Below are 44,585 nucleotides of genomic sequence, written 5' to 3'. Positions count from 1 at the left end.
GAAGGGAATCGAACCCTCGTCGTAAGCTTGGGAAGCTTCTGCTCTGCCATTGAGCTACACCCGCGCGGTTTCGCTGAGGTAAGCCATAGCGGAACCGAGGTCAAGCACCGGCCGCGGGCAGGAGGCGGCCTCCGGGCGAACCGGAGGCCATTCCCCGGGACCGGGGGAGAACAAGGCCCCGGGGGGCCGGCCGGGCGGGAGGGGCGGCCGCAGCGTCACGGGATGCCTTCCCCGCCCGGTCGCGGGTTACATGGCGGGCAGAAGCACCGTGTCGATCACATGGATCACGCCGTTCGATTGCTTGACGTCGGCGATGGTGACATTGGCGACGTTGCCCATGCCGTCCTTGATCATGATCCTGTCGCCTTCATACATGGCGGTGAACTCGCAGCCGCCGACGGTCTTGACCGGATGGGCGCCCTTGTCGTCGTCGACCATCTTCATGATCGCATCCGACATCGCATCCGCCGCCACGACGTGGCAGGTCAGGATCCTGGCCAGCTGATCCTTGTTCTCGGGCTTGAGCAGCGTCTCGACCGTGCCGGCGGGCAGCTTGGCGAAAGCGTCATCGGTGGGCGCGAAGACGGTGAAGGGCCCTTCCCCCGACAGGGTTTCGACCAGCCCCGCCGCCTGCACCGCGGCCACCAGCGTGGTATGGTCGGCCGAGTTGGCGGCGTTCTCGACGATGGTCTTGTCCTCGAACATCGGCGCGCCGCCGACCATCGGGTTTTCCGCCTGGGCCAGCGCGGCGGACAGGGCCAGGATCGTGGAGGCGATTGCGACAGTCTTCATGTGATGGCTCCTCGGGTTCCGGGGCGGGCCATTCCCGCCTCACGCCCGAAGCTACGGAGGCGCATCCGGCGAAGTTTCACCCCGGCGCCCGGTTCACGCGGCTGTGATCGGTCAGGTCCCGGCCTCGACCTGCGCGGTCAGGATCACCGGCCCGGTCGGCTGCCCGCTGGGCGAGCCTCCGGCCGGCTCGACCGACACCGCCAGCACCCAGCCCGGTGCGGGCAGGGCATGATCGACCACCAGCGCGTCCTGTTGCAGCAGCCCCAGCGAGACCGGAGCCGCGCCGGGGGCGATGACCCAAAGCTCGTGCACCTGTCCTTCGGCCGCGGGTTCCCCTGCCACGCGGGTGATGCGCAGGGTCTGGCCGGACCGGCGCACCTCGTAGGCCAGGCGGTTGTCCGCGGCGGCCAGCACCGCCACCAGGTCGGACCGGGGCGGCGGCAGCATGGCCAGCCCGGCCAGCACCAGCGCCGCGGCCACCCCCGCGCCCGCAAGCCAGCGCAGCGGGGACCAGCGGCGCGGCGACCTCGCGGCGGGGAACAGGCGGGCCTCGATCCGGGGCAGGAGGTCGGCAGCGGGGGCTTCGGCGAACCCGCCGTTCAGCCCCGAAAGCCGCTCTTCCCAGGCGGCGACCAGCCCGGCAAACTCCTGATCCTGCCGCAGCCGGGCCGCCACCGCCGCGCGCTCCTCCCGGTCCAGCACGCCAAGCACATATTCGGCGGCAAGCACCTCGTCCGTCTCGCGCAGGGTGAGAGAAGCGTCGGTCATCGGTCCAGACACTCCTTCAGCTTCAGCAGGCTGCGCCGCAGCCAGGTGCGCATGGTGTTCAGCGGCACCGCGTGGCGTGCGGCGAGGTCGGCATAGGACAGTCCGTCCAGATAGGCGCCGCGCACCGCCTCGGCCCGGTCGGGCTCCAGCGTGGTGAAACAGTCGGCGATGCGCCTTGCCTCGCCCGCCGCGACCAGCCGGGTTTCCGCCCGCGGCGTCCGATCCGGGACCGTCTCCATCGCGTCGTCGGCCGTTTCGGAGGGGCGGGCGCGCAGCCGGTCGATCGCAAGGTTGCGGGACACCGCGACAAGCCAGGTCATCCCGCGCCCCCGGGCCGGGTCGAAACGCCCGGCGCGCAGCCAGACCCGGGTATAGACCTCCTGCAAGGCATCCTCCGCCTCCGCCCGTTCCCCGAGGATACGCAGGAGAACACCCATGAGTTTCGCGGCCGTGGCCCGATAGAGCAGGCGAAAGGCCGCCCGGTCGCCGCCGGCGCATTTCGTGATCAGATCGGCGACGGGGTCATCGGACATGGCGGGACGTTATCGCTTTTCCCACCCCGCGCAAGCGAGGGCGACAGGTCAGCCGCGCCGCCGCCGGCGCCCGCCCTCGCCGCCGCCGCCCGAGCCGCCGGTGTTGAAGCTGACATCGGGCAGGGTCACCACCTTGGCCAGTTCCGGGAAGGGCTCCACCGCATTGGGGATGGCGGAGGCATTGACGAAATGCTCCTGGAAGCGCGGCTCGATGGCGGTCTCGACCTTGTGGATGTGATGCACCACCGATTCGATCTGGTCGCGTGCCGCACGGTTCAAAAGCGCGATCCGCGCCCCGGTGCCGGCGGCGTTGCCGGCGCTGCGGACGTGGTCCAGCGGCACGTCCGGGATCATCCCCAGCACCATGGCGTGCCTGGGGCTGATATGGGCGCCGAAGGCCCCGGCCAGGGTGACGCGATCCACCTTGTCCACCCCCATCGTGTCCATCAGCAGCCGCGCCCCGGCGTAAAGCGCCGATTTCGCCAGCTGGATCGCCCGGATGTCGCCCTGCGTCACCATGATCTTCGGCCCGCCCGCCGCGCTGGCGTCGTGCATGACGTAGGAATAGGTGCGGCCATGCGGCTCGCAGCGCCAGGTTCCGGTCTGATCGGGGCTGCCGATCAGGCCGCCCTGGTCCACCAGCCCGGCCATCCGCATCTCGGCCACCGCCTCGATGATGCCGGAGCCGCAGATGCCGGTGACGCCGGTGCCGGCCACCGCAGCCTCGAAGCCCGGGTCGTCCGACCACAGGTCGACGCCGATCACCCGGAAGCGCGGCTCCTTGGTCACGGGGTCGATCTCCACCCGCTCGATGGCGCCGGGGGCGGCGCGCTGGCCGGAGGAAATCTGCGCCCCCTCGAAGGCCGGGCCGGTGGGCGAGGAGCAGGCCAGAACCCGGGTCTCGTTGCCCAAGAGGATTTCCGCATTGGTGCCGACGTCGACGATCAGCACCATGTCCTTGGACTTGTTCGGCTCCTCCGACAGCGCCACCGCCGCGGCATCGGCGCCGACATGGCCGGCGATGCAGGGCAGCACATAGACCCTTGCGTTGCGGTTCAGGTCGGTCAGGTCCAGGTCGCGCGCATCCAGCGACAGGCTGCTGGAGGTCGTCAGCGCGAAGGGCGCCTGTCCCAGTTCCACCGGGTCCACCCCGAGGAACAGGTGGTGCATCACCGGGTTGAAGACGATCGCCATCTCGTAGATCGCCGAAGGCTCCACCCCGGCCTCCTTCGCCACCGAGACCGCCAGCGTGTTGATGGCCTCGCGCACGGCCTTGGTCATCTCGACGTCGCCGCCCTTGTTCATCATGGCGTAGGAGACGCGGGACATCAGGTCCTCGCCGAAGCGGATCTGCGGGTTCATCAGGCCGCTGGACGCCAGCACCTTGCCGTCGGCCAGGTCGCAGAGATGCGCGGCGATGGTGGTGGAGCCGAGGTCGACGGCAAGGCCGTAAAGCGCGCCCTCGTGGAAGCCGGGGAAAATGTCCAAGAGGCGATGGCGGCTGTCATGGTTGCCGCGGTTCAAGACCACGGTCGCCTTCCATTCGCCCTTGCGCAGCACCGGCTGCAACCGGCGCAGGATGGAGAGGTCGGCATCGATGCCGTCGATGTTCCATTGCGCCTTCAGGGCGCGGGCCAGACGCTCCAAATCCCCGGTGGGTTCGTGCATGTCGGGCTCTTCGACCTCGACGTAGTAGCTGCGGGTCGCCGGGTCCATCTCGATATGCCGGTCGGCGGCCGACTTGCGGATCACCTGCTTGTGGACCTGGCTTTCCGGCGGCACGTCGATGACCACATCGCCCATCACCTTGGCCTGGCATCCCAGGCGGCGGCCGTCGATCAGGCCGCGGATGCGCTTGTAGCGGTCCTCGACCGCGTTCCAGTCGCTCAGCGCGTCGGGGGCGACGGTGACGCCGTGCTTCGGGAACTCGCCGTAGCCCGGGGTGATCTGGCATTTCGAGCAGATGCCGCGGCCGCCGCAGACCGAATCGAGGTCCACCCCCAGCTGCCGCGCCGCCGTCAGCACCGGGGTTCCCAGCGGGAATCTTCCCCGCTTGCCCGAGGGCGTGAAGATCACGAGTGCTTCTTCGGTCATGGCTTGCCTCCTGCGCGCGCCTCTGTTCTAGGCCGGCTGGCCGGAGGCGCAAGGCGGGAAGCGGCAATTCCGGTGCCGGTTGCGCCGCTTGCGGCGGGCAGGGGGCGTTGACGCCGGGCCGTTCCGCGCATAACCCGCCGCCATGGCCCGCGCACCGCTCCTGCAACTCTCCGGCATCTCGCTGACCTTCGGCGGCAATCCCGTCTTCGACGACCTGTCGCTGGTGGTCCAGCCCGGCGACCGGGTGGCGCTGGTCGGCCGCAACGGCAGCGGCAAGTCCACGCTGATGAAGGTGATGGCCGGTCTGGTGGAGCCCGACCGCGGCGCCCGGGTGGTGCCGCAGGGCGTGACCGTGGGCTACATGGAGCAGGACCCGGACCTGTCCGCCTACGCCACCCTGGGCGACTATGCCGCCTCGGCGCTGCCGGAGGGCGAGTCCTACCGGCTGGGCGTGGTGGCCGAGGGGTTGAAGTTCGACCCCGCGACCCCCGTCGCCACCGCCTCCGGCGGGGAACGCCGCCGCGCCGCGCTGGCGAAGCTGCTGGCCGAGGCACCGGAGCTGATGCTGCTGGACGAGCCGACCAACCATCTGGACATTCAGGCCATCGAATGGCTGGAGGCGGAGCTGCGCGACACCCGCGCCGCCTTCGTGCTGATCTCCCACGACCGCGCCTTCCTGCGGGCGCTGACCCGCGCCACGCTGTGGATCGACCGCGGCGAGGTCCGCCGCCGCGAGGCCGGCTTCGAGGGGTTCGAGGACTGGCGCGAGGAGATCTGGGCACAGGAGGACGAGGCCCGCCACAAGCTGGACCGCAAGATCAAGGCCGAGGCCCGTTGGGCGGTGGAGGGCATCTCCGCCCGCAGGAAGCGCAACATGGGCCGGGTGCGGGCGCTTCAGGCGCTGCGCGCCGACCGGGCGGCGCAGATCCGGCGGCAGGGAGCGGCGGCGCTGGAACTGGACAGCGGACAGCAGTCGGGCCGCCGGGTGATCGAGGCGACCGGGCTGACCAAGACCTATGGCGGCAAGCCCATCGTCCGCGACTTCTCGCTGCGGGTGATGCGCGGCGACCGGGTGGCCTTCGTCGGGCCGAACGGGGTGGGAAAGACCACGCTTCTCAAGATGTTGACCGGCGAAGTTCAACCGGATGCCGGCACGGTGATCCATGGCACCAATCTGGAGATCGCCGTCTTCGACCAGACCCGCGCCGCGCTGGATGCCGAGGCGAGCCTGTGGGAGAACCTGACCGGCGATCCGCTGATGAAGGTCTCCGGCGCCGCCGACCAGGTGCTGGTGCGCGGCCAGCCGCGGCATGTGGTGGCCTATCTGAAGGACTTCCTTTTCGACGAGGCGCAGGCCCGCGCCCCGGTCCGCAGCCTGTCGGGCGGCGAGAAGGCGCGGCTGCTGCTGGCCAAGCTGATGGCGAAACCCTCCAACCTGCTGGTGCTGGACGAGCCGACCAACGACTTGGACGTCGAGACGCTGGACCTGTTGCAGGACATCCTGGGCGAATTCGACGGCACCGTGCTGCTGGTCAGCCACGACCGCGACTTCATCGACCGCATCGCCACCCAGACCGTGGCGATGGAGGGGAACGGGCGGGCGACGGTCTATCCCGGCGGCTGGTCGGACTATGCGGTGCAACGTCCGGTTGTTCAAGAAAATACAGTAAAAACAAGTGTTTCCGCACCAAAGTTGAAGCCGGATGCGAAGCCGGAGCCGAAGAAGGCCGAGGGGCTGACCTTCACCGAGCGCAAGCGCTTCGACGACCTGCCCGCGCTGATGGACCGGCTTCAGGCCGAGATCGGCAAGCTGACCGAGTTCCTGTCGCAGCCCGACCTCTACGACAAGGAGCCGGTGAAGTTCCGCAAGGCCTCCGAAGGGCTGGCCGAGCGGCAGGCGGCGCTGGCGGCGGCCGAAGAGGAATGGCTGGCGCTGGCCGAGCGGGCCTGATCGGCCGGGACCTGCCGATTTCCCCGGGTCCCCCGCGGCGGGGAACGGCCGAAACCGGCCCGCGCGGCGGCGGCGCCGTCACAGCCCCGTGAAGACCCATTGCCCCCGCCGCAGCGCAGCACCAGCCTTTACCTCCATCCGCCGCCCGGACTTCACCGGGCGGAGCAGGAGACCATGGAGCAATGGAGATAGTGATGAAAACCGCAGCAATCTTCCTGGCCACCGCCGCCCTTGCCGCGCCCGCCTTCGCCGGCGGCCCGGTCGAGGTGGTGCCCGAGCCCGTCATCGTCGCCGAACCCGCCCCGGTGGTGGATTACGGCGGGGACTGGGCCGGCTTCTACGTCGGTGCGCAGGTCGGCTATGGCGATCTCGACTCGAACGGCGCCGGGTTCGACGGCAATGGCGCCATCGGCGGTGTCCATGCCGGCTATCGCTGGGACCTCGGCCGCACCGTCCTCGGCATCGAGGCCGACTGGGACAAGGCCGACCTGGACCTGGGTGCGGCGGGCAGCGGCGACAGCCTGGACAGCATCGCCCGGCTGAAGCTGCAGGCGGGCTATGACACCGGCCGGACGCTGATCTACGCCACCGCCGGCGCGGCGCGGGCCGATGCCACCATCGGCGGCGCCGACCTGTCCGACAACGGCTGGGTTCTGGGGGCCGGCGCGACCTATGCGCTGAACGACCAGTGGACGCTCGGCGGCGAGGTCATGACCAACCGCTTCGACGATTTCGACGGCTCGGGCGTGGACCTGGACGCCACCACCGCCACCCTGCGCGTCGGCTTCCGCTTCTGACGCCGGACTTCCCCGGGCGGGCCTACCCGCCCGGGGGCTTCACATCAGCCGCGTCACCGCGGCCGGGATTTCCATCACATCTTCGCGGGTGCAGTCGAACTGGCCGACCTGCACCCGGATCACGTAGCGGCCCTGATGCCGGGTCTGGGTCAGGTAGACCCGCCCCTCGTCGTTGATCCGCGCCAGCAGCGCCATGGTCGCGGCCTCGTCCTCCAGCGCGAAAGTGAAGAGCGACAGCCGCGGCTCCGTCACGATCTCCACCCCAGGCAGGGCGCGCAGCGCCTCGCAGGCCTCCGCCGCCCAGGCGATGTGGTTGCGGATGCGGGCGCGCAGCCCCTCCAGCCCGTAGGCGCGCAGCACGAACCACAGTTTCAGCGCCCGGAACCGGCGGCCCAAGGGCACCGTCCATTCGTTGAAATTGACGATCTCCTCGCGCCCCGCCGTCTCCAGATAGCTGGGCCGCAGCCCCAGGGTGCGCACTTGCGGGCCGGGGTCGCGCAGGAACTGCACCGCGCAGTCGAACTGCACCCCCAGCCACTTGTGCGGGTTGAAGACGATGGAATCCGCCCCCTCGATCCCCTGCCACAGCGCCCGGAACTCCGGGCAGATCATCGCCGAGCCCGCCCAGGCGGCATCGACATGCACCGGCAGCCCCTCGGCCTTCGCCGCGGCGATGCAGTCGGCGATGTGGTCGAAGGCGCCGACGCTGGTGCCGCCGGCGCAGAGGATCACCCCGGCGGGCAGGAAGCCCGCCGCCCGGTCGGCCTCGATCGCGCCGGCCAGCGCGCCGGGGCGCATCGACAGCGCGGCGTCGGTCGGCACCTTGACCAGGTTCTCCTGCCCGATCCCGGACAGCCGTGCCGCCTTGTCGACGGAGGAATGCGTCTCCTCGCTGGCATAGAGCCGCAGCCGCGGCGCGCCGGGCAGGCCCTGCGCCAGCCCCTGCCAGCCGAGCGCCTGTTCCCGCATGGTCAGCACCGCCGACAGCGTCGCGGTGGTGGCCGAATCGTGGATGGTGCCGGAAAACCCCTCCGGCAGGCCGAGCGCGGCGCGCAGCCATTGCACCATCACCTGCTCGACCTCGGTCGCCGCGGGCGAGGTCTGCCAGATCATCCCTTGGCAGGCCATGGCATTGACCAGTTGCTCGGCCAGCATCGAGGCCGGGGCGGCATTGGCCGGGAAGTAGGCGAAGAAGCGCGGGTGCTGCCAATGGGTCATCGCGCCGGGGACCAGCCGCTCGAAATCCGCCCAGATCGCCTCCATCGGCTCGGCCGCCTCGGGCGGGGCCGGGGGCAGGGCGGAGGCGACCGCCCCGGGGGTCAGCGGCGCCCTGACCGGGCGGTCGCGCAAGCCGGCGTGATACTCCGCCGTCCAGTCCGCCGCCCGCTTCGACCAGTGCCGCAGGTCTTCGTGGTCCATGATCGTCCTCCTGTGCGGGGACCTTCCCGCCATGGGGCGGGGAAATCAAGCCGGGGCAGGGGCCTGCGCTACAGCGGCAGCCGTTCCTTCAGGAATTGCAGCGCCACCCCCAGCCCGTCCGGCGCGATGCCGTGGCCGGTGCCCTGCATGACATGGCCGTAGGTGTCGAACCCCGCCGCCACCAGCGCGTTGCCGGCGCGGGACATGTCCTCGAAGGGCACCACATCGTCGCGGTCGCCGTGCAGCAGCAGCACCGGCGGCTTCACCGCCGCCTCCGTTGCCAGCAACTCCGGCGCGATCAGCCGGCCGGAGATGGCGACGACGCCCGCCACGGCCTCCGCCCGCCGCGGCGCGACCTGCATCGCCATCATCGCGCCCTGGCTGAAGCCGACCAGCACCAGCGCACCGGCCGCCAGCCCCTCGTCGGTCAGCAGCCGGTCTAGAAAGCCGTTCAAGTCTTCCGCGGCTGCTGCCAGCCCGGCGGCCTGCTCCGCCTCGGACGAGCCGTCGATCCAGGGGATCGGGAACCATTGCCGGCCGAAGGGCGCGCCCGGGCAGCGCTCCGGCGCGTCGGGGGCGAAGAAGGCCGTGCCGGGCAGATGCGGCGCCAGCACGTCGGCGAGGCCCAGCAGGTCCGCCCCGTCGGCGCCGTAGCCGTGCAGGAAGACCACCGCCGCCTTCGCCTGTCCCTTGCCCGCGCCCTTGCGGCCGGAGTCCAGCTGCCTCATCCCCTGATCCCTTCCCTGCCTTTCGCCGCCCGGTAATAGGCCCAGAGCGCCCGCGCCGCAATCGACCGCCAGGGGCTCCAGGCCTCGGCCATCGCCCGCAGCGCCTTTTCCGAGGGCCGCGCCTCCAGCCCGAACAGCATCCGCGTGGCTTCCTGCAGGGCAAGGTCGCCCGGCGCGAAGACATCGGCCCGGCCGAGCGAGAACATGGCATAAATCTCCGCCGTCCAGCGGCCGATCCCGGGCAGGGCCACCAGCCGCGCCACCAGTTCGGCATCCGGCGTCGCGGCCAGCGCGGCATAGTCCAGCTGCGCCCGGGCCAGCGCCGCGGCATAGCGGGCCTTCTGCCGGCTGAGGCCCGCCGCCCGCAGTTCCTCTTCCGAGGCCGCGGCGACGCGGGCCTCGTCCAGGAACCCCGCCGCTTCCATCCGCACCCGTATGGCGGCGGCGGAAGCGGTGGAAACCTGCTGGCCGATGATCGCGTCCAGAAGCGCCGCGAAGCCCTCGGGCCAGCGCCGCAACGGCAGCGGGCCGAGCGCCAGCGCCGGCGCGAAGCGCGGCTCGGCCTCGGCCAACCAGGCCGCGCCTTCCAGCAAATCCTGCTCTCCCCGGATGATCCGTCCCACCATGCGACCCGAAACCCCCTTGCAGGGGGCAGCGGAACCCCCTAGGCCTGCCAGCCATGTCAGACGCCACCGCCAAACGCAACGTCGCCGTCCTCGTCGCCGCCCAGGCCGTCCTCGGCGCGCAGATGCCGATGATCTTCACCGTCGCCGGCCTTGCCGGGTCCGCGCTGGCCCCCAACGCCTGCTGGGCGACGCTGCCGATCTCCTGCGCCGTCATCGGCTCGATGCTGACCGCGACGCCGATCTCGGCCTTCATGCAGCGCCACGGCCGCGCCGCGGGCTTCGCCGTGGGGGCCTTGGGAGGCGCCGTCGGCGGCGGGCTGGGGGCCTGGGCGCTCTGGACCAACAGCTTCCTGATGTTCTGCATCGCCTCGCTGTTCACCGGCATCTACATGAGCGCGCAGGGCTTCTATCGCTTCGCCGCCGCCGATACCGCCTCGGACGCGTTCCGGCCGAAGGCGATCTCGCTGGTCATGGCGGGGGGCCTTCTCTCCGCCGTCTTCGGCCCGCAACTGGTGAAGGCCACCTCGCAGGCCTTCGTGATCCCCTTCCTCGGCACCTATCTCGCGGTGATCGGGCTGAACGTGGTGGGGGTGGCGCTGTTCCTGCTCTTGCGCATCCCGCGCCCCGCCGCCCGCGCCGCCGGCGCGCCGCAGGGCCGCCCGGTGGGAGAGCTGGTCCGCACCCCCGCCATCGCCGTCGCCATGATCTGCGCCACCGTCTCCTATGCGCTGATGAACCTGGTGATGACCTCCTCGCCGCTGGCCGTGGTCGGCTGCGGCTTCGAGACCGGCCATGCCGCCGACATCGTTTCCGCCCATGTGCTGGCGATGTATGCGCCCAGTTTCATCACCGGCCACATCATCGCCCGCTACGGGGTGGAGAAGGTGATCGCCCTCGGCCTCGTCATCCTCGCCGCCGCCGGGGCGGTGGCGATGGCCGGGGTGGCGCTGGAGAATTTCTTCATCGCGCTGATCCTCCTGGGCGTGGGCTGGAACTTCGGCTTCATCGGCGCGACGACGATGCTGACCAATGCGCAGCGGCCCGAGGAGAAGGGCCGGCTGCAGGGGATCAACGACCTGGTGGTCTTCGGCGGCGTGACGCTGGCCAGCTTCTCCTCCGGCGGGCTGATGAACTGCTCGGGCGGCTCGGTCGAGGCCGGATGGCAGATGGTCAACCTGGCGATGCTGCCCTTCCTGGTGCTGGCCGGCGGCGCGCTGATCTGGCTCTGGCTGAAACCGCGCGAGTTCCGGGCCTGAAGCCCCTGATTTTCGTCGAAAATTAGCCTACCAGCGCCCGGTGAGGGCCTGCCACAAGAGCCCGCCGCGGCGCGCGAATTCCGACAGTTGCGCCGGTTCCCCTGCCGCCAGCCGCCGCAGCATCCCCGGCGCCTGCCAGCCCGCCAGCAGCGCCGGCGCCACCGCCTTCGGCACCGTCGCCCGTGCGGCCCGCGCCTCGGCCAGCCAGTCCAGCCCCAGCCGCGCCAGCCCGGGGACATCGGTCTCCTCCGGCAGCGGATGCCGCCCGCGCGCCTGCAGTTCCGGCGCGGCGGCAAGGAAGCCCGCCATGCCCGCGGCCCGGCCATAGGCCCTGACTGCCGCCTCCGCCTCTGCGGGGGCGCCGAGGGCCAGCGCCGCCAGCCACATCAGCCCGCCGGCGGTATCCTCCAGATAATCCTCCAGCGCCGCGCGGTCCGCGAAGGGCTCGCGCCAGCAGTCCCACCGCCGGGCGGCGACCATGCGGTCCAGCACGTCCCGCGGCAGCGCCGCCGCGCGGATCAGCGCGTGCAGCGGTTCCGCCACCTCATGCGCCCGGGCGGCCCCGGCGGCGGTGTTCTCCACCACGTCGCGCCACCATTGCAGCCGCATCTCGGCCACCAGCGGCTCCTGCGCCACCCAGGGGGCGCGAGCTACCTCCAGGTTGAAGGCATAGAGCGGGAACAGCCGCGCCCGCGCCGCCGGGGGCGCCGCCATTACCGCCAGGAAACGGTCGGGGTCGCCGCGTTCGACCAGCGCCGCGCAATCGGCGATGGTCACGCCGGTGCCCCGATATCGCGGATCAGCTTCCACTGGATCGCCTCCAGCAGCGCCTCGAAGCTGGCGTCCACGATGTTCGCCGACACGCCCACGGTGGACCAGCGCCGGCCTTGGCCGTCCTCGCTGTCGATGATGACGCGGGTGACGGCCTCCACCCCGCCCTGGGTGATCCGCACCTTGAAGTCCACCAGCTTCATATCGTCGATGCAGCCCTGCCAGGGGCCGAGGTCCTTGACCAGCGCCTTGTAAAGCGCGTTGACCGGGCCGCGGTCGGAGGCGCCCTCGTCCATGCTGTCGGAGACCGACATCACCTTCTGGCCGCCGATGCGGACCACCACCACGGCCTCGGACAGGCTGATCATCCGGTCGTATTTGTTCTTCCGCCGCTCGACGGTGACGCGGTAGCGCTTGACCTCGAAGAACTCCGGGCAGAGCCCCAGTTCGCGCCGCGCCACCAGCTCGAAGCTCGCTTGCGCGCCGTCATAGGCATAGCCCTGGTCCTCGCGCGCCTTGATCACCTCCAGGATGCGGGCCAGCCGCGGGTTCTTCGGATCGACCTCCAGCCCCGCCGCCGCCAGACGCGCGCGCAGGTTGGACTGGCCGGCCTGGTTGCTCATCGGGATCAGGCGTTCGTTGCCGACAAGGCCTGGGTCGATGTGTTCGTAGGTGGTCGGGTCCTTGAGGATGGCGCTGGCGTGCAGCCCGGCCTTGTGGGCGAAGGCGCTGGCGCCGACATAGGGCGCGCTGCGCAAGGGCACCCGGTTCAGGATGTCGTCCAGCATCCGGCTGGTCTTCACCAGCCCCTTTAGCGCCTCCGCGGTCACGCCGGTCTCGAAGCGGCCGGCGTAGGGCTCCTTCAACAGCAGCGTCGGGATCAAGGTGACGAGGTTGGCGTTGCCGCAACGCTCCCCCAGCCCGTTCAGCGTGCCCTGCACCTGCCGGCAGCCGGCCTCCACCGCCGCCAGCGAATTGGCCACCGCATTGCCGGTGTCGTCGTGGCAATGGATGCCGAGGCACTCGCCCGGGATGCCGGCGGCGATCACCTCGGCCACCACGCGCCCCACCTCCGACGGCAGGGTGCCGCCGTTGGTGTCGCAAAGGACGACCCATCGCGCGCCCTCCTCCAGCGCCGCCCGCAGGCAAGAGAGCGCATAGGCCGGGTCCGCCCGGTAGCCGTCGAAGAAATGCTCGGCGTCGAACAGCGCCTCGCGGCCTTTCCGCGCCAGATGGCGGAAGGTGGCGGCGATGGAGTCGCGGTTCTCCTCCAGGGTCACGCCGAGGGCGGTGGCGACATGGAAGGGATGGGTCTTGCCGACCAGACAGACCGTGCCGGTTCCGGCATCCAGCACCGCCGCCAGCACATCGTCGTTCTCGGCCGAGCGGCCGACGCGCTTGGTCATGCCGAAGGCGGTCATCTTCGCCCGGGTCTGCGGGGCGACGGCGAAGAACTCGCTGTCGGTCGGGTTCGCCCCGGGCCAGCCGCCCTCGATATAATCGACGCCGAGGTCATCCAGCGCCTTGGCGATCTGCGCCTTCTCGGCGGCGGAGAACTGCACGCCTTGGGTCTGCTGGCCGTCGCGCAGGGTGGTGTCGAAAAGGTAAAGCCGCTCGCTCATCGCTTGCTCATCGCTCCCCGCAAATTCCTTCGAAGGAATTTGCATTTTTCTTCCAAGAAAAATGTGCAGAATTTTCGAAAATTCTGCACCTTACAGGTCTGCCAGCTTGGCCGCGTCGAAGCCCGCGCCCGGCACCAGTTCCACCCCCGCCTTCGACATCCGCACCTCGACCCCGGCCGCCAGCAGCGCCGCCTTCATCGCATCCACCGCGGCGAAATCCTTCGACGCCATCGCCGCCGCGCGCAGCTCCGCCAGCCGCGCGGCATGGGCCTTGAGGTCCGCCTCCGGCGCCGCCGCCCAATCCCCCATCCCGTCCTGCAACAGCCCCAGCAGCCCGGCCGAGGCCTTGACCCCCGCCCAGTCCCCGGCCCCCGCCGCGGCATGGAGCGCCGCCAGCGCCCCGGCGGTGTTCAGGTCGTCGGCCAGCGCCTCCACCACCCCGGGCAGGACCTCCCCGGCGGCGACATCCGCCGTGGCCGCCCGCCACTTCCGCAGCACCGCCTCGGCTTGGCGCGCCTTCTCGGCGGTCCAGTCCATCGGGCTGCGGTAATGCGTCATCAGGTAGACGAAGCGGATCACCTCGCCGGGGAAGCCCTGGTCCAGCAGGTCCCTCACGGTGAAGAAATTGCCGAGCGACTTCGACATCTTCTTCCCTTCCACCTGCAGCATCTCGTTGTGCAGCCAGTAGCGGGCGAAGGACCCCTGCGGATGGGCGCAGCAGCTTTGGGCGATCTCGTTCTCGTGGTGGGGGAACTGCAGGTCCAGGCCGCCGCCGTGGATGTCGAAGCTTTCGCCCAGAAGCTCGTAGCTCATCGCCGAGCATTCGATGTGCCAGCCCGGCCTTCCGCGGCCCCAAGGGGACGGCCAGCCCGGCAGGCCGGCGTCCGAGGGCTTCCACAGCACGAAGTCCATCGGGTCTTCCTTGAAGGGCGCCACCTCGACCCGGGCGCCGGCGATCATGTCGTCGACCGACCGCCCCGACAGCGCGCCATAGGCCGCGTAGGACCGCACCCGGAACAGCACATGGCCCTCGCGTTCATAGGCATGGCCCTTGGCGATCAGCCCCTCGATCATGGCGATCATCGCGCCGATATATTCGGTCGCCCGCGGCTCCGCCCGGCGCAGCCCTTCGGGCGAGCGGTCTTCCTGAATCGCCGGCCGCAGCGCGCCCATAGCATCCATGTCGGCGTGATACCAGGCGATGGTCTCCTCGGTCCGCTCGCGGATCAGCTCTTCCAGGCTTTCCGGCCGGCCGAGGCCTTTCCGCCGCTGCGCCTCGGCGTTGATCTTGTCGTCCACGTCGGTGAAGTTGCGGACATAGGTGACATGCGCCGCGCCGTAGACATGCCGCAGCAGCCGGTAGAGCGTGTCGAAGACGATCACCGGGCGGGCGTTGCCGATATGGGCGCGGTCGTAGACGGTGGGGCCGCAGACGTAGAGGCGGACGTTGGACGGGTCCAGCGGCTCGAAAGCCTCTTTCCGGCGGGTCCGGGAGTTGGTCAGGCGGATCGTCATCTATGCGGGCCTTCTTCGCGGCGGTTTCCCGCGCGGGACCTTTGCATCCGATCAGGGAATGACGAAGCGCCCGCGCGACCTTGGGTCAGCGGGTAATGCAGATGCGGATGTTGCGCAATGTCGTCATGGCTGCGACGATTACACTGCCCGCAGCCCGCCGCCAAGGAGATTTTCCCATGCAGGACCGCGCCTTCGTCAACGGCTTCTGCGCCGGGCTGCCGGGGGCCGAGGTCAGCCAGCCCTTCGGGCCGGAGCACGACTGCTGGAAGGTGGGCGGCAAGATCTTCGCCATCGTCGGGCAGAGGGGCGACGGCGTCTCGGTGAAGACCGACCATGTCGAGACGGCGCGGCTGCTGATCGAGACGGGGCGGGCAGTTCGGGCGCCCTACCTGCACGCCAGCTGGGCGCGGTTTCCCTTCGGCGCGGTGCCGGACGCGGAGTTGCGCGAGCGGCTGGAAACCTCCTGGCGGCTGATCCGGGCCGGGCTGCCGAAGAAGGTGCAGGCGGGGCTGGGGTAAGGGGCGTCGTCGGCGCCTTCGGCCCTCCTCGGCGGAGGACGAGCCGGAGGCGAAGGACGACCCGCGCTCAGCCCTGCGCGGCCAGCCAGGCGGCGCAGCCGGTCAGGGCGGCATAGTCGTCCTCGACCACGGTCACCGAGAAATCCTTGACCAGCAGGTCGACCCGCCGGTCCTCGCGGAAGCTCTGCGCCAGGCCGAAGCGGGCGAAGGCGGCGGTCATCGCCCGGGCCATGCCGCCGATCAGGTGGATGCCGCCGTAGGGAAGGTGGATCAGCGCGAGGTCGGCCAGGGTCTGGCCCAGGATGCGGGTATAAAGCCGGGCGGCATGGACGGCGACCGGATCGCCCGCCTCCAGCGCCGCCAGCACCTCGGCCGAGGTCAGCGTGGCCGGCGCCCCGGCCTCGGCCGCGGCGAAGGCGTGCAGGTTGGCGAGACCGCGGCCGGACAGCACCTCCTCCACCCCGCAATGGGGAACCTCGCCCTGCGCGGCCAGCAGCGCCTCGACGAAGCGCAGCAGCCGCAGGTCCTCTTCCGAGCGGACCGGCATGTTGACATGGCCGCATTCCGAGGGCGGCACGATCCGCCCGGCGCCGGCGCCATGCACCGGCGCGGCATTGACGCCGGTGCCGAGGCCGACCACCAGCATCGCGGCGCCCGGCACTGCGGGGCCCTCGATCAGCACCCGCAGCCGGTCGGCCGGGATATGGCCGAGCGCATGGCCCTGCGCCTGCAGGTCGTTCAGGATGGCGACGTTCCGCGCCCCGGTGGCGGCGGAGAGGAGGGCCGCGTCCATGGTCCAGTCGAGGTTGGTCATCGTCGCCACCCCGTCCTGCACCGGGCCGGCGGCGGCGACGCAGACGCCGGAGACCGCCTCGCCGCAGGTGGAGAGATAGTCGCGCAGGATATGGCCGATGTCCTGCCCGCGCGCCTTGTAATCGGCATTGGGGAAGCGGCGGATGGTCTCGGCCAGCACGGTCTCGCCGCGGGCCAGGGCGACGCGGGTGTTGGTGCCGCCGATGTCGGCAAGGATGGCAAGGGTCATCTGTCTGCCTCGCGGTCGTTGCGGGCGATGGCCCGGGCCAGCGCGTGATAGGAGGATTTCGGGGTCCGCTTCAAGCTGGCGAAATCGACATGGACCAGGCCGAAGCGCTTGTCGTAGCCCTCGGCCCATTCGTAATTGTCCAGGAGCGACCAGTAGAAGAAGCCCCGGACATTGGCGCCTGCCGCGATGGCCTCGCGGGTTGCGGCGAGATGGGCGAACAGGAAATCCTCGCGGATAGCGTCGGTTACGGCGTTGTCTTCAACCGTGTCGGCGTTGGCCATGCCGTTCTCGGTGACGTAGAGCGGCAGGTCGCCGGTGTAGTCGCGCGACAGCCGCAGCAGGAAGCCCTTCAGCCCCTCGGGGTAGATTTCCCAGCCCATCTGGGTTTTGGGCAGCGGACCGGGAACCTCTCGCGTCGAGGGCCAGGGCGCCTCCGGCGCGGCGGCGTGCAGGTGGCGGGTGTAGTAATTCACCCCCAGCCAGTCGAGGGGCTGGCCGATGGTCGCCATGTCCTCTTGCCAGCCTTCGGGCAGATGCGGGGCAAGCCCCAGCATCGCCTCGGCCGGGTAGGCCTGCCGGGTGATGGCCTCGATGAACCAGCGGTTGAAGATAGCGTCCTGTCGGGCGGCGGCGGCCAGGTCCTCGGGCGCGTCGGAGGCCGGGGTGGCGTGGTCGAAGTTCAGCACGATGCCGAGCGGGGCCTTGGTGATCCCGCGCAGCCGCTCCAGCCCCAGTCCATGCGCCAAGAGGATATGGTGCATGGCCCGGGCGGCGGCGCGGATGTCGCGCAGGCCGGGGGCATGGGCGCCGAGGAAATGGGAGAGCCAGGCCACGCACCAGGGCTCGTTGATCGTGGCGATAGAGGCCACCCGGTCGCCGAGGCGGCGGGTGATCGCTTCGGCATAATCGGCGAAGCGGTGGCAGGTGTCGCGGTTGGCCCATCCGCCGCGATCGGCCAGCGCCGAGGGCAGGTCCCAGTGGTAGAGGGTCTGGAACGGGCGCAAGCCGCGTTCCAGCATCCCGTCCACCAGCCGGTCGTAGAAATCCATCCCCTCGGGGTTCACCGTCACGCCATCCGGCATCACCCGCGGCCAGGAGGTGGAGAAGCGGTAGGCGTCGAAGCCGGCCGCGGCCATCAGGTCCAGGTCCTCGGGCCAGCGGTGGTAATGGTCGCAGGCGGTGCTGCCGTCCTCGGCCCGCACCACGTTGCCGGGCGTGGCGGCGAAGCTGTCCCAATGCGAGGGGCCGCAGGTGCCGAAGCTTGTGCCCTCGATCTGGTAGGCGGCGGTCGCGGCGCCGAACAGGAAACCCTCGGGGAAATCGAAGCGCGAGAGCCGGGTCATCGCGGCGCGGGTCCGGTGGGCGCGGGTCCCGTAGATTGGCCGATGATCAGGTCGGCCTCCAGCAGGCGGTGCGGCGGCTCTTGCCCGGGGGCGGCGATCAGGCCGAGCAGCATCTCGGCGGCGATCCGTCCCGCCTCGCGCACCGAAGACCGAGTGGCGGTGTAGATCGGCACGTCCTCGCCGTTCTTCATGTAGGAAAGGTCGTCGTCGTGGATGATCACGCTGACATCGCGGCCCATGACCAGCCCGCGCTCCTCGATGGCGCGGCGGACGCCCATGCCGGAGATCATCGAGGAGGCTAGGAAGGCGGTCGGCGGGTCCGGCTGCGCCAGCATCCGCGCGCCGATGCGGTGGCCGGAGATCTCGGTCATCTCCTCGGAGGTCATCAGCGCCGGATCGGGGGCGATGCCGCGGGCCGCCAGCGCGTCGAGATAGCCGGTGCGGCGGCGGATGGCGAAATCCATGAACTCCAGCCCGTTGACCAGCGCGATGCGGCGGTGGCCGAGGTCCAGCAGGAACTCGGTCGCGCGCTGGAAGGCGCGGCGGTTGTTCACGTCGACCCAGGCGTAGGGCGTGGCGGAGCCGGTGGAGCGGCCATGGACCACGAAGGGCAGGCCGATCTCGCGCAGGAGCGGGATGCGCGGGTCGTCCAGACGCGGGGCGTGCAGGATCACCCCGTCGACGTTGCCCTTCGACCGCAGGGTCCGGTAGGTGGTTTCCTCGTCGGCGTCGGAGACCACCGACAGCACCATGTCGTAGTCGTTGCGGGAGTAGGTCTCGCCCGCGCCGGCGATGAAATCGGCGAACACCGGGTTGACGATCTCGTGCCGCGTCGCCAGCGGGATGACATGGCCGACCGCCATGGCGCGCCCCGTCGCCAGCCTTATGGCGCGGGTGTTCGGGCGGTAGTTGTGGCGCTTGGCGGCGGCCATGACGCGGGCGCGGGTGGTCTCGTTCACCTCCGGGTAGCCGTTCAGCGCCCGGCTCACGGTCGTGGGCGACAGGCCCAGCCTCAAGGCGAGTTCCTTCAGGTTCATTGGGGATGGGCTGCCAAAACGGTTTCAACTGCGACATCCTTACCCAGCGGTCCGGGGCAGGTCAAAGAGAAAGACCGCGGCCCTGCAAGCGCAGGTTGCAGAATCGGCCCGCAATCAGGCAGGATTTGCAGGGGGCGCGGCCGGGGACGGCGATCCGCCGCCCGCGCTTTTATTTGACAGAGGTCACGGGATCGGCAACTGTGCGCCATCCAAAGCGGTTTGAATCCGATTCTGCGCCGGATCGCAGGACGGCCGGGCCGCGGGAGCAAAAGAACGCCCGGCCGGAAGAACGGCGGGCATGTCGGGAGGAAGACCATGAGGATGAAACTCGCCGTCAGCGCGGCGGTGCTGGCGCTGGCCGCCGGCGGCGCCTTCGCGCAGGAGCTGAAATTCCCGGTGGGCGAAGGCGCCTTCAACTGGGACAGCTTCAAGGCCTTCGACGAGGCGCACAACCTGGACGGCCAGACGCTGACGATCTTCGGGCCCTGGCGGGGCGAGGACCAGGTGCTGGCGGAATCGGTGCTGGCCTATTTCGCCGCGGCGACCGGGGTGACGGTCAACTATTCCTCCTCCGAGAACTACGAGCAGCAGATCGTCATCGACACCGAGGCGGGCAGCCCGCCCGACGTGGCGATCCTGCCACAGCCCGGGCTGATCGCCGATCTGGTGCGCAAGGGCTTCGTCACGCCTCTGGGCGAAGAGACGCAAGCCTGGCTGGCCGAGAACTATGCCGCCGGCGACAGCTGGGTCGGCCTCGGCTCCTATGCCGGGGCGGACGGGACGAAGGCGCTTTACGCCTTTCCCTACAAGATCGACGTGAAATCGCTGGTCTGGTATGTGCCCGAGAACTTCGAGGATGCCGGCTACGAGGTCCCCGAGACGCTGGAGGACCTGAAGGCGCTGACCGAGCAGATCGTGGCCGACGGCGGCACGCCCTGGTGCATCGGCCTCGGCTCGGGCGGTGCGACCGGCTGGCCGGCGACCGACTGGGTGGAAGACATGATGCTGCGCACCCAGCCGCCCGAAGCCTACGACCAGTGGACCACCAACGAGCTGGCCTTCAACAGCCCCGAGGTGGTGGGCGCCATCGAGGAGTTCGGCTGGTTCGCCAAGAACGACGCCTTCGTCGCCGGCGGCTCGGCCGCCGTCGCCTCCACCGACTTCCGCGACAGCCCGAAGGGCCTGTTTGCCTCGCCGCCGCAGTGCTACATGCACCATCAGGCCAGCTTCATCCCGTCCTTCTTCCCCGAAGGCACGGTGGTGGGCCAGGACGCCGATTTCTTCTACATGCCCGCCTATGCCGGCAAGGACCTCGGCAAGCCGGTGCTCGGCGCCGGGACGCTGGCCTTCATCACCAAGGATACGGAAGCCAGCCGCGCCTTCATCGAATTCCTGAAGACCCCGATCGCGCATGAGGTCTGGATGGCGCAGACCGGCTTCCTGACGCCGATGAAGACGGTGAACGCCGATCTCTACGGCGACCCGACGCTGAAGAAGATGGGCGAAATCCTGCTGAACTCCACCACCTTCCGCTTCGATGGCTCCGACCTGATGCCGGGCGCGGTGGGGGCGGGCACCTTCTGGACCGGCATGGTCGATTACGTCGGCGGCAAGTCGGCGCAAGAGGTGGCCGACGCGATCCAGGCCAGCTGGCCGAAGTGACCCTGCGGCCCGGGGGCAGCCTGCGCCCGGGCCTTTCCGCAAGAGGGTTCACAAGAAAAGGGGGAGGGGAAGATGCATCCTGCAATGCAGGCCTTGTTCGTCATTGTCGTCGGCGTGGGCGGATGCGTGGGCTATTTCTATGCCTCGAACCTGATCCTCGACAGGGTGATCTTCCCGCCCCGCGGGCCGGATGCCGGGCGCAACATCAACCGCGCCAATGCCGTCAGGCCCTGGCTGTTCCTGCTGCCGGCGCTGGTGGCGCTGAGCCTTTACCTCGCCTATCCGGTCTTCGCCACGCTCTGGCTGTCCCTGAAGGACACCAACGGCAGCGGCGGCTTCGTCTGGTTCGAGAACTACCGGCTGATGTTCGCCGAGCCGAAATTCGGCGAGTCGCTGCGCAACAACATGCTGTGGCTGATCGTGGTGCCGGCGGCGGCGACCGGCTTCGGCCTTCTGGCGGCGCAGCTGACCGACCGCATCCGCTGGGGCAACATCGCCAAGTCGCTGATCTTCATGCCGATGGCGATCTCCTTCGTCGGCGCCTCGGTGATCTTCAAGCTGATCTACGACGCCCGCGACGCCGGGGTGCCGCAGATCGGCCTTCTCAACGCGGTCTGGATGCGGTTCGAGGGCGGGATCGGGTCGTTCCTGATCCTGCGGCTCTTGCCGGGGCTGCTGGTGGCGGCGCTGCTGCTGGCCTTCGTCTATGCCGCCTGGTCGGCGATCCGCCCGGTGCTGCAAGGCCGGGCGAAAGGCTGGGCGCTGGCCGGGCGCATCCTCGGCGCGGTGGTCGCGGCGGGGCTGGCGGTGGAGATGGCGATCTGGCTGAAGGGGATGGTCTTCAACGACCTGCCCTACGGCACGCCGCAAGTGTGGCTGCAGAAACCGTTCTGGAATTCGTTCTTCCTGATGGCGGTTCTGGTCTGGATCCAGACCGGCTTTGCCATGGTGATCCTGTCGGCCGCCCTGCGCGGCGTGCCGGAGGAGACGGTGGAGGCGGCGATCCTGGACGGCGCCAACCCGTTCCAGATCTTCTTCCGCATCAAGGTGCCGCAGATCATGGGCACCATCGTCGTGGTCTGGACCACCATCACCATCACCGTGCTGAAGGTCTTCGACATCGTGCTGGCGATGACCAACGGCCAGTGGGAGACCCAGGTCCTGGCCAATTACATGTATGACAAGCTGTTCCGCGCGCTCGACTGGGGCATGGGCTCGGCCGCGGCCATGGTGATCATGGCGCTGGTGACGCCGATCCTGGTCTGGAACGTCTGGAACGCCCGCAAGGAGATGCGGTGATGGACTCGATTGCGGGAAAGAAACCCGCCCTGATCTGGGCCGTGCATCTGTCGGTGATCGCGCTGGTGCTGCTGTGGGTGGTGCCGACCTTCGGTCTCTTGGTGTCGTCCTTCCGCACCGGCGACCAGATCAGCGGCTCCGGCTGGTGGCAGGCGCTGTCGACGCAGGAGCAACAGCTGTCGCCGATCCGCGTGGCGGGGGAGGAGGCCGAAAGGGACGGCGCCTTCGTCATCGAGGGCACGCTCTTCCCGAAGGGCGGCACCACGGTCAGCGCCTGGGGCACCAGTTCGCGCGAGCCGGAGGCCCATGCGCCCGGCGACACCGCCGATCTGGGCGAGGGCGTCAGCCTGACGGTGCAGGCGGACGGCGGTTTCGTGCTGACCTCTCCGGCCTCGACCAGGGACATGCGGCTGCCGCGGGTCTTCACCACCGCCTCCACCCCGCCGGAGTTCACGACGGAGAATTACAGCAACGTCATCTCCAGTCCGATGGCCGGGCAGTCCATCGGCCAGGCCTTCCTGAACACGCTGACGGTGGCGATCCCGGCGACGATCATCCCGATCCTGGTCGCCGCCTTCGCCGCCTATGCGCTGGCCTGGATGGATTTCCCCGGCCGGGCGCTGCTGGTGGCCTTCATCGTCGGCCTTCTGGTGGTGCCGCTGCAACTGGCGCTGATCCCGCTGCTGCAGTTCCACAACTGGATCGGCATCGGCAAGGGCTACCTAGGCATCTGGATGGCCCATACCGGCTTCGGCCTGCCGCTGGCGATCTATCTCCTGCGCAACTACATGGTCGGCCTGCCGCGCGACATCATCGAGAATGCCAAGGTCGACGGCGCCACCGACTTCCAGATCTTCGTCAAGATCATCCTGCCGCTGTCCTTCCCGGCGCTGGCCAGCTTCGCCATCTTCCAGTTCCTCTGGACCTGGAACGACCTTCTGGTGGCGCTGGTCTTCCTCGGCACCGGCAACGACCAGCAGGTGCTGACCGGCAACCTGGTGAACCTGATGGGGAGCCGCGGCGGCGACTGGGAGATCCTGTCGGCCTCGGCCTTCGTCTCCATCGCGGTGCCGCTGGTGGTGTTCTTCTCGATGCAGCGGTTCCTGGTGCGCGGGCTGCTGGCCGGTTCCGTCAAGTGAGAGAGCAATGACCCTGAAGAAAGACCCGGACTGGTGGCGCGGCGCGGTGATCTACCAGATCTATCCCCGCAGCTTCCAGGACAGCAACGGCGACGGCATCGGCGACCTGCCGGGGATCACCCAGCGGCTGGACCATGTCGCGGCCCTCGGCGCCGATGCGATCTGGATCAGCCCGTTCTTCCGCAGCCCGATGAAGGACTTCGGCTACGATGTCAGCGATTATTGCGACGTCGACCCGATGTTCGGGACGCTGGCCGATTTCGACGCGCTGGTGGCCCGGGCGCATGACCTCGGCCTCAGGGTGATGATCGACCTGGTGCTGTCGCACACCTCGGACCTGCATCCGTGGTTTGCCGAAAGCCGGCGGTCGCGGCAGGGGCCGAAGTCGGACTGGTATGTCTGGGCCGATCCCAAGCCCGACGGCACCCCGCCCACCAACTGGCTGTCGATCTTCGGCGGCTCGGCCTGGCAATGGGACGCCCGGCGCGAGCAGTATTACCTGCACAACTTCCTGACCAGCCAGCCCGACCTGAACTTCCACAACCCGGAGGTTCAGGAGGCGCTGCTGGATGCGACGCGGTTCTGGCTGGAGCGCGGGGTGGATGGGTTCCGGCTGGACACGATCAATTTCTACTTCCACGACAGATACTTGCGCGACAATCCTGCATTGCCGCCCGAAGACCGCAACGACCGCACAGCGCCGAAGGTGAACCCCTACAACCACCAGATGCACCTTTTCGACAAGAGCAGGCCGGAGAACCTTGAATTCCTGCAGAAATTCCGTGCGGTGCTTGCGCCCTACGGGGCAGCGGCGGTGGGAGAGGTCGGCGATTCCGAACGCGGCTTGCAGATCATGGCCGAATACACCTCGGGCGGCGACAAGGTGCAGATGTGCTACCCGTTCGAGCTGCTGCAACCCGCCCGGGTGACCGCCGCCGAACTGAAGACCACCTTCGACCAGCTGGCGGCCGAGGCCCCCGATGCCTGGCCCTGCTGGAGCTATTCCAACCACGACACCGTCCGCCACATCACCCGCTGGGGTCTGGATGACCGGGCGGTGCGCTGCTACCTGATGCTGCTCCTTGCCCTGCGCGGCTCGGTCTGCCTCTACCAGGGCGAGGAGCTGGGGCTGCCCGAGGCCGAGATCGCCTTCGAGGAGTTGCAGGACCCCTATGGCATCGAGTTCTGGCCCGAGTTCAAGGGCCGCGACGGCGCCCGCACCCCGATGGTCTGGCAGACCGACAATGCGCAGGGCGGCTTCAGCAGCGCGGCGAAATGCTGGCTGCCGGTGACGGCGCCGCATCTGGCGCTGTCGGTCGCGGCGCAGGCCGGCCGGGCGGAAAGCCTGCTGGAATACTACCGCGCCGCGCTGGCCTTCCGCCGGGCGCATCCGCTGCTGGCCGGCGGGGAAATGTCGCCGGTGACGGCGGAGGGCGATGTCGCCAGCTTCCTGCGCCAAGGCGAGGGGCGGCTCTTCTGCGCCTTCAACCTCGGCCCCGCGGAGGCGCGGGTCGCGGTGCCGCCGGGCAACTGGCGGGCATTGGCGCAGGATCTGGGCGGTGCCGCCCCGGAGGGCGGCAGCGCGATGCTGCCCGGCTGGGGCTTTGTCATTCTCGGAGAGGGGTAATCCATGGCCGATCTGAAACTCACCGGCGTCGAGAAGGCCTATGGCGAGGTCAAGGTCCTGAAGAACATCGACCTCGACATCAGGACCGGGGAACTGATCGTCTTCGTCGGCCCCTCCGGCTGCGGCAAGTCCACGCTTCTAAGGATGATCGCCGGGCTGGAGAAGATCACCGCGGGCGAATTCACCATCGACGGGGTGCGGATGAACGACGTGCCGCCGGCGCAGCGCGGCATCGCCATGGTGTTCCAGTCCTACGCGCTCTACCCCCACATGACGGTGCGCGAGAACATGAGTTTCGCGCTGCGGATCGCCAAGAAGCCGCAGAAGGAGATCGACGCGGCGGTGGAGCGGGCGGCGAAGATCCTGCAGCTGACGCCCTATCTCGACCGGCTGCCCAAGGCGCTGTCGGGCGGCCAGCGGCAGCGGGTGGCGATCGGGCGGTCGATCGTGCGCGACCCGAAGGTCTATCTCTTCGACGAGCCGCTCTCCAACCTCGACGCCGCGCTGCGGGTGGCGACGCGGATCGAGATCGCCCAGTTGAAGGAAGCGATGCCGAATTCCACCATGATCTATGTGACCCATGACCAGGTGGAGGCGATGACGCTGGCCAGCCGGATCGTGGTGCTGACGGTCGGGCAGGGCATCGGCCAGGTCGGCACGCCGCTGGAACTGTATGAGCGGCCGCAGAACGAATTCGTGGCGCAGTTCATCGGCAGCCCGGCGATGAACCTGCTGCCGGGCGAGGTGGTGGAGACGGGGGCCGAGACTCTGGTGCGGCTGGACGCGGGCGGCACGGCGCGCTCGGCGGTGCCGACGCAGGCGGCGGACAAGGGGCTGAAGGTGAATGTCGGCGTCCGGCCGGAGGATTTCGTGCCGACCGAAGGCGAGCCGATCTTTTCCGGCAAGGTGGAGATCACGGAGGCGCTCGGCGAGGTGACGCAACTTTACTTCGAGAAGGGTGGCCGCGAGATGCCGGTGATCGCCAAGCTGCCGGGCATCCACCCGCAACTGCGCCACAGCGAGGTGAAGCTGACCGCCGATCCGGGGAAGGTGCATCTCTTCTCGGGCGGGCGGTCGCTGCTTTACCGCTGAGCCCCGGAAATCGCGCGATTTCCGGGGGCGATTTCCGCGCGGAAATCGCCTGTCACTTGCCGCGCGCGTGGAAGATGAAGCCGAGGAAGTTCAGCAGCACCTGCGCCGCCAGGATCGCGGTCGAGCCGGAGTGATCGTAGTCCGGTGCCACTTCCACCAGGTCCACCCCGACGATCTCGTGGTCCTTCGCCACGCCCTGCAGGATCTCCAGCACTTCGTAATAGAGGAAGCCGCCGTGCGAGGGCGTGCCGGTGCCCGGGGCGATGGAGGGGCAGAAGCCGTCGATGTCGATGGTGACGTAGAGCCGCGCGCCCTTCGGAATCCGCGCCAGCACCCCGTCGCGGCCGAGCTTGCGCACCTGACGGACCGACAGGATGTCGTCGCCCATGGCGCGGGCGGCGTCGTAGCCGTCCTTCGCCGTGGACGACACGTTACGGATGCCGAGCGCGGTGATCCCGGTCACATAGTCCTTTTCCGCCGCCCGGCGCATCGGGTTGCCGTGGCCGTGGCGCACCCCATGACGGACATCGACGAAATCCAGGTGCGCGTCGATCTGCAGGATATGAATCGGCCCGCGGCCTTGATACGCCCGGATGCAGGGGATGTTGACCGAATGGTCGCCCCCCAGCACCACCGGCAGCGCGCCGGCGTCGAGGATGGCGCGGACGCCTGCCTCGATATTGGCGTGGCTGGTCTCGGTGTCGGTATGGACGATGTCGGCATCGCCGATGTCGACGATGGTCACGTCCGAGCCGAGATAGGTGCAGTCGTCCTCGTGGTCGTAGGCGCCGGCATGGCCGAAGGAGAACAGGGTGGAGGCCTCGCGGATCGCCCGCGGCCCGAAGCGGGCGCCGGCGCGGAACTGGGTGCCGAAGTCGAAGGGGGCGCCGAGGATGCAGGCATCGGCCTTGATCGCCGACCAGTCGCCCACATAGGGCTTCTTGCCGAAGGTGGAGATCCCGACGAAGGGCAGGTTCAGCCGCCCCGATTCATAGCCATGGCCCGACATGCATATCCTCCGCTGAATGCGGCGACACAGTGGCCGCGGGCGGCGGAAAGGGCAAGAGGCCGGGCAGCGCCCCGGCCAGCCGCAGGGCGGCGGCGGGCAGGGGGCCGGGCGCATGGGCCAGCACCAGCGCCTCGGTCCCGGCATCCAGGATCGGGCGGATCGCCAGCGGCCGGCCGTCTGGGGCGGCGTCGGGCAGCGGCCGGCTGTAGCCGAGGCCGATGCCGAAGCCGTTGGCGGCGAAGCTGCGCATCAGTTCGGCGCTGGCGGGGCGATGCGCGATGCGGGGCACCAGGCCGCGGGCGGCGAAGAGGCTGCGGAAATGCGCGAGGCTGAGCGCCTGGTCGGTCAGGATCAGCGGCGCGCCGGCCAGGTCCTGCAGGGTCAGCGCCGGCAGGGCGGCCAGCGGATGCTCCGGCGGCAGCACGGCATGGGGGGCGATGCGGGCCAGCACCCGGCGCGGGCAATCCGGCGGCAGGCCGAGGTCCCAGGTCAGCGCCAGGTCGATGCGGCCTTCGGCCAGCGCCGTGGAGAGGGTCTCGAAACTCATCACCTGCGGGTCGATGGCGAGGCCGGGAAGGTCGGCGCCGGCGCGGGCCAGCACCGGGGCCAGCAGCATCGGCGCAAGGTCGTGGAAGACGGCCAGCCGCACTGGCGCCTCGGCCCCCTCGCCCTGCATCAGCCGGGTCAGGGCGGCCAGCTGCGCCTCTGCCGCCTGCAGCCAGCCGCGGCCGAAGGCGGTGGGGGCGATGCCCCCCGCGCGGCGCAGGAACAGCGGTCGGCCGAGGTGCGCCTCCAGCTGGCGGATGCCGACCGACAGCGCCGGCTGGCTGACGTTCAGCGCCTGCGCCGCCGCGGTCATGCCGCCGTGGCGGGCGACGGCGGTGGCGTATTCCAGCTGGCGCAGGGTGACGGATAGCATAAGGCTATGGATAGCATTGCAAACGATTATTGGAAACTATCCGCGGCGCATGGGATGAAGGCCCGGCGAACAGGAGGAGGCTGCGATGGCGGTTCGGGTGACGGAAGAGATGAAGCGGGCCTACCGGGAGGACGGGGCCGTCTTCGTCAAGGGGCTTTTCGCCGATTGGGTCGATACCCTGCGCGAAGGCGTCGAGAAGAACATGGCGGCGCCGACCTTCCAGATGGTGACGATGAAGCCGGGCGAGAAGGGCCGGTTCTTCGACGATTACTGCAACTGGCAGAAGGTGCCCGAGTTCGAGCGGGCGATCTTCGGCTCCGACGCCGGGCGGGTGGCGGCGGAGCTGATGGGGTCCGGGAAGGTGCAGATCTTCCACGACCATGTGCTGGTGAAGGAGCCGGGGACCAACAAGCCGACGCCCTGGCACTCGGACGGGCCCTATTACTTCGTGGACGGCCGGCAGACGATCAGCTTCTGGGTGCCCTTGGACCCGGTGAAGGAGGCGTCCCTGCGCTGCGTGGCGGGCAGCCATCTCTGGGAGAAGGAGGTGATGCCGACCCGCTGGCTGTCGGAGGCGAATTTCTATCCCGGCGATCACGACTACATGGCCGTCCCGGATCCCGAGGCCGAGGGGATGCGGATCCTGGAATGGCAGATGGAGCCCGGGGATGCGGTGGCCTTCAACTACCGCACCCTGCACGGGGCGCGCGGCAACACCTCGGAGAACCGCCGGCGGGCGTTTTCCTTGCGGCTGGTGGGCGACGATGCCCGCTATGTCGAGCGGCCGGGCCCGACCTCGCCACCCTTCCCGGGGCATGGGATGAAGCCGGGGGAGCGGCTGCGGGAGGACTGGTTCCCGGTGATCCACGGCTAAGGGGAGCGGGCTTGCCCCCCATCGAGGGGGGCTGCGCCCGCGTTGCCACGGAAGGGCGGGGAGGGCGGTTCTGTCGTCCTCATGTCGTGCCCTTGGCTAGCCCCGGAGGGGTTTGCACCCCTCCACGCGACCACGGTCGCTCGAACCAATGGCGCAACCATGGTCGCACCCCGCAGGAGATTCGGGCCAAGGTGAAGGCGGCAGGAAAGAAGCAGGGCCGGGGCCTGCGGCGCTGCTGTCGCTTGCGGGCCGGGGCGGGGCGTGGTTCGCTGGCGGCAAGGAGAAGCGCCATGCCGCAAGAGCCCGCCCGGTTCCGCCCGAAATCCTATCCGCCGCCCGAATTCCCGCCGCGGCGGGTGCCGCGCTTCGCCAGGGTGCCGCCGGCGGTGTTCCCGCCGATCCTCGGCGCCATCGGGCTGGTGCTGGCGCTACGCCGCGGGCTGGCGGCGCTGCAACTGCCGCCGGCTCCGGCGGATTTCCTGGCCGGGCTGGTGCTGGCACTGTGGGCCTTCGCCGCCTTCGCCTATGCGGCGAAGCTGGCCCGGCGGCCCGGCGTGCTGTGGGAGGACCTGCGGGTGCTGCCCGGCCGGGCCGGTCTGGCCTCGGCCACCGCCGGGGCGCTGGCGCTGGCGGCGCTGCTGGTGCCGTTTTCGCCCGGCGCGGCGCGGGTCATGCTGATCGGCGGCCTTGTCCTGCACGGCGCGCTGGCGCTGGCGGTGCTGGTCGCGCTGGCCCGGATGCCGGCCGAGGCGCGGGGGGTCACGCCGGTCTGGCATCTGAGCTTCGTCGGCTTCATCATCGGCGGGCTGGCGGCGGTGCCTCTGGGGTATCCCGTGCTGGCGCAGGGCCTGTTCTGGGCCACGCTGCCGGTAGCGGCGGCGATCTGGGGGATCAGCCTCGCACAACTGGCGCGCCGGGTGCCACCGGCGCCGCTGCGGCCGCTGCTGGCGATCCATATCGCGCCGGCGGCGCTGTTCGCGCTGGTGGCGGGGATGCTGGGGCAGGGCAGGCTGTCGGCGGGCTTCGCGGTGCTGGGGCTGGTTCTGCTGGCCGCGCTGCTGGCGGCCGGGCGGTGGGTGGCGGAGAGCGGGTTTTCCCCGCTCTGGGGCGCCTTCACCTTTCCGCTGGCGGCGCTGGCCTCGGCGCTGCTGGCACAGGACGGGGTGCTGCTCTGGGCCGGGATCGCCGTGCTGGCGGCGGCGGTCGGCTTCGTGCCTTATGTGCTGTGGCAGGTGCTGAAGCTCTGGCCCGGCGGCAGGCTGGCGGCGAAGACAAACGCGGCGGAGGCGTGAAGCCTCCTCCTTCGCCTTCGGCTTCTCGTCGGGCGACGAGGGACGAAGTCCCCGAGGAGCCGGTCAGATCATCCCGACCCAGGCCCGGGCGATCGCCAGCCCATGGGCATCGGCGGCCAGGCCGAGGCTCGCCGCCTCTTCCTCGAAGCGCCAGCCGGGCTTTGCCGCCTCGATCAGCGGGCCGAAGGCGCTGCGCCAGTCGCGGACCACGGCGCGGTTGGCCTCGAAATGGAACTGGGTGGCATAGGTCGCCCGGCCGATGCGGAAGCCCTGCTGCGCGGCGGCGGGCGAGGTCGCCAGCTGCACCGCCCCCTCCGGCAGGGTGAAGGTGTCGGAATGCCACTGGTAGATCGGGAAGCTGCCGGGCAGGGCGGCGAACAGCGGGTCCGCCGCGCCCTCCGCGGTCAGCGTCACCTCGCACCAGCCGAATTCCGGCGCGGCGCCGAGGATGTTCTTCGCCCCGAAGGCCCGCGCCATCAGCTGCGCGCCGAGACAGATGCCGAGCACCGCACGATCCGCCGCCGTATAGTCGGCCATCAGCTGCGCCAGGCGGGGAAGATACGGATGCGTATGGTCGTCCAGCGCCGACTGCTCGCCGCCGAAGACCACCAGCGCATCGGCCTCCACCTTCTCCGGCAGCGGCTGGCCCGTCCAGGGCTTGTAAAGCTCCACCCGCGCCCCCGCCTCGTGCAGCGCCACGCCGACCTGGCCGTGGCTGGTGGCGGCGGTGTTCTCGACGATGGCGACGCGCATGTCCTGCCTCCTGCGTTCCGGCCGCCCAATCTGCACGGAAGGGCGGCGGGCGCAACCCCGGGTCCGCGGGATTCCGGCTTGCCATTCGGCAGCGCCCGTGAAACAGGGAACCGCCAAACGATCCTGCCATGGAGACCCCGATGGAGATTCGAGAGGCCCTCACTTTCGACGACGTGCTGCTGGTTCCCGCCGCCTCCTCGGTGCTGCCCTCGGATGCCGACACCTCGACCCGCGTCACCGCTTCGATCCGCATGAACATCCCGCTCCTGTCCTCGGCGATGGACACGGTGACCGAGGCGCGGATGGCCATCGCCATGGCGCAGGCGGGGGGGATCGGGGTGATCCACCGCAACCTCGACCCCGAGGCGCAGGCGACCGAGGTGCGGCGGGTCAAGCGCTTCGAGTCGGGCGTGGTCTACAAGCCGATCACCCTGACCCCGGACCAGACGCTGGCCGATGCCAAGCTGTTGATGGAGCGCTACAATATCACCGGCTTCCCGGTGGTGGACGGGCAGGGGCGCGTCCTCGGCATCGTCACCAACCGCGACATGCGCTTCGCCTCGGACGACCGCACGCCGGTCAGCGTGATGATGACCGCCGACAACCTGGCGGTGCTGCGCGAGCCGGTGGACCGGGCGCAGGCGATTTCCCTGATGAAGGCGCGGCGGATCGAGAAGCTGCTGGTGACCGACGGAGCGGGCAAGCTGACCGGCCTCCTGACGCTGAAGGACACCGAGAAATCGGTGCTGAACCCCAATGCCTGCAAGGACGAATTGGGCCGGCTGCGGGTCGCCGCCGCCTCGACCGTGGGCGATGCCGGGTTCGAGCGCAGCCAGGCGCTGATCGACGCCGGGGTGGACCTGGTGGTGATCGACACCGCGCATGGCCATTCCGAGGGCGTCGCCATCGCGGTGGAACGGATCAAGAAGCTGTCGAACACCGTGCAGGTGGTGGCCGGCAACGTCGCCACCGCCGAGGCGACCCGGGCGCTGATCGGCGCCGGGGCGGATGCGGTGAAGGTGGGGATCGGCCCGGGGTCGATCTGCACCACGCGGATCGTCGCCGGCGTCGGCGTGCCGCAACTGACGGCGATCATGGATGCGGCCGGCGCGGCGGGCGACACGCCCGTCATCGCCGACGGCGGCATCAAGTATTCCGGCGATTTCGCCAAGGCCATCGCCGCCGGCGCCTCCTGTGCCATGGTCGGCAGCGCCATCGCCGGGACCGACGAAAGCCCGGGCGAGGTCATCCTCTGGCAGGGGCGGTCTTTCAAGGCCTATCGCGGCATGGGGTCCCTGGGCGCCATGGCCCGCGGCTCGGCCGACCGCTATTTCCAGAAGGACGCGGCCTCGGACAAGCTGGTGCCGGAAGGGATCGAGGGCCAGGTGCCCTACAAGGGCTCCGCCGCCGCCGTCATCCACCAGATGGTCGGCGGGCTGCGCGCCGCCATGGGCTATACCGGCAACCGCACGGTCGAGGAGATGCGGACGAAGTGCAGCTTCGTGCGGATCACCGGGGCGGGGCTGAAGGAAAGCCACGTCCATGACGTGCAGATCACCCGCGAAAGCCCGAACTACCGGGGGCTGTGATGACCCCCGCGGCGCGGGCGGCCGCAGCCATCGCCGCGCTGGACCGGATTCTGGCCGGTGAGCCGGCCGAGAAGGTGCTGACCCTCTGGGGCCGGGCCGCGCGCTATGCCGGCTCGGGTGACCGGGCGGCGGTGCGCGACGTGGTCTACGACTGCCTGCGCTGCCTGCGGTCTTTCGCCGCGCTCGGCGGCGGGACGACCGGGCGCGGGCTGGTGCTCGGGGCTGCGCGGGCGGCCGGGGCGGAGGCGCTGTGGTTCGACGGCTCGCCCCACGGGCCTGCCGTTGCCGACGAGCAGGGGCGGCACCCCGAGGGGCTGGAGGCGCTGGATTGCCCCGACTGGCTGGCGCCGCGGTTGCAGGCTTCCCTGGGGGCGGATTTCGCCCCGGTGATGCAGGCGCTGCGCCGCCGCGCTCCGGTGTTCCTGCGGGTCAATGCGGCCAAGGCAACTGTTGCGGAAGCCATCGCGGCGCTGGCGGCGGAGGGGATATCCGCACAGCCGCATCCCTTGTCGAGCTTCGCACTGGAAGTGACGGCGAACGCAAGGAAAATCCAGCATACGCAGGCCTATGGCGAGGGGCTGGTGGAGTTGCAGGACGCCGCCTCGCAGGCGGTGGCCGAGGCGGTGCCGCTGACCCCGGAGGCGAAGGTGCTGGACCTCTGCGCCGGCGGCGGCGGCAAGACGCTGGCGCTGGCGGCCCGGGCACCGCTCCGGCTCTACGCCCACGACGCCAACCCGCGCCGGATGGCCGACCTGCCCGCCCGCGCCGCCCGGGCCGGCGCGAAAGTGACGATCACGGAAAACCCGGAGAAAACAGCGCCCTATGACGTGATCCTCGCGGATGTGCCCTGTTCCGGCTCCGGCAGCTGGCGCCGCGACCCCGAGGGGAAATGGGCGCTGACGGAGGACCGGCTGCAGGCGCTGCTGGCGCTTCAGGCCGAAATCCTCGACCGCGCCGCCCGGCTCTGCGCCCCTGGCGGCACGGTCGCCTATGCCACCTGCTCGCTTTTGCGCGAGGAGAACGAGGATCAGGCCGCCGCCTTCCTGGCCCGCAACCCCGGCTGGCGGCTGATCGACAGCCGCCGCTTCACCCCGCTGGAGGGCGGCGACGGCTTCGGCCTTGCGCTTCTGGCGCGGGATTGATCCGGGTTTCAAACAACTTGTGGATGTTTTCCGGCCGCAGTTAAGTCCTGATTAACCGCTTGCATCTCCTATGGACCGGCGGAGACCCGAATCCGCGGCGGAGGGACAGGTGCTACGACCGGAAACCGAACTCAGGGCGGTGATGTTCGCCACGCGCGGGCTGTCCGCGCGCATCGGCTGGCTCCTGGCGGCGGCTTCGGTCAGCCTCGGCCTGGCGCTGCTGGCCGAAGGGCGCGGGATGCAGGCCACGCTGGTGGTGGTCGGGCTGGCGCTGGTCGGGCTGGTGCTGCTGGTGCGCGGCCTCGCCTGGGCCGAGCGGCGGCGCGAGGCGCGGCTCGCCGCCCGGCTGGCGCTGCTGGTGGGCGAGGACGTGGCACCCTGCTTCTCCACCGACGAACTGGGGCAGGTGCTGTTCCGCAACGCCTCGGCGCTGGCGCGGTTCGGCGACAGCGCGGCCACGCTGGTCGCGGTCCTGCACGAGCAGTTCGCCTCGCCCGCCGCGGTGCTGTTCCGCCTGCAGTCGCGTGCCGCCGGCGCGGGCGCCGCGCGCGAGGATGTGGTGACCCGCCGCGGCCACATGCGGCTGTCGGTCCACCGCGTCGCCCCCGACCGTTTCCTCTGGCGGATCGAGGAATTCCAGGACCGCAGCCCCACCGGCCGCGGCGCCGAGGCGCTGAGCCTGCCGATGGTGGTGGTCAACCGCGCCGGCGTGGTGCTGTTCTCCAACGAGGCGATGCGGAAACTGCTGGGCGAGCGGCCGAAGCGGCTGGACCGCATCTTCCTGCAACCGCGCTTCTTCAGCGGCGAGGAGGTGCAGGTCTTCGGCCGGGACGGCCCCCTGCGCGCCATCGTCGCCGAGGTCGAGGGCCTTGGCGACCGGCGCGAGATCTTCCTGCTGCCCGCCGCCGACCGGCCCGAGGCCGACACCGTGCGGACGGATTTCGAGAACGTCCCCGTGGCGCTGATGAAATTCGCCGCCGACGGCAGCCTGCGCAGCCTGAACCGGCAGGCGCGGGATCTGCTGGGCGACATGCCGGTGGCGGAACTGTCATTCCACGACCTGTTCGAGGACCTCGGCCGCCCGGTGGCCGACTGGCTGTCCGACGTGGTCAGCGAACGCCTGCCCGCCGGGTCCGAGGTGCTGCGGGTGCGTCGCGCCCGCGAGGAAAGCTTCGTCCAGGTCCAGCTGCGCCGCATCGTCGAGCAGGGCCGGTCGGGCGCGCTGGCGGTGCTGTCGGACGCGACCGCGCTGAAGAAGCTGGAGGCGCAGTTCACCCAGAGCCAGAAGATGCAGGCGATCGGCCAGCTGGCGGGCGGGATCGCCCATGATTTCAACAACCTGCTGACCGCGATCTCCGGCCATTGCGACCTTCTGCTGCTGAACCATGCCCGCGAGGATTCGGACTATGCCGACCTCGAACAGATCCGCCAGAACGCCAACCGGGCGGCGGCGCTGGTCAACCAGCTGCTGGCCTTCTCGCGCAAGCAGACGATGAAGCCCGAGACGCTGGACCTGCAGGAGGTGCTGTCCGACCTGACCCATCTTCTCAACCGGCTGGTGGGCGAGAAGGTGCGGCTGAACCTGGCGCACGACCCGGGCCTGGCGCCGATCCGCGCCGACAAGCGGCAGCTGGAGCAGGTGCTGATGAACCTGGTGGTCAATGCCCGCGACGCCATGCCCGAGGGCGGCGCCATCCGCATCGAGACCGAGGCGGTGGTGCTGGCCGAGCCCTTGGTGCGCGACCGCGCGACGATCCCGGCCGGCGCCTGGTCGCTGGTGCGGGTGATCGACACCGGCACCGGCATTCCGCCGGACAAGCTGGGCAAGATCTTCGAGCCCTTCTTCACCACCAAGAAGACCGGCGAGGGCACCGGCCTCGGCCTCTCGACGGTCTACGGCATCGTCAAGCAGTCCGGCGGCTATATCTTCGTTGCCAGCGACCCCGGTCACGGCACCGCCTTCGAGCTGTTCTTCCCCGCCCATGAGGAGGCGGAGGAGGCCGTCCCCGAACCCGCCCCGGCGGAGGAGCCCGTCCGGCGGCCGGTGATCCGCCGCAGCGAGGGCGTGGTGATGCTGGTCGAGGACGAGGCCCCGGTCCGCGCCTTCGCCAGCCGCGCGCTGCGCCTGCGCGGCTTCACCGTGCTGGAGGCCGAGAATGCCGAGGAGGCGCTGAAGACGCTCTCCGATCCGGCGGTGGAGGTGGATGTCTTCGTCACCGACGTGGTGATGCCGGGGATGGACGGCCCGACCTGGGTCAAGCGCGCGCTGGAGGACCGGCCGGATGTGCGGGTGATCTTCGTCTCCGGCTATGCCGAGGACGTGCTCTCGGCCGACCAGGCGCGCATTCCGAACTCGGTCTTCCTGCCGAAACCCTTCTCGCTGAACGACCTGACCCAGACGGTTCAGGGGCAGTTGCAATGAGGGGGGGAAGGGGCGGTCACGCCCGCGGGGCAGGACAGGCCCGCGGGGTGAAGGAGGGGAGCCGAGCGGCGGTCTGGAGGCGGACGGCCGCCATGTTGGGAAAGTGGAGCGAGAGTCGGGCGCTTCCCGCGGCTGGCGAAAGATGGCCGGAACCTAGGCGGGCAGGGATGGAGAAGCCGGTCCCTCTCGCGGCCCGAACGGAGCGAAGCGGGCCGGCGGCGGGAAGGGCGAGGGCGAGCCTCCCGGATTGCCCGCTGCGGAGCGGCGGTTCCCGTCGGCCCACAGGAGCCATGGTCTCGGGCGGTTCGCAGCGGGCCGCGGGACTGCCGGATCAAGGGACCTGCCGAATGCGCTGACGGCGATCGCCCGCTCCTGCTTCGCCGCGGGCCGGGGCCATCGGATCAAAATGCGCTGACGGCCCATTCCCGCTTCGCAGCGGGCCGCGGGACTGTCGGATCGGACCCTGCCGAATGCGCTGACGGCGATCATCCGTTCCCGCTTCGCAGCCGGTCGCGGATGTTGGATCAAGGGAGCGGCCCACCGAACCCGCATCCGTCCGTTGCCCCGGGCGGCAGGTCTTGTCGGGGAAGCACCCGGCCTCAGCCCTCTGGATGCGTCAGCCGGTCGTAGAGCGCGAAATCCGCAGCGGCGGTCTGGTGCAGCAGGGCCTCGGTCTCCGGCGACAGCCCGGTCTGGCCGGGGGGCGAGACGTTCAGGCGCGGCAGGATGATCTCGCAGTCCAGCCGGTCCTCGAGGAAATGCACGAAGGTGTCGATTTCCTCGTAGCGGAAGAGGCGGTCCACCCCCTGGCCCTGGCGCGGGCGCAGGAAGCGTTCCTGGCTGCCGACATCGGCGAAATCGGGGCGGGGGTCGGAGCACCAGGCGCGCACGAAATCGTCGAAGCTCATCCCGCGGGTGGATTTCCCCGGCTCGGTGCCCTCGCGCTGGCGGAAGCGATACCAGGACCCCAGCCAGTCCCGCGGCTCGCGCATCAGGGCGACCACGGTCCAGTCGGCCTTGGACGCCGCCTCCAGATAGGGGCCGAAGAAGCGGCGGAAGCGGTGGACGGTGGTGTGCTTCAGCACCGGCGGCCGCTGCACCGACACCGCCGCCAGCGATTCGAGCGCGGCGGCGATCGCCGTCGACCCCGTCTTCGGCGTGGCCAGGAACACCAGCCGCGCCTCCCAGAACACCAGCATTCCTGCCCCTTTCACCGCACAAGGCCCTTTGCGGGCCGTTTTTCCTGTCGGCGTAAACTATCCCTTAAGGAAATCGCGCAAAAGCTGGATTCGTGACGATCCCGGTTGAAATGTTCCCGGTTTACCCCCATAACGGGCAGAACAGAGGCGGAACACGGGCAAGCATTGCCGCCCCCCGGTGGCTGTGGAATAAGGAGACGGAGATGACGGTCGCCAACCTTTTCGATCTTGGGAGCAAGCGGGACATGGACAAGCAGAAGGCGCTGGAAAGCGCGCTTGCGCAGATCGAGCGGCAGTTCGGCAAGGGCTCGATCATGAAGCTGGGCAAGGACAGCCCGGTGATGGAGATCGAGGCGACCTCGACCGGATCGCTGGGCCTCGACATCGCGCTCGGCATCGGCGGCTTGCCGAAGGGGCGGATCGTCGAGATTTACGGGCCGGAAAGCAGCGGCAAGACCACGCTGACGCTGCATGTGGTGGCCGAGGAGCAGAAGAAGGGCGGCGTCTGCGCCTTCGTCGATGCCGAACACGCGCTGGACCCGCAATATGCCAAGAAGCTGGGGGTGAACCTCGACGAGCTGCTGATTTCCCAGCCCGACACCGGCGAACAGGCGCTGGAGATCGTCGACACGCTGGTGCGCTCCGGCGCGGTTTCCCTGATCGTGGTCGACTCGGTCGCCGCGCTGACGCCGAAGGCCGAGCTTGAGGGCGACATGGGCGACGCCACCGTCGGCGCCCAGGCCCGGCTGATGAGCCAGGCGATGCGCAAGCTGACGGCCAGCATCGGACGGTCGAACTGCATGGTGATCTTCATCAACCAGATCCGGATGAAGATCGGGGTGATGTTCGGCAGCCCCGAGACCACCACCGGCGGCAATGCGCTGAAGTTCTACGCCTCGGTCCGCCTCGACATCCGCCGCATCGGCGCGATCAAGGACCGCGAGGAGGTGGTGGGCAACACCACCCGGGTCAAGGTGGTGAAGAACAAGGTGGCGCCGCCGTTCAAGCAGGTGGAATTCGACATCATGTATGGCGAGGGCATCTCGAAGACCGGCGAGTTGATCGACATCGGCGTCAAGGCCGGCGTGGTGGAGAAGTCCGGCGCCTGGTATTCCTATGGCGACGAGCGCATCGGCCAGGGCCGCGAGAATGCCAAGACCTTCCTGAAGGCCAATCCCGCCGTCGCCGCCGCCATCGAGGACAAGATCCGCGCGGCCAACGGGCTGGACTTCCACATGGAAGGCGGCGCCGGCGACGAGGATGTGATGGAGGGCTGAGGCCCGCCTGCACGGGGAGGCGCAACCGCGCGCTTCGGTGCCGCGGTGGTGGCCCCGCCGCGCAGGGACCAGGCCTACCGCCGGGGCAGGACGCGCCAGTGAAGCCCGGAGGAAGCCTGCCCGCGCAGGGACAGGAGGGCCGAGCGGGCGAGGCGGGCGCTGTCGGCTGGCCCTCGGAAGCAGACCCGCTAGGGACAGGAAAGGCCGGAGGCGCCCGCTCCGGCCTTTTTCGCGGCCCATGCGTTCCGCCCGTGGACAGGCCGGGAAACCGCGGCTAAACGGGGGCCGATTGCCCCCGTATCTGCCCGTATCGCCCCCGGAAAGGCCCCGCAACATGGCGTCCCTGAACGACATCCGCTCCACCTTCCTCGATTTCTTCCGGCGGAACGGCCACCGGGTCGTCGACAGCAGCCCGCTGGTGCCCCGGAACGACCCGACGCTGATGTTCACCAACTCGGGCATGGTGCAGTTCAAGAACCTGTTCACCGGGGTCGAGACCCGCGACTACAGCCGCGCCACCACGGCGCAGAAATGCGTCCGCGCGGGGGGCAAGCACAATGACCTCGACAATGTCGGCTATACCGCGCGGCACCATACCTTCTTCGAGATGCTGGGGAATTTCTCCTTCGGCGACTATTTCAAGGAAACCGCCATCCCGCTGGCCTGGGAACTGCTGACCAAGGATTTCGGCCTGAACAAGGACCGGCTGCTGGTCACCGTCTACCACACCGACGACGAGGCGGCGGCGATCTGGAAGAAGGTGGCGGGCCTGCCGGATGAGCGGATCATCCGCATCGCCACCAACGACAACTTCTGGATGATGGGCCCGACCGGCCCCTGCGGCCCCTGCACCGAGATCTTCTACGACCACGGCGACCATATCTGGGGCGGCCCGCCCGGGTCGGCGCAGGAGGACGGGGACCGTTTCATCGAGATCTGGAACAACGTCTTCATGCAGTTCGAGCAGTTCGAGGACGGCTCGCGCCGCGAGCTGGAGGCGAAGTCGATCGACACCGGCATGGGGCTGGAGCGGATCGGCGCGCTGTTGCAGGGCAAGCACGACAACTACGACACCGACCTGATGCGCAGCCTGATCGAGGCCTCGGCCCATGCCACCCATCAGGACCCGGACGGGCCGGGCAAGACCAGCCACAGGGTGATCGCCGACCACCTGCGGTCGACCTCCTTTCTGATCGCCGACGGGGTGATGCCCTCGAACGAGGGCCGCGGCTATGTGCTGCGGCGGATCATGCGGCGGGCGATGCGGCATGCGCATCTGCTGGGCGCGCAGGACCCGGTGATGTATCGGCTGGTGCCGGCGCTGGTGCGCCAGATGGGCGGGGCTTACCCCGAGTTGCAGCGGGCGCAGGCGCTGATCGAGGAGACGCTGAAGCTGGAGGAGACCCGGTTCAAGCAGACGCTGGACCGCGGCCTGCGGCTGCTGGACGACGAGCTGGCCCGGCTGCCGGAGGGCGCCGACCTGCCCGGGGCGGCGGCGTTCAAGCTTTACGACACCTACGGCTTCCCGCTGGACCTGACCCAGGACGCGCTGCGCGAGAAGGGCCGGGCAGTGGATGTGGCCGGCTTCGACGATGCCATGGCCGAGCAGAAGGCCAAGGCCCGGGCGGCCTGGGCGGGCTCGGGCGAGGCCAAGGATGCGAAGATCTGGTTCGAGCTGGCGGAAGACCGCGGCGTGACCGAATTCCTCGGCTACGACACCGAGACGGCGGAAGGCGTGGTGCTGGCGCTGGTGCGCGACGGCGCCGAGATCGGCGCGGCCCAGGCGGGCGAGGCGGTGCAGGTGGTGGTCAACCAGACCCCGTTCTACGCCGAAAGCGGCGGCCAGGTCGGCGACACCGGGCTGATCCGCACCGACACCGGCATGGTCGAGGTGACGGACACCAGGAAGGCCGCCGGGGTGTTCATCCACATCGGTCGGGTGGCGGAAGGCGGGATCAGCAAGGGCCAGCCGGCCAAGCTGGAGGTCGCGCACGGCCGCCGCAGCCAGATCCGCGCCAACCACTCGGCGACGCACCTGTTGCATGAGGCGCTGCGCCGTGCGCTCGGCGACCATGTGGCGCAGAAGGGGTCCTTGAACGCGCCCGACCGGCTGCGCTTCGATTTCAGCCATTCGCAGGCGCTGAGCCCGGCGGAACTGGCGCAGGTGGAGGCCGAGGTCAATGCCTTCATCCGCCAGAACGCCCCGGTGGAGACAAGGATCATGACCCCGGACGACGCCCGCGCCATCGGCGCGCAGGCGCTCTTCGGCGAGAAATACGGCGACGAGGTGCGGGTGGTGTCGATGGGCTGGCAGGACGGCTCCGGCAAGGGCGCGGACGGGCGGACCTATTCGCTGGAGCTTTGCGGCGGCACCCATGTGGCGCGGACCGGCGACATCGGCGCGCTGGTGATGCTGGGCGACAGCGCCTCCAGCGCCGGGGTGCGGCGGGTCGAGGCGCTGACCGGGCAGGCGGCGCTGGACCACCTGCGCGGGCAGGGCGCGCAGCTGGCCGAGATCGCCGCCGCGCTGAAGGCCCCGCTTGGCGAGGCGGTGGACCGGGTGAAGGCGCTGGCCGAGGACCGCCGCAAGCTGGAGAACGAGGTCGCCACGCTGCGGCGCGAGCTGGCCATGGGCGGCAAGGCCGCCGGGCCGGAAGCCCGCGAGATCAACGGGGTGAAGTTCGTCGCCCAGGTGCTGCAGGGCGTCTCCGGCAAGGACCTGCCGGCGCTGATCGACGAGATGAAGTCCCGCCTCGGCTCGGGCGCCGTGCTGCTGATCGCCGACACCGGGGCCAAGCCCGCGGTGGCCGCCGGCGTCACCGCCGACCTGACCGCGCGGCTGTCCGCCGTGACGCTGGTCAAGGCCGCGGCCGAGGCCATGGGCGGCAAGGGCGGCGGCGGCCGGCCCGACCTGGCGCAGGCCGGCGGCGCCGACATCGCCGCGGCCGAAGCCGCCATCAAGGCCGCGGAAACCCTGATCGGAGCCTGACCATGCCAACCGCCCTCTGGATCGCCCATGTCGATGTGACCGACGCCGAGGCCTATGGCCGCTACGCCAAGGAGGCCGGTCCCGCCATCGCCGCCCATGGCGGGATCTTCCTCGCCCGCGGCGGGCGCTATGTGCAGCTGGAGGGCAACGACCGCGCCCGCAACGTGGTGGCGCGGTTCCCCAGCCTGGAGAAGGCGGTGGAATGCTACCGCTCGCCCGCCTATCAGGCCGCGCTGGCCCATGCCAAGGGCGCCAGCATCCGCGACCTGGTGGTGGTCGAGGAAGTGGGCGAATAGCGCCAATCCGCGCGATTTTCCCCGCGCGCAACCGCCGGAACGTGGTAAAGTCGCGGAAAAACAACGCAGGCGTGACACCATGACCCAGAGCAGAGGGCCCCGCTGATGTGCCGGTGGGCCGCCTATTCCGGCGCTCCGATCTTCCTGGAGGAGATCATCAGCCGCCCGGGCCATTCGCTGATCCACCAGTCCCATTGCGCCACCCAATGCCATACCGCGATCAACGCCGACGGCTTCGGCGTGGCCTGGTATGGCGACCGGCCGGACCCGGGGCTTTACCGCGACGTGATGCCGGCCTGGTCGGACCCCAACCTGCGCAGCCTGACCGCGCAGGTGAAATCCGGCCTGTTCCTCGCCCATGTCCGCGCCTCCACCGGCACGGCGACCAGCCGCAACAACTGCCACCCCTTCGTCCATGGGGTGTGGAGCTTCATGCACAACGGCCAGGTCGGCGGCTACGAGAAGTTCCGCCGCGACGCCGACATGATGATCCCGGATCACCTTTATCCGCACCGCAAGGGCGCGACCGACAGCGAGGCGCTGTTCCTCGCCGCCATTGCCGAGGGGCTGGACGCCGACCCGCGCGGCGCGCTGGAGCGCGCCTCGGCCCGGTTCATCCGGCTGGCGCGCGAGAAGGGGGCGCTGCCCTGGCTGCGGATGACCGCGGCGCTGTCGGACGGCCGCCGGCTCTATGCCGTGCGCTACGCCACCGACGAGGCCGCGCCCAGCCTCTACTACCGCTGGTCGGCCAGCCGGCAGGGCATGGCGGTGGTCTCCGAGCCGCTGGAGGCGGACGAGGGCGGCTGGACCGAAGTGCCCGCCGCCGCCTTCTGCACCTTCGAGGGCGAGGCGGTGAAGGTGGAGCCGTTCCTGCCCTGCCGGCTGGCCTCCGCAGCCTGACGGGCGCGGTCAAGCCGGAATTTCGCTTCGTTTCCCGTAAGTTTTTCAAGAAATCACGAAAAATCCTTTCGGGATTCGCTTGATTGTTTACCCGACGGAAACGGCGTTAGCTGATCCCGCGGACAGATGCCGAAAAAATGGGCACGCCGCTCCCGATGAAAAGGAAGGGGACAGTGATGCAACTCGTCAATCCATCGCCCTCGTTGCACAACGAGGACCTGGCGCCCGCGACCGAAAGGAAGTGGGGTGCCTTCTCGATCTTCAACGTCTGGACCTCGGACGTGCACAGCCTCTGGGGCTATTACCTCGCCGCCAGCCTGTTCCTGCTCTGCGGCAGCTTCCTGAACTTCGTCATCGCTATCGGCATCGGCTCGCTGGTGATCTTCGTGCTGATGACGCTGGTCGGCAATGCCGGGGTCAGGACGGGCGTGCCGTTCCCGGTGCTGGCGCGGGCCTCCTTCGGCACCTTCGGCGCCAATGCCCCGGCGCTGATCCGCGCCGTGGTGGCCTGCTTCTGGTATGGCGCGCAGACCGCCGCCGCCGCGGGCGCGCTGGTGGCGCTCTTGGTGCGCAGCCCGGCGCTCCTGGAGTTCCACCAGACCAGCACCTTCCTCGGCCATTCCAGCCTGACCTTCATCTGCTTCCTGGTGGTCTGGGGCGCGCAGCTGATGATCATCCAGAACGGGATGGAGACGGTGCGCCGGTTCCAGGACTGGGCCGGCCCCGCGGTCTGGATCGTCATGCTGGTGCTGGCGGTCTATCTGGTGGTGAAGTCCGGCACCTTCTCCTTCGGGTCGGAAATCCCGCAGGACGTGCTGGTCGCCGCCACCGCCGGGGCAGGGGTGACCGCCGCCCCGGGCAGCTTTGCCGCGCTGGCTGCGGTGGCCGCCACCTGGATCACCTATTTCGCCGCGCTCTACCTGAACTTCTGCGATTTCTCGCGCTATGCGACCGACGAGAAGGCGCTGATGAAGGGCAACCTCTGGGGCCTGCCGGTCAACCTGCTGGCCTTCTGCCTGGTCGCCGGTGTCACCACCACCGCCGCCTATTCGGTCTATGGCGAGGTGCTGATCCACCCCGAGCAGATCTCGGCCAAGTTCGACAGCCTGTTCCTGGCCATCCTCGCCGCGCTGACCTTCGCGGTGGCGACGCTGGGGATCAACGTGGTGGCGAACTTCGTCTCCGCCGCCTTCGACTTTTCCAACGTCTTCCCCTCGAAGATCAGCTTCAAGGGCGGCGGCTATATCGCGGCGATCATCAGCCTGATCCTGTTCCCCTGGTCTCCCTGGGAGACGGGGGCAGCGAATTTCGTCAACTTCATCGGCTCGACCATGGGGCCGATCTTCGGGATCATGATGGTGGACTATTACCTGATCCGCAAGGCGCAGCTGAACGTGCCGGACCTCTACCAGGAGAACGGCGAGTTCCGGTTCCAGAACGGCTGGCACCTCAAGGCCTTCATCGCGCTCGGCATCGGCATCGTGTTCTCGTCGCTCTTGCCGACCTTCACCACGATCCTGCCGGCCTGGTGGGGCACCTACGGCTGGTTCTTCGGCGTGGCCATCGGCGGCGCGGTCTATTATGCGCTGCGCATGGGGCAGGCCAAGGTCTGAGAAAGGGAAGGGGGAGGGCGCAAACCCTCCCCCTTTCATCTGTCCACAAATATCCCACGGGGGTGCGGGGGTGTGAAACCCCCGCTCCTTCGTTTCGGATCAGTCCATCGCCTTGAAGTTCAGCGCCGCACCTTCCTTGATGCCGGAGAACCAGCGCGCCGTCACCGTCTTGGTCTTGGTGTAGAAGCGGAAGGCGTCCGGCCCATACTGGTTCAGGTCGCCGAAGGCCGAGCGTTTCCAGCCGCCGAAGGAATAATAGGACAACGGCACCGGGATCGGGAAGTTGATCCCGACCATGCCGACGTTGACCCGGCTGGCGAAGTCGCGGGCGGTGTCGCCGTCGGCGGTGTAGATCGCGGTGCCGTTGCCGTATTCGTTGTCCATCACCAGCTTCAGCGCGTCTTCGTAGCTGTCCTTGCGCACGGTCGACAGCACCGGCCCGAAGATCTCCTGCCGGTAGATCTCCATCTCCGGGGTCACGTCGTCGAACAGCGTCGGGCCGACGAAGAAGCCGCTCTCGTAGCCCTGGATCTTCAGCCCGCGGCCGTCGACCACCAGCTTGGCGCCCTGCTCTACGCCCGAGCCGATCAGGCCGAGCACCCGTTCCTGCGCCTGCCTGGTGATCAGCGGCCCGAAGTCCACGTCGTCGCCGGCGGTGTAGGGGCCGACCTTCAGCTTCT

At 69.6% G+C, this 44,585-nt stretch carries 37 protein-coding genes and 1 tRNA gene (1 of these 38 cut by a window edge); 19 read left to right on the top strand and 19 right to left on the bottom strand.

The window, feature by feature from the left end; translation table 11 throughout:
* From G5B31_RS17365 to G5B31_RS17345, 5 genes are all read right to left on the bottom strand, one after another.
* Positions 1-56 (bottom strand) — tRNA-Gly (locus tag G5B31_RS17365).
* Between the two features lie 190 nt (positions 57-246).
* Positions 247-792: a fasciclin domain-containing protein gene (locus tag G5B31_RS17360; RefSeq protein ID WP_165019477.1), complete on the bottom strand. Its 546-nt coding sequence runs from the start codon at positions 790-792 to the stop codon at positions 247-249.
* Positions 793-903: 111 nt separating this feature from the next.
* Positions 904-1,560: an anti-sigma factor domain-containing protein gene (locus tag G5B31_RS17355; protein WP_165019476.1), complete on the bottom strand. Its 657-nt coding sequence runs from the start codon at positions 1,558-1,560 to the stop codon at positions 904-906.
* Entirely contained in the window at positions 1,557-2,093 is a 537-nt protein-coding gene (locus G5B31_RS17350) for a sigma-70 family RNA polymerase sigma factor (RefSeq protein WP_165019475.1), read from the bottom strand. The genes G5B31_RS17355 and G5B31_RS17350 overlap by 4 nt, the downstream gene beginning before the upstream one ends.
* Positions 2,094-2,141: 48 nt before the next feature.
* Positions 2,142-4,187: an ASKHA domain-containing protein gene (locus G5B31_RS17345; protein ID WP_165019474.1), complete on the bottom strand. Its 2,046-nt coding sequence runs from the start codon at positions 4,185-4,187 to the stop codon at positions 2,142-2,144.
* Between the two features lie 142 nt (positions 4,188-4,329).
* On the opposite strand from G5B31_RS17345, the gene G5B31_RS17340 reads away from it, so the two are divergent.
* Positions 4,330-6,138 (top strand): ABC-F family ATP-binding cassette domain-containing protein, encoded by a 1,809-nt coding sequence (locus G5B31_RS17340; RefSeq protein ID WP_165019473.1) that lies wholly within the window; start codon positions 4,330-4,332, stop codon positions 6,136-6,138.
* A gap of 194 nt (positions 6,139-6,332) precedes the next feature.
* A complete protein-coding gene (locus tag G5B31_RS17335) occupies positions 6,333-6,935 on the top strand; it encodes an outer membrane protein (protein ID WP_240904473.1) in 603 nt (200 codons plus the stop codon).
* 39 nt (positions 6,936-6,974) lie between these two features.
* Here G5B31_RS17335 and G5B31_RS17330 read toward each other — a convergent pair whose 3' ends face one another.
* From G5B31_RS17330 to G5B31_RS17320, 3 genes are all read right to left on the bottom strand, one after another.
* Positions 6,975-8,354: a pyridoxal-dependent decarboxylase gene (locus G5B31_RS17330; RefSeq protein WP_165019471.1), complete on the bottom strand. Its 1,380-nt coding sequence runs from the start codon at positions 8,352-8,354 to the stop codon at positions 6,975-6,977.
* Positions 8,355-8,422: 68 nt separating this feature from the next.
* Positions 8,423-9,082: an alpha/beta hydrolase gene (locus tag G5B31_RS17325; protein WP_165019470.1), complete on the bottom strand. Its 660-nt coding sequence runs from the start codon at positions 9,080-9,082 to the stop codon at positions 8,423-8,425.
* On the bottom strand, positions 9,079-9,708 hold the full coding sequence (locus G5B31_RS17320) for a DNA-3-methyladenine glycosylase (RefSeq protein ID WP_165019469.1): 630 nt from the start codon (positions 9,706-9,708) through the stop codon (positions 9,079-9,081). Before G5B31_RS17320 ends, G5B31_RS17325 begins: the two co-directional genes overlap by 4 nt.
* 53 nt (positions 9,709-9,761) lie before the next feature.
* Between G5B31_RS17320 and G5B31_RS17315 the strand changes: the two genes are divergently transcribed.
* A complete protein-coding gene (locus G5B31_RS17315) occupies positions 9,762-10,964 on the top strand; it encodes an MFS transporter (RefSeq protein WP_165019468.1) in 1,203 nt (400 codons plus the stop codon).
* Positions 10,965-10,991: 27 nt separating this feature from the next.
* Here G5B31_RS17315 and G5B31_RS17310 read toward each other — a convergent pair whose 3' ends face one another.
* From G5B31_RS17310 to cysS, 3 genes are all read right to left on the bottom strand, one after another.
* Positions 10,992-11,741 carry a squalene/phytoene synthase family protein gene (locus G5B31_RS17310; RefSeq protein ID WP_165019467.1) on the bottom strand — a complete coding sequence of 250 codons (750 nt, stop codon included), beginning with the start codon at positions 11,739-11,741 and terminating at the stop codon, positions 10,992-10,994.
* A complete protein-coding gene (gene cimA, locus G5B31_RS17305; protein WP_205911999.1) occupies positions 11,738-13,357 on the bottom strand; it encodes a citramalate synthase in 1,620 nt (539 codons plus the stop codon). Before cimA ends, G5B31_RS17310 begins: the two co-directional genes overlap by 4 nt.
* A 90-nt stretch (positions 13,358-13,447) precedes the next feature.
* Complete coding sequence (gene cysS / locus G5B31_RS17300; RefSeq protein ID WP_165019465.1) at positions 13,448-14,872, bottom strand: cysteine--tRNA ligase; 1,425 nt, start codon at positions 14,870-14,872, stop codon at positions 13,448-13,450.
* 176 nt (positions 14,873-15,048) lie between these two features.
* Here cysS and G5B31_RS17295 point away from each other — a divergent pair, with 176 nt between their 5' ends.
* A complete protein-coding gene (locus G5B31_RS17295) occupies positions 15,049-15,390 on the top strand; it encodes an MmcQ/YjbR family DNA-binding protein (RefSeq protein WP_165019464.1) in 342 nt (113 codons plus the stop codon).
* 67 nt (positions 15,391-15,457) lie between these two features.
* Here G5B31_RS17295 and G5B31_RS17290 read toward each other — a convergent pair whose 3' ends face one another.
* From G5B31_RS17290 to G5B31_RS17280, 3 genes are read right to left on the bottom strand one after another with little or no spacing between them, the layout of a single operon-like run.
* Entirely contained in the window at positions 15,458-16,432 is a 975-nt protein-coding gene (locus G5B31_RS17290; RefSeq protein ID WP_165019463.1) for an ROK family protein, read from the bottom strand.
* Positions 16,429-17,775, bottom strand: coding sequence for a GH1 family beta-glucosidase (locus G5B31_RS17285; RefSeq protein WP_165019462.1), 1,347 nt, complete (start codon positions 17,773-17,775; stop codon positions 16,429-16,431). The genes G5B31_RS17290 and G5B31_RS17285 overlap by 4 nt, the downstream gene beginning before the upstream one ends.
* Positions 17,772-18,812 (bottom strand): LacI family DNA-binding transcriptional regulator, encoded by a 1,041-nt coding sequence (locus G5B31_RS17280; protein ID WP_165019461.1) that lies wholly within the window; start codon positions 18,810-18,812, stop codon positions 17,772-17,774. The genes G5B31_RS17285 and G5B31_RS17280 overlap by 4 nt, the downstream gene beginning before the upstream one ends.
* A 315-nt stretch (positions 18,813-19,127) precedes the next feature.
* Here G5B31_RS17280 and G5B31_RS17275 point away from each other — a divergent pair, with 315 nt between their 5' ends.
* From G5B31_RS17275 to G5B31_RS17255, 5 genes are all read left to right on the top strand, one after another.
* Positions 19,128-20,474 (top strand): ABC transporter substrate-binding protein, encoded by a 1,347-nt coding sequence (locus G5B31_RS17275; protein ID WP_165019460.1) that lies wholly within the window; start codon positions 19,128-19,130, stop codon positions 20,472-20,474.
* 72 nt (positions 20,475-20,546) lie between these two features.
* Positions 20,547-21,773, top strand: a complete 1,227-nt coding sequence (locus tag G5B31_RS17270) for a carbohydrate ABC transporter permease (protein ID WP_165019459.1) — start codon at positions 20,547-20,549, stop codon at positions 21,771-21,773.
* A complete protein-coding gene (locus tag G5B31_RS17265) occupies positions 21,773-22,912 on the top strand; it encodes a carbohydrate ABC transporter permease (protein WP_165019458.1) in 1,140 nt (379 codons plus the stop codon). Before G5B31_RS17270 ends, G5B31_RS17265 begins: the two co-directional genes overlap by 1 nt.
* Positions 22,913-22,919: 7 nt before the next feature.
* Entirely contained in the window at positions 22,920-24,539 is a 1,620-nt protein-coding gene (locus tag G5B31_RS17260; protein WP_165019457.1) for an alpha-amylase family glycosyl hydrolase, read from the top strand.
* 3 nt (positions 24,540-24,542) lie between these two features.
* Positions 24,543-25,631 carry an ABC transporter ATP-binding protein gene (locus G5B31_RS17255; RefSeq protein WP_165019456.1) on the top strand — a complete coding sequence of 363 codons (1,089 nt, stop codon included), beginning with the start codon at positions 24,543-24,545 and terminating at the stop codon, positions 25,629-25,631.
* Positions 25,632-25,683: 52 nt separating this feature from the next.
* Here the strand turns inward: G5B31_RS17255 and speB are convergent, their stop codons facing one another.
* Together speB and G5B31_RS17245 are read right to left on the bottom strand one after the other, a co-directional pair.
* Positions 25,684-26,640, bottom strand: a complete 957-nt coding sequence (gene speB / locus G5B31_RS17250) for an agmatinase (RefSeq protein ID WP_165019455.1) — start codon at positions 26,638-26,640, stop codon at positions 25,684-25,686.
* The gene (locus G5B31_RS17245) at positions 26,621-27,559 is read right to left on the bottom strand and encodes a LysR family transcriptional regulator (RefSeq protein WP_165019454.1); all 939 of its coding nucleotides are present in this window, start codon (positions 27,557-27,559) and stop codon (positions 26,621-26,623) included. Before G5B31_RS17245 ends, speB begins: the two co-directional genes overlap by 20 nt.
* Before the next feature lie 85 nt (positions 27,560-27,644).
* On the opposite strand from G5B31_RS17245, the gene G5B31_RS17240 reads away from it, so the two are divergent.
* A complete protein-coding gene (locus tag G5B31_RS17240) occupies positions 27,645-28,433 on the top strand; it encodes a phytanoyl-CoA dioxygenase family protein (RefSeq protein WP_165019453.1) in 789 nt (262 codons plus the stop codon).
* A gap of 290 nt (positions 28,434-28,723) precedes the next feature.
* On the top strand, positions 28,724-29,725 hold the full coding sequence (locus tag G5B31_RS17235; RefSeq protein WP_165019452.1) for a tellurium resistance protein: 1,002 nt from the start codon (positions 28,724-28,726) through the stop codon (positions 29,723-29,725).
* A gap of 63 nt (positions 29,726-29,788) precedes the next feature.
* On the opposite strand, the gene G5B31_RS17230 is transcribed toward G5B31_RS17235, so the two are convergent.
* Complete coding sequence (locus tag G5B31_RS17230) at positions 29,789-30,478, bottom strand: type 1 glutamine amidotransferase (protein ID WP_165019451.1); 690 nt, start codon at positions 30,476-30,478, stop codon at positions 29,789-29,791.
* 140 nt (positions 30,479-30,618) lie between these two features.
* Here G5B31_RS17230 and guaB point away from each other — a divergent pair, with 140 nt between their 5' ends.
* The 3 genes from guaB (at position 30,619) to G5B31_RS17215 (ending at position 35,631) form a co-directional block, all read left to right on the top strand.
* Positions 30,619-32,067, top strand: coding sequence for an IMP dehydrogenase (gene guaB / locus G5B31_RS17225; RefSeq protein WP_165019450.1), 1,449 nt, complete (start codon positions 30,619-30,621; stop codon positions 32,065-32,067).
* Complete coding sequence (locus tag G5B31_RS17220; RefSeq protein WP_165019449.1) at positions 32,067-33,209, top strand: RsmB/NOP family class I SAM-dependent RNA methyltransferase; 1,143 nt, start codon at positions 32,067-32,069, stop codon at positions 33,207-33,209. Before guaB ends, G5B31_RS17220 begins: the two co-directional genes overlap by 1 nt.
* Before the next feature lie 142 nt (positions 33,210-33,351).
* Complete coding sequence (locus G5B31_RS17215; protein ID WP_205912001.1) at positions 33,352-35,631, top strand: ATP-binding protein; 2,280 nt, start codon at positions 33,352-33,354, stop codon at positions 35,629-35,631.
* A 599-nt stretch (positions 35,632-36,230) separates the two neighbouring features.
* Here the strand turns inward: G5B31_RS17215 and G5B31_RS17210 are convergent.
* Positions 36,231-36,830, bottom strand: coding sequence for a hypothetical protein (locus G5B31_RS17210; protein ID WP_165019447.1), 600 nt, complete (start codon positions 36,828-36,830; stop codon positions 36,231-36,233).
* 203 nt (positions 36,831-37,033) lie between these two features.
* On the opposite strand from G5B31_RS17210, the gene recA reads away from it, so the two are divergent.
* The 5 genes from recA to G5B31_RS17185 all read left to right on the top strand — a co-directional run bounded on the left by recA (position 37,034) and on the right by G5B31_RS17185 (position 43,905).
* Positions 37,034-38,107, top strand: a complete 1,074-nt coding sequence (gene recA / locus G5B31_RS17205) for a recombinase RecA (protein ID WP_165019446.1) — start codon at positions 37,034-37,036, stop codon at positions 38,105-38,107.
* 334 nt (positions 38,108-38,441) lie between these two features.
* Positions 38,442-41,096, top strand: a complete 2,655-nt coding sequence (alaS, locus tag G5B31_RS17200; protein ID WP_165019445.1) for an alanine--tRNA ligase — start codon at positions 38,442-38,444, stop codon at positions 41,094-41,096.
* 2 nt (positions 41,097-41,098) lie between these two features.
* Positions 41,099-41,392, top strand: coding sequence for a DUF1330 domain-containing protein (locus G5B31_RS17195; RefSeq protein WP_165019444.1), 294 nt, complete (start codon positions 41,099-41,101; stop codon positions 41,390-41,392).
* 105 nt (positions 41,393-41,497) lie between these two features.
* The gene (locus G5B31_RS17190) at positions 41,498-42,292 is read left to right on the top strand and encodes a class II glutamine amidotransferase (protein WP_165019443.1); all 795 of its coding nucleotides are present in this window, start codon (positions 41,498-41,500) and stop codon (positions 42,290-42,292) included.
* Between the two features lie 176 nt (positions 42,293-42,468).
* Positions 42,469-43,905 (top strand): NCS1 family nucleobase:cation symporter-1, encoded by a 1,437-nt coding sequence (locus G5B31_RS17185; RefSeq protein ID WP_165019442.1) that lies wholly within the window; start codon positions 42,469-42,471, stop codon positions 43,903-43,905.
* Between the two features lie 99 nt (positions 43,906-44,004).
* Here G5B31_RS17185 and G5B31_RS17180 read toward each other — a convergent pair whose 3' ends face one another.
* A protein-coding gene (locus G5B31_RS17180; protein ID WP_165019441.1) for a CoA-acylating methylmalonate-semialdehyde dehydrogenase crosses the window boundary here: on the bottom strand, positions 44,005-44,585 show its 3' end. It continues 919 nt past the right edge of the window; only the last 581 of its 1,500 coding nucleotides appear in the window; its start codon lies beyond the right edge, outside the window; it ends in the stop codon at positions 44,005-44,007.

Source organism: Rhodobacter sp. SGA-6-6, from assembly GCF_011043545.1.
Taxonomy (GTDB): domain Bacteria; phylum Pseudomonadota; class Alphaproteobacteria; order Rhodobacterales; family Rhodobacteraceae; genus Pseudogemmobacter.
This window is presented reverse-complemented; position numbering and strand designations above follow the sequence as displayed.

Coding starts and splice junctions, on each gene's coding strand:
- G5B31_RS17360 (WP_165019477.1), bottom strand. CDS start 792: ATGAAGACTGTCGCAATCGCCTCCACGATCCTGGCCCTGTCCGCCGCG.
- G5B31_RS17355 (WP_165019476.1), bottom strand. CDS start 1,560: ATGACCGACGCTTCTCTCACCCTGCGCGAGACGGACGAGGTGCTTGCC.
- G5B31_RS17350 (WP_165019475.1), bottom strand. CDS start 2,093: ATGTCCGATGACCCCGTCGCCGATCTGATCACGAAATGCGCCGGCGGC.
- G5B31_RS17345 (WP_165019474.1), bottom strand. CDS start 4,187: ATGACCGAAGAAGCACTCGTGATCTTCACGCCCTCGGGCAAGCGGGGA.
- G5B31_RS17340 (WP_165019473.1), top strand. CDS start 4,330: ATGGCCCGCGCACCGCTCCTGCAACTCTCCGGCATCTCGCTGACCTTC.
- G5B31_RS17335 (WP_240904473.1), top strand. CDS start 6,333: ATGAAAACCGCAGCAATCTTCCTGGCCACCGCCGCCCTTGCCGCGCCC.
- G5B31_RS17330 (WP_165019471.1), bottom strand. CDS start 8,354: ATGGACCACGAAGACCTGCGGCACTGGTCGAAGCGGGCGGCGGACTGG.
- G5B31_RS17325 (WP_165019470.1), bottom strand. CDS start 9,082: ATGAGGCAGCTGGACTCCGGCCGCAAGGGCGCGGGCAAGGGACAGGCG.
- G5B31_RS17320 (WP_165019469.1), bottom strand. CDS start 9,708: ATGGTGGGACGGATCATCCGGGGAGAGCAGGATTTGCTGGAAGGCGCG.
- G5B31_RS17315 (WP_165019468.1), top strand. CDS start 9,762: ATGTCAGACGCCACCGCCAAACGCAACGTCGCCGTCCTCGTCGCCGCC.
- cimA (WP_205911999.1), bottom strand. CDS start 13,357: ATGAGCGAGCGGCTTTACCTTTTCGACACCACCCTGCGCGACGGCCAG.
- cysS (WP_165019465.1), bottom strand. CDS start 14,872: ATGACGATCCGCCTGACCAACTCCCGGACCCGCCGGAAAGAGGCTTTC.
- G5B31_RS17295 (WP_165019464.1), top strand. CDS start 15,049: ATGCAGGACCGCGCCTTCGTCAACGGCTTCTGCGCCGGGCTGCCGGGG.
- G5B31_RS17290 (WP_165019463.1), bottom strand. CDS start 16,432: ATGACCCTTGCCATCCTTGCCGACATCGGCGGCACCAACACCCGCGTC.
- G5B31_RS17285 (WP_165019462.1), bottom strand. CDS start 17,775: ATGACCCGGCTCTCGCGCTTCGATTTCCCCGAGGGTTTCCTGTTCGGC.
- G5B31_RS17280 (WP_165019461.1), bottom strand. CDS start 18,812: ATGAACCTGAAGGAACTCGCCTTGAGGCTGGGCCTGTCGCCCACGACC.
- G5B31_RS17275 (WP_165019460.1), top strand. CDS start 19,128: ATGAGGATGAAACTCGCCGTCAGCGCGGCGGTGCTGGCGCTGGCCGCC.
- G5B31_RS17270 (WP_165019459.1), top strand. CDS start 20,547: ATGCATCCTGCAATGCAGGCCTTGTTCGTCATTGTCGTCGGCGTGGGC.
- G5B31_RS17265 (WP_165019458.1), top strand. CDS start 21,773: ATGGACTCGATTGCGGGAAAGAAACCCGCCCTGATCTGGGCCGTGCAT.
- G5B31_RS17260 (WP_165019457.1), top strand. CDS start 22,920: ATGACCCTGAAGAAAGACCCGGACTGGTGGCGCGGCGCGGTGATCTAC.
- G5B31_RS17255 (WP_165019456.1), top strand. CDS start 24,543: ATGGCCGATCTGAAACTCACCGGCGTCGAGAAGGCCTATGGCGAGGTC.
- speB (WP_165019455.1), bottom strand. CDS start 26,640: ATGTCGGGCCATGGCTATGAATCGGGGCGGCTGAACCTGCCCTTCGTC.
- G5B31_RS17245 (WP_165019454.1), bottom strand. CDS start 27,559: ATGCTATCCGTCACCCTGCGCCAGCTGGAATACGCCACCGCCGTCGCC.
- G5B31_RS17240 (WP_165019453.1), top strand. CDS start 27,645: ATGGCGGTTCGGGTGACGGAAGAGATGAAGCGGGCCTACCGGGAGGAC.
- G5B31_RS17235 (WP_165019452.1), top strand. CDS start 28,724: ATGCCGCAAGAGCCCGCCCGGTTCCGCCCGAAATCCTATCCGCCGCCC.
- G5B31_RS17230 (WP_165019451.1), bottom strand. CDS start 30,478: ATGCGCGTCGCCATCGTCGAGAACACCGCCGCCACCAGCCACGGCCAG.
- guaB (WP_165019450.1), top strand. CDS start 30,619: ATGGAGATTCGAGAGGCCCTCACTTTCGACGACGTGCTGCTGGTTCCC.
- G5B31_RS17220 (WP_165019449.1), top strand. CDS start 32,067: ATGACCCCCGCGGCGCGGGCGGCCGCAGCCATCGCCGCGCTGGACCGG.
- G5B31_RS17215 (WP_205912001.1), top strand. CDS start 33,352: ATGTTCGCCACGCGCGGGCTGTCCGCGCGCATCGGCTGGCTCCTGGCG.
- G5B31_RS17210 (WP_165019447.1), bottom strand. CDS start 36,830: ATGCTGGTGTTCTGGGAGGCGCGGCTGGTGTTCCTGGCCACGCCGAAG.
- recA (WP_165019446.1), top strand. CDS start 37,034: ATGACGGTCGCCAACCTTTTCGATCTTGGGAGCAAGCGGGACATGGAC.
- alaS (WP_165019445.1), top strand. CDS start 38,442: ATGGCGTCCCTGAACGACATCCGCTCCACCTTCCTCGATTTCTTCCGG.
- G5B31_RS17195 (WP_165019444.1), top strand. CDS start 41,099: ATGCCAACCGCCCTCTGGATCGCCCATGTCGATGTGACCGACGCCGAG.
- G5B31_RS17190 (WP_165019443.1), top strand. CDS start 41,498: ATGTGCCGGTGGGCCGCCTATTCCGGCGCTCCGATCTTCCTGGAGGAG.
- G5B31_RS17185 (WP_165019442.1), top strand. CDS start 42,469: ATGCAACTCGTCAATCCATCGCCCTCGTTGCACAACGAGGACCTGGCG.